The organism is Planococcus notacanthi (assembly GCF_030407825.1).
Lineage (GTDB): Bacteria > Bacillota > Bacilli > Bacillales_A > Planococcaceae > Planococcus > Planococcus notacanthi.
Genome location: NZ_JASDCQ010000003.1, coordinates 56716 through 111313 on the forward strand (window position 1 = coordinate 56716; position 54598 = coordinate 111313).

Genomic DNA, 54598 nt, shown 5'->3' on the forward strand with positions numbered 1-54598 from the left:
CTTGTTCTTTTTTTGATTACTGTAAATGTCTGTAGTTCGTCTGAGCTTAGAAGGACTTTCTAGAGGGAAAAGAGAAGTAATAGCCATACGAAAAAAGAGAAGGTGGAAAAAATGGAAGCACCAGCAGAAATTCTTTCCGTTTGGCGGCAATTCGATGATTTTCCAATGGAGACCTTGACCAAAGCTTGGTATTCTCAGCGTTCAGGCGAACAGAAACAGCGCAGCGTAGAGTTGATGAAGGAACAGCGGGAGCAGTATGGAATCACCGGCAATTGTTTTGATTTGGCCATTTGGCTGCTTGCAGCTTTTGATGAAGCGGGTGTGAAAGCTTATCCGGTAGGCAGTGAGCTTGGAACGGAACAGGCACATGGCGCTATTATGGCCGAAGACCGGGATGGGCGCAGATTCCTGTGTGATTTAGGGGATCAATGGATACAGCCAATCTTGATGGATGTCGATAGACCGGAGTTTACAGGTGAAAGGCTGGCAGGATTCTTTCCGGGAGCGGAAGTACAAGTACAGAAAACCGAAGAAGGAATAAAAGTCATTTATTATCGGCCGAACGGCAAACAGTCTCAGCAGATCTATACGATAGAGCCGGTGGATCGCGCAGACTTTATGGAAGCGGCTGAGTATTCCCAGCGCCATATCCATCCAGAGCCGCTCGTTGAAGTCCGGTTGCCGGGAGAAGGCGAAACCGTTCATTGGGAGTTCGACAACTGGACAAGCTTTTTAAGCACCAGTACGGGTCTTTATCCGGACGAACCGATTGAAAGGCTGGAAGATTGGGTAGAAAGAATACATGACAAAACGCATTACGATAAAGAGTTTCTGGCAGAAGCCTTAGGATTTTACCGCCGGCTGAATTTGGGTGGGCATGAATAGATAGAGTGTATGGGGAGAAAAGGGCAGGTGATGAATGGCATGGAACTTAAAACACAATTACAATTTGAACTTACCGAATTCATAGACGGTGATGGAGTCGAAAGAATACCTGCTATCGGAAATTATGATTATTGGCTTTTGCTGATGGAATATTTTCTGGCTAAATCCGATACATTTGAAATTCATTGCTTTAATGAAGAAGCAGGAGTGATTGAAGAGCTTACAACCAGTTTGCCTGGATTGTTCGATATTGATGACAAGCAGGGTATGACCATTTTCTCGGGGTTGTTGACATTGGAAATTGCTGAATACCTGATGAGCTGCCATGTCAGTGAAAAGAAAAAGCTCAAGTGGTTCTCCATTTTCTTGAGCAGAGGAGAACAGCATATTTTCTCTTCCGAACATTGGGGCACTGAATTTTTCGTTCCGGATATCACCGAAAAAGACCTGCTGTTCATCAAGCATGTAGCGCCGGATGATACACATTTTAATGAATACTCATGAATGCATTTGAAGAGCTTAAGACCAGAGAAGAATTTTATGATCGGAAGAAGGACCGGCCAGGTATACGGCCGGTTTTTTTGCTATGCTAAAAAGAAAAAAGGGGCAGGGCGATGGAAACGGAGAAATTGCGTGTGTACGATGAACATGGAAATCCGCAAGGGATAGAAACTCGGCAAGCTGTCCATGAACAAGGGCTTTGGCATGAAACGTTTCATTGTTGGATGGTGGGGCGTAGGAACAACAGAGATACGGTTTATCTCCAGTTGCGCAGTGAAGCCAAGAAAGATTTCCCCGGTTTGTTCGACATCACTGCGGCCGGCCATTTGCTGGCGGATGAAACTGTAGAAGACGGCGTGCGGGAAGTTAAAGAGGAACTTGGCTTGGAAGTGGATTTTGATAAGCTCATTCTTCTCGGTATGGTCAAAGATCAAATGGAGATTCCGGGTTTTATTGACAACGAACGCTGCCATTGCTTCTTATCTCCTATGCCGAATAACAATGACCTTAGGTTTGAGTTGCAGCTGGAGGAAGTGTCCGGCATGGGGGAAGTTGATTTTGAGGCATTGGCGGATTTGTTTGCGGGTAAGGAAGAAGAAGTGGAGATTGATGGGTTTATCGCAACGCTTGATGGCCATAGTCCTTTCAAAAAAAGGATTGGCCTGAAGGAGATAGTGCCGCATAGCTCCTCTTACTTGGAAAAAATCATCTATCTTATCAGACAGGAGTTGAACAAATGAAATCATCCATTCAAGCCTTGATATTCGATGTTTATGGCACATTGTTCGATGTCTACTCGGTCAAAGAGAAGTGCAGGGATCTATACGGTGACAAAGGAGAGGAAATCAGCATCGTCTGGCGCCAGAAGCAGCTCCAGTACTCATTCTTGCGGCAATTGATGGGGCAATATGAACCCTTTTCCAAAATCACGAGAGATGCCCTGGATTATACGTTGACGAAATTGGAACTTCCATATGATGAGGAAAAAGTGGAGACCTTGCTTGAGGCTTACAGAAATCTCGAAGCACATCCCGAATCCGCAGAAATTTTAGAGCAGATGCGCGACAAGAAAATTGCCGTTTTTTCAAATGGCTCACGGGATATGCTGGAGCCGCTTATCAAAAACTCGGTTCTTTCTGAACTGATCGATGAGATCATCAGCGTCGACGACATCAAGCAATATAAACCGACGCCGGCGTCGTACAGCTATGCCTTGAAGGTCCTTGGAGTGGAACGCCACGAAGTCCTGTTCATGTCTTCGAACGAATGGGATATTGCAGGAGCAAAGAGCTTTGGCTTTCAGACCGCCTGGATCAACCGGGACGGGATGCCGTTGGATAAACTGGGTATGGAGCCCGACAGCATCTATCGGGACCTTACCGGTATTTTGGAATGGCAATGAACAGCATTTTCATCAAACAAAACGGCAGTGCCTTTTACAGGCCTGCCGTTTTTTTATTGGTTAATCCAAATAATACAAAGCAACAGAAATCACCAGGCTGCTGATGGAAAAAAGAAGGCCGATCTGAAGAAACGAATTTCGGTTTGGGAATTCTTTGCGGTAATCCACTCGATCAACCGAACGTTTTTCGCTTTCCCGAATGAGCTGATCCTTTTTATTTACTTTTGCAAAAAAGTTTCGGGTGCTTTTTAAAAATGCCGTAAAAAATTGGCCTTCGATCAATACCATGATGAAATAGACCATCAGCAGCAAGAGGCCCACTAAAAACAAAGCATCAAACCATCTAGCGATTGACCATTCCGTATATAGGAAGAAAGGCAACGTTAACGAACTGCCCAGTGAAATCAGAAACAAAACTCTTTTAAAATTCATACAAGTCGACCCTTTCCTTACATAAATAGAGATTACCATGTAATTTATAAATTTGAAAATTAAAACATCTTGTTGCCTATTTCCGCAATAACAATTATGATTATAAAGAATTACCAAAATAAAGAATTATCAAAAAATGGGGGTAGGGAAAATGGAGAGAAAGAGAAAAACGCAGATTTTCATGATTTTGATCGCATTCGTTTTAATCTTATCGGGGTGTAATTTCAATTCTTCGGAGAGTTCAAACGAAGAAAGCGCAGCGGAAGGGGAAGCTGGACAAGTATTGAACATTTCGACCACAGCAGATATCCCTACTTTGGATTCTACCAAAGCACATGACGGCATCGCGTTCACTGTGTTGAATAACGTCAATGAAGGGCTTTACCGCCAGGATGAAAACCATGAACCGATTGAAGCTTTAGTAACGGACCATACAGAAAATGAAGACAAGAGCGTTCACACGTTCACATTGCGCGACTCGAACTGGAGCAATGGGGAACCGGTTACTGCGCAGGATTTCGAATATGCTTGGAAACGTGTTATGAAAGACGCAAGCCCTTATAACTTCATGTTCGTAACAGCAGGGATCAAAAACGCTGAAGCGATCATGAACGAAGAAATGGACGCAGAAGAATTGGGCGTTAAAGCAATCGACGAGAAAACACTGGAAGTTACGTTGGAAGCAGCGAACCCATTGTTCCAGTCATTGATGACGTTCCCGACTTTCTTGCCACAGAACCAGAAATTTGTAGAAGAGCAGGGTGACCAATACGCACTGGAAGCGGAAAATATCCTGTTCAACGGACCATTCACATTGGTGGATTGGACACATGAGCAAGGATGGAAATACGAAAAGAACGAAGATTACTGGGATGCAGACACAGTTAAACTTGATGCTGTGAATGCTTACGTTGTGAAAGATCCGGCAGCAGGCGTCAATTTATACGAAACAAATAAAGTGGACCGCATCGTATTGAGCTCAGAAGCTGTCGACCAGAACAAGGACGACGAAAACTTCGATACGATTTTAGAGCCGGAAGTCATCTTCCTTCGTTTCAACCATAACCATCCGGTACTGGGCAATAAAAACATTCGCCAAGCAGTTAATATGGCAATCGACAAAGCAAGCTTAACGGATGTTATTTTGAAAAATGGATCGACTGCCTTGAACGGCATCGTGCCGAAAGGATTCTTCAAATCGCCAACAGGTGAAGATTTCCGTGACTTGAACGGAGACTTCAATACAGGCACGGTTGAAGAAGCCCAGAAGCTTTGGGAAACAGGGCTGAAAGAGACAGGGGCAACAGATGTAACAGTCTCCATCAACATTGCCGATTCTGAAGACCATAAAAAAGTAGCTGAGTACATTCAAGCACAATTGGAAGACAATCTTCCAGGATTCAAATTGGACATCAAAGCGGTTCCTTTCGCACAACGTCTGGAAATCGAAAAAGCGGTCGAGTATGATTTGTCTCTATCTTCATGGGGACCGGATTACAGCGACCCGATGACTTACTTGGATATGTGGTTGGAAGGCGGATCAGCTAACCGCATGGATTACAAAAATGCCGAATTGGAAGAATTGGTGGCTTCAGCAAGAACGGAAACGGATCTAGAAAAACGTTACCAGATGCTGTTGGATATCGAGAAAATCCTATTGGAAGAAGATGCAGCAATCGTGCCGCTTTACCAGGAAGGTGCTGCTGTCTTAATGAGAAGCAAAATCAAAAATCTTTTGGTGCATCCGACAGGGGCTTCATTCTCCTACAAATGGGTGACGATCGAAGAATAAAACAGGTTTACAGCTTATAGATACGAGGGTGTAGCCGATTTATGGGCGCCCTCGTATTTTTTCATCACTGAACCATCACATGGGCGCTTCCACTTTTCGTCTTGGCCAGACTCCAGCACCCAGCTCTTCGGGTCATAAGCCAACCCGGCTGTGCGGCTGAAAATACGCCGCTTTGCCGGTCTGTCTTATGTCCGTCAGAGCTACCCGGGTGCTTCCGCTTTTCGCATCAAGAAGTTAAATTCACCCTATAGAACTGAGGTGTTCGCATGAAACGTTATTTACTGCAGCGGATCGGCTTTATGCTCATTACGCTTTTCATTATTGTGACAGCTACCTTTTTCCTGATGCAGCTGTTGCCGGGTACACCGTTCACCAACCCGGAGAAATTGACCGATAGCCAATTGGCGATATTGAATGCTAAATATGGACTGGATCAGCCAGTCGCTATCCAATACATTCAGTATATCGGCAACCTGGTACAGGGCGATCTAGGTTATTCATTCCAACATGAAGGCCGGACCGTCACCAGCATGATCAGTGACCGCATCGGGCCATCAGCTTTTATCGGCTTGCAGGCATTGGTGATTGGCGCCATTATCGGACTTGTTCTAGGCATTGTTTCGGCTTTGAAGCACAACTCCCTTTTGGATTACGGGTCGGTGACATTAGCCGTTTTGGGAATGTCGATTCCATCTTTCGTTTTTGCGGCGTTGCTGCAGTATTACGTAGGCGTTAAATTGGAATGGCTGCCCGTCGCGTTATGGGAAGGGTATTCCAGTACGCTGCTGCCGTCCATCGCTTTGTCGGTGACGGTGACGGCCACGGTCGCGCGGTTTATCCGCAGTGAAATGCTCGAAGTGATCGGCCAGGATTACATCATTACGGCCAGAGCCAAGGGCTTAAAAGAAAACCAGGTCATCGTCAAGCACGTCATCCGCAATGCGCTGATTCCGGTTGTCACCATGCTTGGGCCGCTTGCTGTCTCGATCATGACGGGAACCTTGGTCATCGAAAAGATTTTCGCAGTGCCGGGGCTTGGCGAGCAGTTCACTTTATCGATCCTGGTATTGGATTACAGCGTCATCATGGGCATTACCATTTTCTACAGCGCTTTGTTCATTTTCGTTGTCTTTGTCGTGGATATCATTTACAGCTTCCTGGATCCACGCATCAACTATAAGGGGGAATCAGCATGACGAAAAACATACCACACCTTCCCCCGCATCAAGATTTGCAGGCGCAAAACCAATATGCTTACGACGAAATCCCATCGGATCTGTTTGTAAAAGCGCCGCTGGACCAACGGAAAAGCGAGGAAATTGGTACGCCGTCCGTGTCTTTCTGGAAAGAAGCATTTCAGCGTCTCATCAAAAACAAAGGCGCCATGATTTCACTCGTCATGCTCGTCTTGTTGATTGCTTTGGCGTTGATCGGTCCGAGCCTGAATGAATTCTCTTACCGGGAACAAAATTTGGCGCATTCCAATATGCCGCCGAAAGTCGAAGGGTTGGAGTGGCTCGGATTCAACGGACAGAACTCGGCAGGCGTGGATCAATATGCGGAACGGGACGTTCAGATCAATTACTGGTTCGGTACCGATGAATTCGGCCGCGATCTGTGGACCCGTGTTTGGAAAGGGACGCAGATTTCCTTGTTCATCGCTTTAGTGGCGGCTTTCCTCGATTTGGTGATCGGCGTCATTTACGGTGGCATCTCCTCATTTTATGGAGGGCGCATCGACAACGTCATGCAGCGGATCATCGAGATCCTTATGGGGATTCCGAACTTGATTGTCATCATTTTGTTTATCCTTGTGCTGGAGCCGGGCATCACATCGATTATTCTGGCGATGGTCATCACCGGCTGGGTTGGCATGGCGCGTGTGGTACGCGGCCAAGTGCTGCAGCTGAAGGGCCAGGAATTTGTTTTGGCTTCCCGTACCCTTGGCGCATCAAATCCACGGCTGATTTCGAAGCATCTTTTGCCGAATGTCATGGGACCGATCATCGTCACAGTCATGTTTACGATTCCGACCGCTATTTTCTTCGAAGCGTTCCTGAGCTTTATCGGCCTTGGATTGCAGGCGCCTCTTGCGTCGCTTGGTGTTTTGATTGAAGACGGCTATAAATCAATGCGGTATTTCCCGTATAAATTGATTTTTCCGGCCTTGGTTATCAGTATCATCATGATCTCATTCAATTTGCTTGGCGATGGTTTACGTGATGCATTAGATCCGAAAATGAGAAAATAGGGGAGGGTTCAACATGAGCGAGACCATTTTGACAGTCGACAACCTGCATGTAGCGTTTAAAACCCAAACCGGCAAATTGACGGCGGTGCGGGGTGTAAGTTTTGATTTGAAAAAAGGGGAGACGTTGGCGATTGTCGGCGAATCCGGTTCGGGCAAGTCAGTCACCGCCAAATCCATCATGCAATTGCTGCCGGCAGCCACCACAGAAGTGACTAAAGGCGATATTGTCTATAACGGCAAAAGTTTATTGAAGATGTCCAAGCGGCAAGTTACGGATTTGCGCGGATCGGAAATCTCGATGGTGTTCCAGGATCCGATGACTTCACTGAATCCGACGATGAAAGTCGGCAAACAGATCATGGAAGGCGTCCAGCGGCATGAGCAGCTGACAAAAGCGCAGGCGCGCAGCCGGGCGCTGGAAATGCTCAAGCTGGTCGGGATTCCGCAAGCGGAAAAACGGCTGGATAATTATCCTCATCAATTTTCAGGCGGCATGAGGCAGCGTGTGGTCATCGCGCTGGCGCTTGCCTGCAACCCGAAAGTGCTGATTGCGGATGAACCGACCACGGCACTCGATGTTACCATCCAGGCGCAAATTCTGGATTTGATGAAGGACCTGCAAAAGAAGACCGAGACAGCCATTATTTTGATCACGCACGATTTGGGCGTGGTCGCCAATATGGCTGACCGTGTCGCTGTCATGTATGGCGGCAAAATTGTGGAACAGGGCACACTGGATGAAATCTTCTACAATCCGCAGCATCCGTATACATTGGGCCTGCTTCAATCGATGCCCAAACTGAATGAAGACCGCTCGCAACCGCTCTTGCCGATTGCGGGTTCACCGCCTAACTTGGCGACGCTTGGAGAAGGCTGCGCATTTGCGGCCAGGTGCCCGCATACGATGGCGGTATGCCATACGTATACACCGCGTGATACAGTGACGGAAACAGGGCATTCTGTGGCTTGCTGGCTGCAGGACGATCGGGTAGCGGCATCACGTGATCTTGTGGAGACCGGAAGCCCATCATAAAAACACATTAAAAAACCAGTAAGGCCCAAATCGGCTTACTGGTTTTTAGTGTTTATATGACACTGATTTCTTCAGTTTTCAAATCGGTAATGAACATATGTCCGGGGGCATGGGTGATCATGATTTCGGGTTTGACGTGCATGGCAATCGCCTGTGGCGTCACACCGCAAGCCCAAAATACAGGAACTTCACCTTCTTTGACAGTCACGCGGTCCCCAAAATCAGGCTGGCTTAAATCACGGATGCCGATGCCTTCAGGATTGCCGATATGCACGGGAGCTCCGTGGACGCTCGGAAAACGGCTCGTCACCTGGACGGCCCGGATAACGTCTTTTTCCGGCATGGGGCGCATGCTGACTACCGTCGGCCCTTCAAAGCGTCCCGCTTTCACTGCGGGAATGGAGGTCCTGTACATCGGTACATTGCAGTTTTCTTCGTTATGGCGAATCGGAATGCCATTGTTGATCAGGGCTTCTTCAAAAGTGAAACTGCAGCCGATTAAAAACCCAACCATGTCATCTGTCCACAAGTCGGTGATCTGGTCTGTTTCTTCCGTCAGTATGCCGTCTCTGTAAATCCGGTATTTCGGAAGATCTGTCCGCAAATCAGCGGTTGGCGCTGACAACTCCGGAATAAATGAACCCGGTTCTGTTACATCGATTAACGGACAGGATTTCGGATTGCGCTGACAGAAAAGCAGGAACTCAAAAGCCATTTCTTTTGGCAGCACCGCCAGGTTGGCCTGGATAAAGCCATTAGCCAAACTGGATGTGGGCTTTTGCCATTCACCATTGCGGATCAGCTGCCGAATTTCACGAGGGGACTGTTGATTGATGATGTTCATCTCATTCCACTCCTTTATTCAAATAATGCCGGAATTCCGTTCATCAAGGTATAGATTCCCATCCACGCCATAGCGACCACGATGACGACACCGAAAACAGTCATCCATAGAGGATGCTTGTAGTCGCCGACAATCTTCGCTTTATGCGCGGCAATCAGCATAACACCAAGGGCAATCGGTAAAATCAAACCATTCAAGGATCCCACAAGCACCAATACCAGAACGGGCTGGCCGATGATGACAAAAACAGAGGTGGAGATGACAATGAAACTGATGATCAATAGACGATTGTACTTTTCCAGCACCGGACTGAATGACCGGATAAAGGATACAGATGTGTAGGCAGCTCCAACAACTGATGTGACTGCAGCCGCCCACATGACGACGCCGAAAATTTTATAGCCAACGTTGCCGGCGGCCAATTGGAAGACGGAAGCAGGCGGATTGGCAGGATCCAACGAAAGGCCTTGTGACACAACGCCGAGCACCGCCAGAAACAAAATAATGCGCATGAATGAAGCGATACCAATCGCATAAATGGAGCTTCTGGTCACTTCGGGCAAGGCTGCTCTGCCGGTCAGGCCTGCATCAATCAGCCGGTGTCCGCCTGCAAAAGTAATGTAGCCGCCGACGGTTCCGCCGACGAGCGTGACAATGGCAAAGATGTCGATGGTATCGGGCACGAAAGTTTTTGCGATCGCTTCGCCGACAGGCGGCTGTGCAGTGATCATAACGTAAACGGTCAATGCGATCATGACAAATCCAAGAATTTGAGCAAAACGGTCCATCGCCCGCCCAGCTTCTTTTACAACAAAAATGCCGATAGCGAGCAAGCCGCTTAAAACAGCCCCGACTTTCGGATCGATTCCGAACAGCACATTTGTGCCAAGCCCAGCGCCGCCGATGTTGCCGATATTAAAAGCAAGCCCGCCCATGACGACCAATAAAGCCAGGAAATAACCCAGGCCAGGCAAAACGTCGTTGGCGATATCCTGCGCCCGTTTGCCGGAGACGGCGATGATGCGCCATATATTCGTTTGGGCACCGATATCAATGATGACAGAAATTAAAATAACAAATCCGAAAGAAGCCAATAAAGTTTCCGTAAAAACTGTCGTTTGTGTCAGAAATCCAGGTCCGATGGCGGAAGTCGCCATCAGGAAAGCGGCACCCAGCAAGACGCTGGCATTGGTATTTTTCATCTTCTTCGCATTCTTCATTGAAATCCTCCTCGGCTTGTATTAAACGAATTCACTCACTTTAACAATATCAATATCGGCTCCTTTCAAAGATTTTGAAATCTGTCTGGCGAACTCGAGTGCGTTAACGCCGTCTCCGTGAATGCAGATGGTTTCTGCCTGCAGCTCGGCATCGCTGTTTTCAACCGTCGCCACTTTATTTTCCTTGACCATGCGAATGACCTGGTCGATGGCAATCTGTGGATCGGTGATCAAGGCGTTGCTCTGGGTCCGAGGCGTCAGCGAGCCGTCCGGTTGATAGGTGCGGTCTGAAAAGACTTCATTGGCTGTACGAAGTCCGATTTTCTCGCCAGCTTTAATGATTTCACTGCCGGACAGCCCGAACAGCACCAGTTCCGGATCGATTTTATAGACAGCTTCTGCAATGGCTTCTGACAAAGCCGCATCTTTTACCGCCATATTGTATAAGGCACCATGTGCTTTGACATGCTGCAACTGTCCGCCTTCGGCTTTGATAAAGCCTGATAAAGCGCCGATTTGATAAACGGTTAAGTCGTAGGCTTCCTGAGGAGACAGGGCGATATTGCGGCGGCCGAAGCCGACCAGGTCCTGCAAGCCAGGGTGGGCGCCAATACCAACATTTTTTTCGAGGGCCAATTGAACGGTTTTACGCATTGTCGAAGGGTCACCGGCGTGGAAGCCGCAAGCGATGTTCGCAGAGGTAACGTAATCAAGGATTTCCTCATCATTGCCCATCCGGTAAGCGCCAAAGCTTTCGCCCATATCACAGTTCAAATCCACTTTATAAATCATGTCCATTCCTCCCGTTTCAACTTAATCGCGGCTTTTATTTGCCGAATCGATTGTTCTTGTTCAATCCAACGCTGTTGTGCATCTGCCAGGGAAATTTCTTTGAAGCGCAATTGCTGTCCCGGCTTCAGCTGGCTGATGAGCGGCAAGTCAACAGACGCAACCTGTCCGATCTTCGGATAGCCGCCAGTCGTTTGGCGGTCTGCCAGCAGGACAATCGGATTGCCATCCACCGGTACTTGAACAGAACCGAAAGCCACCGCTTCTGAAATCAATTCCGCCGGATTTTCAAGAGCCAGATGAGGACCTTCCAACCGATAGCCCATGCGGTCAGAATTGGATGAGACGGCAAAGGCTTCTTGAAAGATCCGTTTTTTGCTGGCGCCATCGAATAAATCAAATTGCCGCCCGGCCATCATCCGGATGACGGGTTCTTCAAAATACCGGACAGGCGGCAGCAGCCAATCTGAGTCATTGTCAGCTTCCTGCAATAGTGAAGAAAGCCGTTGCCTGCTGATCTGGCCAACCGGCACTTCGTCGCCTTTTTCCAGAGAGCGCCCTTGAAACCCTCCAATCCCGGCCCGCATGTACGTAGAGCGGCTGCCCATGACTTCAGGAACATCGATGCCGCCGGCAATTGCCAAATAACAGCGGGCGCCTACGCGAGGCTCACCAAAAGTCAGGGTATTGCCTTTTTTAACGGACAGCATCCTCCACATTGGAGCAGCTTGGCCATCCAGTTTCGGGCTCAAATCGCCGCCGCATAGCGCGATGACCGTGTCTTCGATGAATTCAATTGCAGGTCCGACGAGTGTGATTTCAAGTGTGGCGGCCTGTTCTTTATTGCCGACCAGTAGATTGGCCAGGCGATGAGCATAAGGGTCCATCGCGCCGCTGGCGATGACGCCATATTTCTGAAAACCGCTCCGGCCGAGGTCTTGTACAGTGGTCTGCAAGCTGTTTTTAAGGATTTTCAGCATTCGGATCCTCCTTCCATGCGTGGTAGTCTGTTTCAGAGATTTCCCTGAAGACCACTTTGTCTCCTGCCTGCAGCAGGCTCGGAATGTCATTTTCCGGCCGGAATAACCGAAGCGGCGTTCTGCCGATCAGCCGCCAGCCGCCCGGTGTTTCAATCGGATAGACACCAGTCTGCATGCCGGCGATGCCGACTGTCCGTTCCGGGATGCGGAGTCGTGGGGAATCGCGCCTTGGGGCCGCAATTTTTTCAGACATGCCTCCGATAAAAGGAAAGCCGGGCGCAAAGCCGATCATGTGGACCGAATAACTGCCGGAAGTATGGATGTCAATGACCTCGCGCGCAGTCAAGCCATTGTGTTGTGCCACGAATTCCAGGTCGGGTCCGAATTCACCGCCATAACAGACAGGAATTTCAACGGTTCTGGATTCGACAGCCAACTCTTCCCCCAGGTGCGCCAGAAGTTCCGCCAGCTCTTCTTGTACCTTGCTGTATGTTGCTGCGCAAGGATCGTAGAAGACAGCTACCGTTATAAATGCAGGGATAAATTCAATCATCCAATTGGGTGGCCGGCTTTCCAGCAAAGTGGACAGTCTTCGTATTTTTTTTTCTGTTTCTTCATTGATTTCAGTGCCCAGTTCAATGACAATCGCCTGATCACCCAGCGGCGAAAACGAAGTATTCATCTGCTCGCCTCCTTAGACTGACTATTCTTACTTTTAGTTTAGTATAAGGCTTTTGGAAGTCGCTGGAAAGGAGAGATATGGGTTCTCTAAATAACGTATTAACTGTATCGGAAAGTATTTTAAGTGAAGTGGAAAGTATTCAGGCGGAATCAGAAAGTATTTGAAGTGAAATGGAAAGTATTTGGACTAAATCAGAAAGTATATCCACTTAACTGGAAAAATCACAGCCATCCCGCAATAAAAAAAGTTCCAAAAAAAGAAGCCGCTCAATCAAGAGGGGCTCCTTCAACAATTATTCTTCAATTTCCACTTTCTCAGTCACATCGGCACCATTAAAGAATTCTGCTGAGATTTCGGCGATTGTGCCGTCCTCCAGCATTTCTTCGATGACGCGATCCACATTCTCGGCAAGTTCGGTATTGTCTTCGTTCATCACAACACCCACTTCAGAAGGGCTGTACTTGAGGTTCGGATGGATGGTGATGTCCAGTTCCGGAAAGGCTGCAATCGCCAATGTCTGCAAATAATAATCGTTCAGAATGACATCTGTCCGTCCAATGGCGACGTCGCGGAGATAGGTTTCATTTGTCGCATTGTCATAGACAACTTCCTCAGCGCCATACTCGCGTGCGGTCTCCATGTAAACGGAAGTCGAAGCACCAGCGGCTTTTTTGCCTTCCAGGTCTTCTAAGGTTTCGATGCCGGACAAATCGTCTGAACGGACGATTGCAGTGCCATAAGAATACTTAAACGGTGTGGAGAAAAGAAAATTGTCCTTGCGGTCTTCCGTGATTTCAATGTCATTGGCTGCGATGTCGACTTGTCCGGTTTGGACAGACGTCAGCATTTCATCAAATCCTAGCTCCGTAAATTCAACTTCCAATTCAAGGCGTTCACCGATTTCTCGTGCCACTTCCACTTCGAAGCCGGTCAATTCATCCGATCCTTCTTCCCGATAGGAAGTAGGAAACAAGGTGCCTGATGTGGCAACGATCAGGCTGCCTTTTTCCTGGATTTCATCCCAAGCGGTCGTTGTTTCTTCAGGAGCTGTATCTTTGTTATTTCCACAGGCACCTAAGAACGACAAAGTCACTAGGCCGGCTATGATTGACGCATTTTTTCGGGAAAAGAATATTTTCACGGGGTCTTCCTCCTCTATTATGATTGCACCTAAAAGATAGCATTCTAAGAGGGCAGGGGCAACGGTTTAATTCACCAAATAAAAAATCAGATAATTTAGACTAATAAATTGACCAGTGTGGTCGAATGTTGTATTCTGTAGTCGACCAGAGTGGTCCAAAGAAATGAAAGAGGGCATGAACATGGAGAAATTTGAGAACCTCGACCCCAAAAAGCAACAGAAAATCCTTGATTCAGCATTGATGGAATTTGCCGAAAATGGATTTGGGCAAGCTTCAACCAACCGCATCGTCAAAAATGCCGGTATCGGAAAAGGGATGTTGTTCTACTATTTTAAAAACAAAAAGGACCTTTACGAGTACTTGGTCGACTACAGCATGAATTTCATCATCAATGAATATTTAAGCTTAGTGGATATCAATGAAAGTGATTTTATTAAACGAATGAGGGATGCGGCGCAAATAAAAATGAAAGCACAGCTGGAAAACGAGCATATCTTCAACTTTATGGGAACGTTTATGTTAACGAAAGATCTGGATCTTCCTCCACATCTTCAGAAGCGTTATGAGCATTTGCAGCAGCAGGGTTATGCATTGCTGTATGAAGGAATCGACAAAACGCTTTTCAGAAAAGATGTCGACGTTGACAAGGCATTCAATTTAATCCGTTGGGGAGTAGATGGCTACCAGCAAAATCTCCTGCAAAAGCTGCAGGGGAAAAAAATGACCGAACTGGATTTGAAGCCTTACTGGGATGAATTTTACGAATATCTCGATATTCTGAAGAAAAGCTTCTATACGAATTAGGAGGGAAACTCATGGCAGTCTTGAGAACGGTTGATCTGACGAAAAAATTCGGAGATTTTGCAGCACTGGACGGCGTGAACATTGAAGTGGGCGAAGGGGAAGTTTATGGTTTTATCGGTCCGAATGGAGCTGGGAAGTCCACCACTCTGCGTGTATTGCTCGGCATTTTAAAAGCGACTGACGGGCGTGCAGAAATTTTTGGAAAGGATTCCTGGAAAGATGCCGTGGAAATCCATAAACGCGTAGCTTATGTTCCCGGAGATATCAACTTATGGCCGAACTTGACCGGAGGCGAAGTCATCGATCTGTTCGTCAAATTGCGCGGTGGCAATAATCTGGACCGGCGAGAGGAACTGATCCGGAAATTCGACCTGGACCCGACGAAAAAATGCCGGACCTACTCAAAAGGGAACCGGCAAAAAGTGGCATTGATTGCGGCATTCTCGTCGGATGTGGATTTGTATGTTTTAGACGAACCGACTTCGGGCCTTGATCCGCTCATGGAGCGCGTGTTTCAGGAGTATGTAGTGGAAGCAAAAAAACAGGGCAAGAGCATCCTGCTGTCGAGCCACATCCTGTCGGAAGTCGAAAAACTCTGTGACAAAGTGGCGATTATCCGCGAAGGAAAAATCATCGAAACCGGAACGCTCAAAGAATTACGGCATTTGACTGGGACGATTTTGCTGGTTGAGACCAAAGAGCCGATTGTGGGGTTGGGAGAGCTTAAAGGAGTCAGTGGCATCCAGCAGAAAGATGGTGCCTTGTCTTTCCAGGTCGACACAGCAGAAGTGGATCATGTCATCCGTTACATCAGCCGTTTTGGCGTGAGCCGCATTGAAAGTTCACCGCCGACGCTGGAAGAGTTGTTTATGCGCCATTACGAGGGAACCGCTGGAGCGGTGGAATCAGGAGCAGGAGGCGAAAGGTAATGACCAGACATCTTTTTGACGGAACCGGAACCTTGATCCGTTTTGTTTTGCGGCGCGACCGTTTGCGTCTGCCCATCTGGCTGGTATCCTTTGCAGCCATTTCGGCAATTGTCGCCCTGGCTTTCGTTGGTTTGTATCAAAATGCAGAGGAAAGGCAGGCAATGGCTGAAACGATGCGCAATCCCGCTATGACTGCGATGGTCGGACCGGGATACGGATTGGACAATTATACAGTCGGAGCGATGACTGCGCATGAAATGCTGCTGATGACAGCGGTTGTTGTCGGCTTGATGAATATTTTGCTGGTCATCCGCCATACACGTACAGATGAAGAGGATGGCCGCATCGAATTGGTCCGTTCCTTGCCGGTGGGCCGATTGTCGAATCTGTCATCGACGTTGCTCGTAATGGCCGGTGCCAACATCGTGCTGGCGTTGCTGACCGCTTTTTCACTGGTTGCTTTAGGGATTGAGAGTGTCGATCTGCAAGGGTCGCTTGTCTATGGGTTTGCATTAGGTGCTGCCGGACTGGTTTTTGCCGGAGTTGCGGCTGTCTGTGCACAGTTGTCGCCGAATGCCAGAAACGCACTTGGGTTATCGATTGCCATATTGTTGCTGGCTTATATGGTCCGAGCGATTGGGGACGTCACAAACGAAACCTTGTCCTGGCTGTCGCCGCTTGGCTGGATTTTGCGGTCTGAAGCCTATGTGAATAATTATTGGTGGCCAATTTTGCTGACGTTCGCAGGAGCCTTGCTGTTGATGGCTTTGGCTCTATACTTGAACTCGATTCGTGACCTCGGTTCTGGCTTTCTGCCTTCACGGGCGGGAAAAGCCAAAGCTGCCCGATCCTTATTGAGTCCATTTGGGCTGGTATTTCGGCTTCAGCGGACTGGATTCATTGCCTGGTCAGCAGGGTTGCTATTAATCGGGGCGTCTTATGGTTCGGTTTTGGGCGATTTGGAGTCGTTTTTTGAAGACATTGACCTGATGCAGCAAATGATTGTTCAGTCGGAAGGCTTTTCACTGACAGAACAATTCATTCCGGTGCTGATGGCCGTCATGGCGATTCTCGGAACCATTCCTGTATTGATGGCGGTATTGAAACTGAAAACAGAAGAAAAAAATGACCGGCTTGAGCATATTTTAAGCCGGTCCGTTTCCAGAAATCACGTGCTGGGCAGTTACTTGACGATGGCTGTTTTGACAGGTTTTGTCATGCTTTCTTTAGCAGCACTGGGTCTTGGATTGGTCGGCAATGCCATGATGGAGGAGCAGCTTCCATTGGGGATGTTTTATGGCTCGGCGCTGGCCTATTTGCCGGCGATGTTTGCCATGGTCGGTGTGGCGGTGCTGTTGCTCGGATGGGCTCCAAATTTAACCGGTGCCGTTTGGCTGTATTTAGCTTTTTCGTTTTTTGTCATTTATCTGGGCGGCTTGTTCCAATTTCCCGAATGGGTAGGGAAGTTGACGCCGTTCGGCTATGTGTCTGAGATACCGATTGAAGAGATGAATTACCTGAACGCGGCGATGCTGACAGTTGTGGCGATTATTTTGACGGCAGTCGGCATCACCGGATTTAATCGCCGGGATATTGGAAGGTAGCCGCCAATTGAACAGCAATAAAAAGACCTCCTTTCCGATTGTGGAAAAGGGGGTCTTTACGTTTTACAAAAGCAAAAGCCAGGCAGCGACCGGTCCCAATAAAGCGCCAAATACTGCGCTTAATGTCATCGCAACAGAACTCATCGATGCTTCCTGCTGGCCGTATTCAAAGGCTTTGGCGGTCCCCATGCCATGGGCGGAAGTGCCGAGGCCGATGCCGCGGCCGATCGGCGAATCGATATGCAGCCACTTCAAGAGAGCAGGGCCGAAGATATAGCCGGTGAATCCAGCTACCATAACAAAAACTGCGGCGAGCGAAGGGATTCCGCCGAGGTTGCTGGCAACTTGCATGGCAACCGGCGTGGTCAGTGACTTCGGCAGGACGGTCAAAATCAGCTCTTCTGAAAAGCGAAAAAGCTGAGTAAACAAAATGCCGCTTGCCATGCCGACAACAACACCCGCAGCAATACCTGAAAGAATCGGCAGCATATTGTTGAAAAGCAGATCCCGTTGTTTATATAGTGGAATCGCGAGTGCGACTACTGCCGGCCCCAGCAATGTGCCGATCCAGTTGCCGCCCATCATATATGTATCGTATGGGATATTGCCCAACACTAAAATAAGGACGAGGATGGCTGTAGATGCAAGCACTGGATTCAGCAAAGTCTTTCTGTACTTTAAATATAAAATATTGGTCAGCAAATAAATACTGACCGTCAAAACCGCAAAAAAAGCAGCAGTCAGATTGAATTCCATGGTCAAGACCTCTCCTTTCGGTCAGTGCTTGCCTTGGCGGCATACTGGCTGACCCTGCCCGCAACCGCCATTGTCAGAAACGTGCTGGCAATGACGATTGGAATCAACAGCATGCCTTTGCCGGAAAACAATTCCCCGTATTCAACAACCCCGACGGTAGCCGGGATAAAGTAAAGAGATAAAAAAGCCAATAGGAAATGAGCGCCTGACTCAATCCATTCAAGCGGATAGATTTTCAGCATAAGTGCAATAAACAGCAGAAGAAAACCGATGATGCTGCCCGGCAATGGAATATTGAAAACACCTTGCAACGCTTCGCCTAATAAATAAAAACCCGTAATAACGACAAGCTGAAGAATGATTGAGATTATTTTCAAAGAGAACACCGCCCTCCAAATAGATGCAAAAAGTAAATTCGGCTCTTTCCATATTAAGTTATTTTACAGGATTCCAGTCTAAAAGCGAGAGCGGATTCGGATATCTCTTGCATTTTCAGAAAATAACAGAAAATTTTCCGTACAGTCTTTTTAACTTTGGGCAGTGGGGTATAAGAAGGGAAAAGCAGCAGTCTGTGGCAATGATGCATAAGCAGGACCTCTTGCTGGTTCTGTTATTGAAGAGAGGTGAAGTTATATGGACAGCGAAAAGAACTTGGCTGAACAGCTGGAGCAACAGGCTTTAAAAGGTCTCAACAAACAAATAAAAAGAATCCAGCAAGCTGGCCAAAGTTTATACCATTACACGAGCTTGACCAGTTTAATGGGTATGATGGAAACCAACCGTTTATGGATGAGCAAAGGGACTTTTCTGAACGACTCCAGCGAACTGGTCTATTTTTCTGGCATTTTAAAAACTGTACTGGACAAAATGGAAGTTTCGGACAAAGGGAATCTATGGGCTATGTTTATTGAACAGCTGCAGCAGGCTTTGGATCATTTTATGAAAGAAATTGAAGAAAGCGGTTTTGAAGTCTATGTTTTTTCAATGTCGCAAACAGAAGATTCATTGGCTCTTTGGTATAACTACGCAAAAGGTGATGGCTATAATATCGGCTTTTCTGCAGAGGAGCTTCTTGGGAAAATCAATCATTATTTAGTGGATGCCGGCTTATTGCATGGTCTTGTGGTCTACAGCAGGCGGGAGCAGGAAACCATCTTGGAGGATTTGCTCGTGGAAAGTTTTGAACTTATCAGCGAATATGAAGAGGAACAGATGAACTCGGTATTAGCCGATCATTTCTTTTCGGTGATGGCATCATGTGCAATCTTTTTTAAAGATGCCGCTTTCAAGAGTTAAGAGGAATACCGAATTGCAATCATCAGCCGAGGAGAACTGGACGGGAAAGTGAAATTCCGGGCACGGAATGGGGTGATTATTCCTTATATTGAGGTATCGTTTGAAGAGAAATTACCCATCAGCCATATAACGATTGGCCCTAAGAACAATATCGATATTGCCAAAAGCGGCATTGAACATTACGTAAGGAGCAAGGGTTATAACTTGGAAACCATTTCTGTCAGTAAATCTGTCGCGGCTCTCCGGTATTGAAAAGAAAACAGACTGGCGGCATGTCTCCGGAAATAGCGGAAGAGACGGTGCGAGACAATAAAAAAGAAGGGTGGAAAAACGGATATGGGACCAGAAATAAGCATTAAAAAATGAATTCAAACCGTACTTGACCTTAAAATTCCGTTTGGATCAACTAACAATTAGGGGGGGATCCCTGATTGAAATTTATCTTTCTTGCCGGCAGAGAAGCACTGGCTTGAATGAAGGCTAATAAAGTCAAAGGCAGCATCATTATTTTTTCTCATATTTATTCATTAATTACCAAAGTAGGGAACATTCACCATAGTAGCCCGAAAGGCGGCCCGAAAATGCTAACAGAAACACTGGCGTTGGAATATGCAAAGCACAGCATAAAGATTAAAAGCATCGCGTCTAGAACCATCACGATATCGGGAAAACGCACACAAGAACAGAGTGTGGATGAAAAAAGAAAAGGCGCTCCAGAAAATCACGATTAAAAAAACAGAAAACCGGAAAGTATCGCTGCAGCCGCTGCTTGGCTTGTTTCTGATAAAACTGCTTATATCACTGGAACTGCTTTATTCGTAGATGGCGACATGACATTATGCCTTTCTCAATTATTCTAACAATAATTGTACACCGCACAGGAGCATTTCAATCTGTGCGGTTTTTTATGCACGCTTAAGTATATATACTATATTGAAAAAATAACCATTTAACTCCGGATTTCGAAATAGACAGAATTTAAAAAAATCTTTGATTATAATGCTTGCATTTTAAGCTAATTGTTGTATTATTACTTTATGCAATATATCGCATACATTTTTTTAAAAGAGAATGTATTATACTAAAATTATAGATACAAGTACACGAGCCAACGGATTTAGAATTTAGGAGGAAATAGGAATGGATAGTAAATTGTCGTTTAAATCATATGCAGTTGTAGGGATGATGTTGTTTGCGCTGTTTTTTGGAGCAGGAAACTTAATCTTTCCCGCGCAGCTTGGACAATACGCAGGAACAAACGTCTGGATAGCGATATTCGGATTTCTGATTACAGGTGTCGGTCTGCCATTGCTGGGTATATTAGCGATCGGTTACTCGAAAAGTAATGACTTACAAGATCTTTCAAGCCGTGTTCACCCTGTCTATGGGTTGGTCTTTACGGCAATGCTTTACTTAACGATCGGACCCTTCTTCGCTTTGCCAAGAACAGGCGCTGTTTCATATGAAGTTGGAATTGCACCGTTTGTTGGAGAAGGAAATGCCACAATTGCTTTATTGGTCTTCTCTTTAGTCTTCTTTGCAATATCATTGCTCGTATCATTGAATCCGTCAAAAATGGTCGACAGCATCGGCAAGATCCTTTCGCCTGCGATTCTTGTGACCTTGGGTGTTTTATTGGTTACATCGTTCGTTAATCCGATGGGAGCTAAAGAAGCGCCACAGCCGGCTTATGCAAACGATGCCTTCTTTACAGGCTTCACTGAAGGCTATAACACCATGGACGCACTCGCTTCCTTGGTTTTCGGGATCATTGTCATTTCTGCAGTCCGTAAATTGGGTGTGAATTCGCCTAAAGGCGTCTTAACCGCGACTTTAAAAAGTGGGGTTGTAGCTGCTGCTCTTTTGGCCATCGTCTACACAGGAATTGCTCTGCTCGGTTCAACAAGTACGGCAACTTTAGGGCTGATGGAAACAGGGGGACCTGTTTTAAGCGGCGCTTCGGGCCATTATTTCGGTAATTTCGGTTCCAGTTTATTGGCCGTCATTATCATTCTGGCGTGTTTGACAACTGCTATCGGCTTAACTGTTGCTAACTCGGAGTTTTTCCATAAGTTGACGCCTTCCATCAGCTATAAAACGTATGTTGTGATTTTCTCTGTCTTTTCGTTAGTTGTCACTAATGCTGGGCTTTCGAATATCATCACTTATTCAATCCCGGTATTGATGTTCCTTTATCCACTGGCAATTGTCTTGATCATCCTGGCTTTCTTGTCGCCATTATTCAGACATGCTCAGTTGGTGTACGTATCGACAATCGTTGTCACATTCTTTATCAGCATTGTTGATGGATTCAAAACCCTAACTTCTTCGTTGGGAGTCGATAATCCCGCTTTGCTTCAATCAGTAATTGACTTCTATGCCGCAGTCCTGCCTCTTTACGACAAAGGGCTTGGCTGGTTCTTGCCAGCGTTGATCGTCATTGCCGTCACCACGGTAATCGCACGCAGCAAAAAAGAAGTGAAAGTTCAAGTTGCTCAAAACAACGCCTAATATCAATAACTATAGGCCGTTCCAAAAATCGGATCGGCTTCCATATAAAAAGCTGTTACAAAAGCGAAGAGGCTTTTGTAACAGCTTTTTTCAATTAATTTAAAAGCTTTTTTCGGTAGTCAATTCTTCGATGGTCCGGATCCAATTGGATTTCATCAGCTGAGTCACTTTTTCCGGATCTTTCTCTTTTAATGTCTGGATAATCTGGACATGCTCGTCATATGAGCTTTTCGTCAGCATCAGCGAGTGATGAAAAAACTGTCTTCTGACATGTGATTGGAGGCTGCCGAGCATGGTATGGATATATGGATTTTGAGCGGTGTCAACGATGATCTGGTGAAACTCCTGATCAATTTTCAAAGCTGAAAATCCATCCTGGCTGTCGATGGCTTTAATGAATCGCTCATTGGTTTCTTCCAATAAGTTGAAAATGTCTTCATCAAGATTTGGAATGGCCAATTCTGCTGCAAGTGCCTGCAGAACAGCGAGGGGAGGCAATAAGTTTTTGAGATCGTCTTTTTTCACATTCGTGACGCGTGTCGCTTTTCCGGGAAACATCTCGACAAATCCTTGAACTTCCAATAATTGAAGTGCTTCGCGGATAGGGGTACGGCTTAAACTCAATGCCTGGGCCAAGTCTGTATCAACCAACTTTTCTTCGGGCTGTAAGGTGCCATCGATGATCCACTGCTGCAATTGAAGATAAGCGCTTTCCTTCGCTGAGACGCGGACAGGCTTCGTATAATTTACGGGAATAGGCATTGCAAGCTCTCCTTTTTTACTGCAAAATTTATGACACGGAAACACGCAATGGGATTGGGAACCTCCCAATGAATGAATATCTCTTAATACCATTATACACCAATTCAGACTATCTATGAAATATTTTATGCAATATATCGGTAAATGACATCGAAATACCTCTATCCCTTCGTTTGTCAGATTTCAAATAGGGAATAAGGAGTGCAATAGCAGATATACCAATGGAAGAGGAGGAATTAGGATGCTGACGTTCATTCCGAGTCAGGATTCACAGACTATTGCTTTCAAAATTGAGGGAACAATAACCAAGGAAAATCTGCAAGAGCTGGAGCGGGAGATCAGTGAACGGTTTTCTAAAGACCAGCCCTTCAATGCTTATGCCGTGATTGGGCAAGTGAAGGTGCCGACGATCAACGCATTGATGGAAGAAGTGAAAATCGATATGAAGCGCTGGAGCCAGTACAATAAGTTGGCTGTTGTCAGCGAAAAAAATTGGCTTGTCACCATCACCGATCTTGGTGATTTGTTGCCGGGCATCGAAGCAAAGCATTTTAAAGCGAGGGAAGCCGAGCAGGCTTGGAACTGGATCAGAGCCTGATCAGCTCCACCACTAATTAGAGGAGGGGAACTATGTTATCATTTGTGCCAAGTAAAGACATAGAAACCATTGCGATTGAATTTGAAGGGGCGGCTACAAAGGAAGATGCATTGAAGATCAATAAAATCATTCAGGAAAAGTTTGCCGATAAGGGAAAGTTCAATATTTATGCCATTATAAACGAAACGGACGGCATTCCTTTCACAGGGCTTGAGCAAAGTATGCAAGTGAATATGGATGCCTGGAATCAATTCCATAAATTCGCTGTCATCAGTTCTGCGCATATGCCGGGCCATGTAGCGGAAATGGAAAACCTGCTTCCGAAACTTGAAATCAAACATTTTCAACTGGATGAAATGAACGAAGCCTGGAATTGGATTCAGGAATAGGAAAAAAGCGTTTTGCAGATTTTGTGCAAAACGCTTTTTTAGGAGGAGAAACATGACGTTATTCCTCTACATGAATCAAATCTGCTTTGACGATATGAAAAATGCTCAAAACGATTGTTTTTCCATCCATATCTTCTACAGGAAAAAGGCTCACAGCAACACCGGAAAAATGGTCTTCAAGAGGCCCTTCAATGCGGATGTTCTCCAAGTATTCCCCTGTTGTCAACAAAATATTGTAGACATGGGACTTCTGCTTCATGGCAATCCCTCCTATGCGCAGTTTTGGAAAAATCACATGGCCAGGGTGGGAATCAGGACAGCTATCGTATACACTAATTATAAAGCAAAACGGTGTTTTACAGATAGGATGAGAGACGATGAAATCGGAAATTTCAATTAAAGTAACGGATAAATACAAGGCGGAATATGCCAAAGGCTACCCCTTGATCACTAAAGAGGCCCTGGAGAATCCGGAAGCCTTGCAGAACGAGGGAAGCATTTTAAAGCTGACCGATAAGCAAGGGCGCTTTTTGGCGAAAGGCTATTACGGCCTGCAAAACAAAGGTTTTGGCTGGATTTTGACGCATGATGAAAGTGAAACCATCGATCAGGATTTCATGGAACGCAAGCTGGCGACGGCTATCGGCCGCAGGCAAGCATTCTACAGCAATCTGGAAACGACGGCTTTCCGGGTGTTCAACGGTGAAGGCGATGGGTTTGGTGGACTGATCATTGATTATTACGCCGGCTTTTATTTGCTCAGCTGGTACAGCGAAGGGGTATATACCTTCAAAGACGAGATCATTGCAGCGCTGCAGAATGTCACGGAATGCAAAGGCATTTACCAGAAAAAACGATTTGATACAAAAGGCCAGTACATCGAAGAAGACGATTTCGTGACAGGCGAGCGCGGGGAGTTCCCGATGATCGTCAAAGAAAACGGTGTGAATTTTGCTGTTTACTTGAACGATGGGGCGATGACCGGCATATTCCTGGACCAGCGGGATGTCAGAAATACCATCAGGCAGAAATATGCCAAAGGCAAGACCGTGCTTAATACGTTTTCGTATACCGGTGCTTTTTCGGTAGCGGCGTCACTTGGCGGTGCTGCTAAAACGACGAGTGTCGATTTGGCGAAAAGAAGTTCGAGCAAGACAATCGAGCAATTCAGTGTCAATGGCATTGATTTTGAGACACAGGACATCCTGGTCATGGACGTGTTCAATTATTTTAAATACGCCAAACGAAAAGAATTGAAGTTCGACGTGGTCATTTTGGATCCGCCAAGCTTTGCACGTTCAAAAAAATACACGTTCAGCACTTCCAAGGACTATACGAATTTAATGAAAGAAGCGATTGCCATTACTGAAAGAAATGGCGTCATCGTCGCTTCGACCAACAGTGCCTCTTTTGGAATGAAAAAATTCAAAGGCTTTATCGATAAAGCCTTTAAAGACCTTGGAAAGAAATACAGCATCGTTGAGGAATTCACTTTGCCAAGTGATTTCCGTGTGCAAAAGGAATTCAAAGAAGGCGATTACCTGAAAGTGCTTTTTGTGAAGTTGGGCTAAGAAGGCCAGGATGGAATTTGTGTTTGTGACGAAAATTTGCGGGTAATGCAAAACGCTTCTCCATTTCTTCCCTTAATCCCTGTACAGTCATCTGCTGCAATTCTATAATAAAAGCAGATTGTGAGGGATAGTGAATGTTTAAGAATGCGTTAGGGACATTTCGTTTCATGGGCGTGCTGGAAGGCAGCTCTTTGTTGATTCTGCTTTTCATTGCCATGCCGTTAAAATACTTTTTTGAGTTTCCGGAAGCCGTCAGTGTCATCGGACCGATCCATGGAGCTTTGTTCAGCATCTACATCTTGATGACTGTCTATATGACCTTCATCTACAGATGGCCTTTCCGTTTCTCGGTTGGTGCCGTCGCTTCAGCGTTTTTGCCGTTCGGCAATTTCATTTTAGACAAAAGGCTTGAAAATTGGCAGCAGTTGAAAATAGCGACTGTGTAATTGCTGATGTAACTCGGGCACCAAACACCTGCAGGTTTTTCCTGCAGGTGTTTTTATTTGGGGTTATCGAAAGGCGTTCAACTCCTCTATAATGAAACTATTGAAATTTACAGATTTGCATTGGAGGTCACATCATGGCGAAAGCGATAAGTTCTTCTTCTTTAGCCGGAAATCCTGTTTATCCGGTGATGTTTGCGATTGGCGGCTGCCATTTGCTGAATGATTCTTTACAGGCCGTGATTCCTGCCATGTTCCCAATACTGGAAGCGGATCTTGGTTTGACGTTTACGCAACTGGGTTTGATTGCGTTTGTGCTCAATATGGTTGCCTCTGTCCTCCAGCCGGTTGTAGGATTCATCAGTGACAAGAAACCAATGCCCTACGCGCTGCCGCTCGGCATGACGAGTTCATTTTTCGGAATTGCGGGTTTGGCGTTTGCGCCGGAATATTGGATGATTCTTGTTTCGGTCATTTTCCTGGGGTTGGGTTCGGCTGTTTTCCATCCGGAAGGTTCACGTGTTTCCTATATGGCAGCTGGCTCCAAACGCGGCTTGTCACAATCGATTTATCAGGTGGGAGGAAACTCCGGCCAGGCACTGGCCCCATTGATCAGCGCATTCATCCTGGTTCCACTCGGCCAGATAGGAGCGGCTTTGTTCCTCTTTGTTGCAGCGATCGGCATTTTTATCCTATCGAAAATCTCCATTTGGTATAAGCAGCAACTGGAGAAGGAAAAGCTGCAGAAAGTGAAGAAAGTATTATTGTCTTCATTGCCTGAGATGACCAAAAAACAAGTGGGCGTGGCGTTGGCGCTTTTGATGATCATTATTTTCGCCCGTTCATTCTACGTCACCAATATGACGAGCTTTTACATATTCCATTTGATCGAGTCTTACGGGCTGACAATCCAGCAGGGACAGCTGTATGTCTTCCTATTCCTTGGCGTCGGGGCAGCAGGCACGTTTTTCGGAGGGCCTATGGCAGACAAAATTGGACGGAAGAACGTCATTCTTCTTTCCATTTTGGTGCCGATCCCGCTGGCCGCTTTCCTGCCGTATATTCCGCTTTACGCTGTACTGATTTTCCTGGCATTGATCGGTTTTTTCATTATGTTGAGTTTTTCCGTTACGGTTGTCTACGCGCAAGAGCTTGTGCCGAGCAAAATTGGCACGATGGCTGGTTTAACGGTTGGTTTGGCCTTCGGGATGGGCGCAATCGGCGCAGTAGTCATTGGGATTTTAATGGATGCCATCGGTGTCTACGAAACAATGGTCGTCGTTTCATTCCTGCCAATCATTGGAATAGTTGGCCTATGGCTGCCGCGTGACCGGAAAATAGTCTCGGCTTCATAAAAGAGAAATTTAAATAAGGGGGATACTGTATGACGATGAAATTGCCGGAAGTGCCGACAGCAATAAGAACGGAGCGTTTGCTTTTGCGGATGCCGATGCCTGGAGATGGAAAAATTGTGAATGCAGCAATTCAGGCCTCACTTGATGACTTAAAGCCATGGCTTGGGTTTGCGCAGGCGGAACCTTCTCCGCAGGACACGGAAATCAATCAGCTGGAGGCGCACTTGAACTTTATAAAAAAGGAAGTTTTGCGTTACCTGGTTTTTGATAAAGAAACAGGGAGCTTTATCGGCTCCACTGGCTTCCATGCTATTGAATGGGATGTGCCGAAAATGGAGATCGGCTATTGGCTGGATTCGAGAGCTACTGGAAAAGGCTATATGGCAGAAGCGGTTTCTGCATTGACTGAATTGGCTTTCTCAACTTTTAAATGCAAGCGCCTTGAAATTCAATGTGACACAGAAAATCGGAAAAGCCGAGCGATTCCAGAAAAACTGGGCTTTGTACTGGAAGGTGTTTTGCACAACGATGAACGATCAGTAGACGGCAAAAGGTTAACGGATACATGCATTTACGCTAAATTCACTTAACCCAAAACGAATAGGGGCTTTAAAGATGAAGAAGAAAGACAAAAATCAAGACGCCGGTCTGAAACCATTCATTTCATTGCTGTTGTCACTGAAGATTCCAAAGCTTGCCCTGACAATTGGGTTGCTGACAAGTTTAATCACCACACTCGTGGGCCTTGTAGTACCGCTGTTGACGAAAAACCTGGTTGATGGCTTTTCCTTTGATTCGTTGAGTGTGCCGCTGATTTTCGGAATCGCTGCGGCATTTATTGTTCAAGCCGTCATCAACGGGGTTTCGATTTACTTGCTGAGTATGGTCGGACAACGTGTGGTAGCGGGCTTGAGGGAACGGATGTGGGCACAATTGATCCGTTTGCGTGTCAGCTATTTCGATCAGCACTCGAGCGGCGAAACGGTAAGCCGTGTGGTGAATGATACAGGAATCGTCCGAAATTTAATCACAGACCACTTCCCGTCCTTCATCACAGGAATTATTTCAATTATCGGGGCAGTGATTATTTTAATCATTCTGGATTGGAAAATGACCTTGGTCATGATGCTGTCGGTACCGCTGACGATTGCTGTGATGATCCCCCTAGGCCGCCAAATGGCCAAGATTTCACGGAACCTGCAGGATGAAACCGCTCAGTTTACAGGTCATGTCCAGCAGACTTTGGGAGAAATCCGTTTAATGAAATCTTCGACAGCTGAAGAAATTGAAGAAAACAAAGGGGTACAAGGCATTCAAAAGTTATTTGCTCTTGGTATGAAAGAAGCGAAAATCTATGCGTTGATAGCACCTTTGATGTACCTGGTGGTTATGGTAGTCATTGTATCGATTATCGGCTATGGCGGGATCCGTGTGGCCAATGGCGAAATGTCGACGGGATCGTTGGTGGCGTTTCTATTGTATCTCTTTCAGATTATTGTTCCGATGGCAACCTTTGCCCGGTTTTTTACAGAGCTTCAAAAAGCCAAAGGCGCTACTGAACGAATCATTGGAATTTTAGAGTTGCCTTTGGAAGAACAGCAACAGAAGCCCGCGCTGGATATTGCCGGGAAAGCGCTGCAGGTGGAAGGAATAAGTTTTGCCTATGAAAACGGGGAACAGGTTCTAGAAGATGTATCGTTTGAAGCGCAGCCAGGGGAAATGATTGCCTTTGCGGGGCCAAGCGGCGGCGGAAAAACCACTGTGTTTGGTTTGGTCGAGCGATTTTACGAACCTTCATCCGGACGCATTTCTATTGGGAATATCCCCATCAATGAAATATCAATCGCTTCCTGGCGAGATCAGATCGGCTATGTATCTCAGGAAAGTGCCATGATGGGCGGCACAATCCGGGAAAATCTCACCTATGGCCTGCCGGATTCAGAAACGATTCCAGCCGAAGAACTTTGGCGGGTGGCTCGCATGGCTTATGCGGAAGATTTTATTCGCAGCTTCGCCGACGGATTGGATACGGAAGTCGGAGAACGCGGCGTCAAGCTATCCGGCGGACAGCGCCAACGGATTGCCATCGCACGAGCGTTTCTGCGTGATCCGAAAATCCTCATGATGGATGAAGCAACGGCCAGCCTGGACAGCCAATCAGAAGGGATTGTGCAGCAGGCATTAAGCCGATTGATGGAAGGGCGAACGACCCTGGTCATCGCTCACCGGCTGTCGACGATTGTCGATGCCGACAAAATTGTGTTTATTGAAAAAGGGCGTGTGACGGGAATTGGCACTCACCGGGAACTGACCGCTTCGCACTCACTTTACCGCGAATTTGCTGAACAGCAATTAACTTGATTGAACCGCTTGACCTTGACGCAACGTCAAGGTGTATGGTGAGTTTATCAGGAGGTGGAGAAATGGAATATACCGTGCAAAAACTGGGGAACCTGGCCGGCATCAGCACAAGAACCTTACGTTATTACGATGAAATAGGGCTCTTGAAGCCGGCAAGAAAAAGCTCGTCGGGATACCGGATCTATGGGCAGCCGGAAGTGGATAAGCTGCAGCAAATCCTTTTCTACCGCGAACTTGGTCTGGAGCTGGAACAGATAAAGAACATTGTCAATAATCCGGGTTTCAACGGTTCCCGAGCTTTGGAAGAGCACCGTGAAAAACTTCTCGCCAAACGCATGCAATTGGACCTCTTGATCATCAATGTGGAAAAAACCATTTCCGCAAAAGGAGGAGAAAGCATCATGGCTGATAATGAGAAATTTGAAGGGTTTAAACAAAAGCTGGTGGATGACAACGAACAGCAATACGGCCGCGAAATACGCGATAAATACGGCGACGATGTAGTCGATCAATCCAATGCCAAAATGCTGAACATGAGTGAAGAGAAATACCAGGCGTTTACACTTCTGGAACAGCAGGTGTTGGACCGTTTAGCAGATGCAATCAAAACAGGTGACCCATCGAGTGAGCTGGCGCAGCAAACAGCTGAATTGCATCGCCAATGGCTTGAGTTTACATGGCCATCCTACAGCAAAGAAGCGCATATGGGGCTGGCGGAGATGTATGTGGCAGACGAACGGTTTGCAGCATACTATGACAAAGTGCAGCAGGGAGCCGCACAGTTCCTTAGGGATGCCATTGCTGCCTACACGGCTCAGAATCAGTGAACATCAAAACACAGCCAATCCGACGAAATCGGGTTGGCTGTGTTTTTTCGTCTAGATTTAATGAACGTGCGTAAATGTTGCCGAGTGTGCACAAAGTTGCTTTAGCGTGCACAAGTTCTATCGAGCGTGCATTAATCCAATGAAGCGTGCGCATATTTTCTCAACCGTGCATAAACCTGTAATAAGCTAGACGGGCGACTCCGCTTTTCTTGATGTCCAGCTCCAGCGCTACATGGGCGCTTCCGCTTTTCTGGTTTACAAACTATTAACAAACCTTTACACCCCTGTTATAGCTAATCCTTCTCAGCTTGGTATACTGAAACCAATTAAAGCTGCTACCGACGATTCGGTTTAAACGAAAAGGAGAGGTTTGCATGCAAGGGTCGAAAAAGAAAGCGCCGATTGTGAAAGTCATGTCATTTAACATTGCTCATGGATTAGGGATGGATGGAATAGTAGATCTGGAGAAGACCGCTGAAGTCATTGAGGATTCCTGTGCTACAATCATCGCTTTACAGGAGGTTGACCGTTATTTTTCCGACCGCAGTTCGTTTGTGGACCAAGTAGATTGGTTGAGCCAGAGATTGAATATGCATGCAGCCTATGGCGCCAACATGAATTTTGCTGCTGAAGATTCAGAGCGCCCGAATCGCCAGTACGGCAATGTGATTTTAAGTAAGTATCCGATCAAGTACGTCGAGAACCATCTGCTGACACAGGTCTATTGTCCGTTCGGCAATAACGAACAGCGGGGAATTTTAGAGACCGTCATTGAAGTAGATGGCATTTATTTAAGTGTCTTCAATACGCATTTGGCATTGAAAGACGATGAATTGGCTGTCAGTATCGATGAAATTCTGGCGATTACCGGGAAAAGCCGTTTCCCGCGCGTACTCGCTGGAGATTTCAACGCACCATCTTCAAATGTTCACATGCAAAAGCTGAACAAACAGTTTAGAGATGCTTTTCTGAAAATGAAGAGAGGGGATGCTTATACATATCCTGCTCCTTACGTGGACAAAGAGACAACAGAAGTTTTTTGGCCAGCAACGCGAATCGATTATATTTTTTCGGACAATGATGTAGAAGTCGTCCAAGTAGCGGCTATTGAAACAGCGGTTTCTGATCATTTGCCGATTGTCGCAGATATGGTTCTGGCAGATGTGAAAGTGGGCGTCAAAGGACGTAGCCAGAAAGAACGTGCCAAAGTCTAAGCGATCGCCATTGTAAATATAGACATGTAAAAAACGGAAGCCTTAGTGGAGGGCTTCCGTTTTTTGGTGGTTATAAATTTGTTTGCCGGACTGAAGTTCACGTCTGCATAATTTGACCAATAAATAAACCAGCGGCGTATCGGCAGCAGCGACTAGCCATTTAAACAGGTATTGCGTAGCAATCATCCCGAGCAATGCGCTGGTCGGCATGGTTCCGTAAAATGCAATGGTGATGAAAATAGTGGTATCCACCAATTGGCTGGTCATCGTTGAGGCGTTATTGCGTACCCATAGTTTAGACTCGCCATGACGCTGTTTCAATTTATGGAAAATGGTGACGTCTAGGTTCTGGCTGATGAAATAAGACACAAGACTGGCCAAGGTGACGCGGAAACCTGCAGAAAAAATGGTTTCAAAAGAAGCCTGGTCTGCAAAAAATGGAGCAGAAGGCAAATGGATGGCAAAGAAAATAAATGCCAATGCGCAAAGCTGCGTGACGAAACCGGCGGTGACTGTCTGCCGTGCTGCTTCTTTGCCATATACTTCTGCAATAGTATCAGTGATTGGAAACGTGAAGACATAGACGATGACGGCGGCCGGCAATACAGCCCATTCACCGATGCTGAACAATTTGACTGCTAAAATATTCGACAAGATCAATAAGCCGACAAAGGCGCCGTTCAAATAAAGCAACATGTTCGGTGCCTCCTACCGGTTGGTGATCGTTTCAGGATTCATGTCATGATTCATCATCCGGTACGATGCCATTTCTTCGTATTTTGTTCCTGGCTTTCCGTAGTTGGTGTAGGGATCGATGGATAATCCGCCACGCGGCGTGAATTTTCCCCATACTTCGATATAGCGGGGGGCCATCAATTTGATCAAATCATTCATGATGATGTTGACGACATCCTCGTGGAAATCCCCATGATTCCGGAAGCTGAATAAGTAAAGTTTCAATGATTTGCTTTCCACCAATGTTTTATCAGGGATGAAGCTCAAGTAAATGGTGGCGAAATCAGGCTGTCCCGTTTGGGGGCAAAGCGACGTGAATTCGGGACAATTAAACTTCACAAAATAATCGCGGGTATGCAGATTATCGATCGGTTCGAGAATATCCGGATCGTACTCAAATTTGTACTTGGTTTGTTGATTGCCGAGCAATGATAGATGCTCAAGTGTGTCTTCGTTTCTTCCTGCCATGAAAACGGCCTCCTTTTAGATGGCCGGCTTGAAAGAGGGCTATAAAAAACGGACAAAAGAAAAAGCCAAATCGCATGTGGATTTGGCTGAGTTTCGACAATCCATAGTTTTTTATAGAGGGTGAAATGCTATGAACCTCTCCCGTCGCCGGGTTATTTACTTTTACTAACCTATCGTATAAGACTTGCTATTCGTTGTCAAACGGCTGTTTTTGGTAAAATAGCAGCAAGACGACGGAGGCGAATGTAAGATGGGACACGATCATAGCCATAACCATTTTGAAACAGCCAGGAGCGGCAACAAAAAAGCATTGATTCTGGCGCTCGGCATCACAGCCGGCATCATGCTGCTGGAATTTTTCGGTGGCCTTTTGACCAATAGCCTGGCGTTGATTGCCGACAGTGGACATATGCTTTCGGACACTGTTTCGCTGGCGCTCAGCTTGTCCGCTATCTGGTTTTCCGGAAAAGCGGCTTCTGCTAAAAAAACCTATGGGTATTACCGCTTTGAAATCATTACCGCCTTTATCAATGGCGCAACTCTATTTATCATCGCCGGATTGATCATCTATGAAGCCATTGGACGTTTTGTTGAGCCACCTGAAGTAGAGGGCGGCTGGATGCTGATCATTGCTGCCATCGGCCTTCTGGCAAATCTATTGAGTGCGTGGGTGCTGAACCGCAACGCAGATGTCCATGGCAACTTGAACATGAAAAGTGCTTATATGCACGTTATTGGAGACGCATTGGGCTCAATCGGTGCGATAGTGGCTGGAATATTGATTCTTCTGTTTGACTGGACGGTGGCGGATCCCATCATTTCGGTAGTTGTTGCTTTACTGATTTTGCGGAGTGCTTGGGGCATTATCCGGAACAGCCTCCATATTTTGATGGAAGGAACGCCCCACACCATCGATGCCCAAGAAGTGAAGGCATTGCTTATTGAAATTGAAGGGGTTTTGGATGTCCATGATCTTCACGTTTGGACGATTACGTCGGGCATGGATTTATTTACTTGCCATATCGATGTAGCGAAAGATACTGATGAGCAGCAGGTCCTTCAGAAGGCATTGAAGCTGGTCCATGATCATTGTGGAATCGAACATGCAACTATTCAAATTGAAAAGGCGGAGTCAATGCATCATTCATTGAAAGTTTGAATCTTGTCGGCTGGCTGGTCTGAATAGCGGGTATTTGTAGTGATAGAAAACATGATTTTCTCAGCAATTTGCCTCATCTCACAGTGAGGCTCTTAGATGTTCATGGTACACTAGAGCTAAAATAGTAGGCAGAAAGGAGCGGTAAGGATGGCAGCAGGTTATGGCAATGAATTGCAGACGCAAGCTTTGCAATGGATACAAACACAGCTTGGAAACACTGCAGAAATTACGGGCGTCAAGCCGCTGACAGGCGGAACTTCTTCCATGTTGTTTGAACTGGCTGTCGAAGAAAACGGCGTTTCGCTTTCGTATGTATTGCGGCTTTTCCATAAAATAGATTGGTTGGAGAAAGAACCGGATTTAGCAAAACACGAAGCGGAAAGCCTTCAGTTTGCTGAACAAGCTGGCCATCCGGTCCCTCATTTACTTGCTTACGATGAAACGGGCGAAAAAAGCGGATTGCCGGCAGTCTTGATGACAAAAGTGCCTGGTTCTGTCATATTGCAGCCGTCTAACGATGAAAAATGGCTGGATGGCCTGGCAGCTGCTTTAGCTGAAATCCATCAAACCAAGGCAGAGGGCTTTCCTTATGAATATTTTTCCTACAATAATGCATTTTTGCTGGAAAAACCGACCTGGTCCAAGATCCAGAACGATTGGATGCGTGCTTTTTATATTGTGGCAGAAAGCCGCCCTGAAGCTCAGGAATGTTTTATTCACCGGGATTTTCATCCCGCTAATGTACTGTGGGAAAACAAAGAAATCAGCGCTATCGTAGACTGGGTAAATGCTTGCCGGGGGCCGGCGGGAATCGATGTAGGCCATTGCCGTGTCAACTTGGCGCAGCTTTACGGAATTTCAGTCGCCAATGATTTTTTGGCGGCTTACCAGAGACATGCCGGGAATTCATTTACTTATGATCCGTATTGGGACCTTTTATCGCTGATTGATACATTGGATGGATCACCAGTTGTGTATCCCGGCTGGAAAGCCTTTGGCATGAAGGGCTTGTCCGATGAATTAGTCCGCCACCGTCTGGATGATTATTTAATGAGTCTTCTCGACCGTTTCGACGATTATTGAGCTGCAGAGCGGCAGCGACCAGTTTACTTCCAGGTTTGATTTCTCCGATAAAGGCAATATATAGGATAAGTGAGTTTTTTGAGGAGGAAATCGGATGAAGGATGAACAGCTGAAGCAATTAAAAAAACAATTGGAAGAACAAGTGGCATCGCTGGAAGAGCGCGTTGAACAAGATGAAGAGTTTGAGACAACGGAACTTTCGAATTATGACAATCATCCTGCAGATAACGCCACCGACCTGTATGACCAGGAACGTGGAATGGCGTTGACGCAGTTTAAAGAGGAAGAGCTGGAAGAAGCGAAAACGGCTTTGGCAGCAATTGAAGACGGCACGTATGGCAAGTGTTCGGTATGCGGCAAAGAAATACCGTTCGAGCGGCTGGAAGCATTGCCGACCGCATTGACCTGCATCGATCATGCAGATCAGGAGGTCGATTTGGAAAGCCGTCCGCCGGAAGAAGATGTGCTGCAAGCTTCTACAGGACAGCCAGTCAAGAAAGAAGACGATGGCATCCGTGATTACCAGGACAGCTTTGAAGATGTAGAGGACTTTGGCTCCTCTGATACTCCGCAGGATCAGCCCGATGAAGATCCGCAGGATTTCTTTAAAGACGATAAATAAAATAGCGTGAATAAACCCCCTGACTTCGCGCCAGGGGGTTTATTTCCCGGGAAATAAGGGGTGATGAGGATGGCTATGGACAAATTAACCGAAGAGTTCTATGAATTGGAATGCAGCCACTTGAAGCCGGAAGTAAGAGTTTCGACAGACAAGCTCGGCGAAATACTGGACGACGAATTTTATGAATTTGGCAGTTCAGGCGGATTAATCAAACGGTCGCATTACAACGAAGACCATCCATTAAATCCGGATCCGATGGAAATAAAATCTTTTACCGTACATGAGCTGGGTCCGGCTGCTGTTTTGACTACGTATCAAATCCATAATCAAAAGACGGGAAAGTTGACCAATCGCAGTTCGGTTTGGAAAAAAAGAGAAAGTGGCTGGAAATTATTTTTCCATCAAGGAACAGTTTCAACAAACGAAGTGTTTCAATAAAGGGAAAAGAGGATATTTAGGTAACAGAACTATTTTTGGTGGAGGAGGAAACAGATATGGAACATGCCATTGTGTTATTTGATGGAGATTGCAACTTTTGTGATTCAAGCGTTCAGTTTATTATAAATCATGACCCGGCCGGTTATTATCAATTTGCTTCATTGCAAAGTGAAATTGGCCAGGAACTTTCCAAGAAGTACAAAGTGCCAGATGATGTGGATAGCGTAGTCTTGATAAAAGATGGACAGGCTTACGTGAAATCCGAAGGTGCTTTAATGATTTCCAATCATTTGACCGGCCTTTGGAAATTGGCCTATTACCTGAAACCATTCCCGCGCGCAATCCGTGATGGGGCTTATGATATCGTAGCCAAAAACCGTTACAAGGTATTCGGCAAGTTGGACAGCTGCATGTTGCCGCCGCCTCATATCCGCAAGCGATTTTTAGATAAATAAGAAAAGCGGAAGCGCCCGTGTAGCTCTGCCGGGCATAAGACAGACCAGTAAAGTGGCGTGTTTTCAGCCGCACAGCACGAAAAGTGGAAGTGCCTATCCAGCTCTGACAGGTGTAAGACGCTCTGGCGAAGCAGCATGTTTTCAGCTGCATAGCCAGAGTGGTTTACATCCCGAAGAGCTAGGCACTGCAACTGGACACGGGTTGGCTTATGACCCAAAGAGCTGGGCGCTGGAGTCTGGACAATAAGAAAAGCGCAAGCGCCCGTGTAGCTCTGCCGGGCATAAGACAGACCAGCAGAGTGGCGTGTTTTCAGCCGCACAGCTGGGTTGGCTTATGACCCAAAGAGCTGGGCGCTGAAGTCTGGACAATAAGAAAAGCGCAAGCGCCCGTGAAGCTTTAAAGAGCATAATTAAAGATACCCCGAAGCGGAGGTACTGCGCTTCGGGGTATCTTTGGGTATACGGGAATAATGGGAACAATATTAATGGAAGTTGGATATCCGCCAATATTGGCTGGCAATCGGTCCGGCCATATAGGCAAGACCTTCACTTTCAGTTAAGTGAATTCCGATCCATTCGCCATCGTCGCCGTCCTTCAAATACACTTCGTGGTTTGGTGATTGGTCGTGGATTCCAATGATGTCATATGTGCCATCCCGGTAAAAGGCAGCGGATACTTCGTAATCGATATTGGGTGACGTTGTAATGGGATTGCCGACGCTGTGTTTTAAGGTGATGGACACTTTATGGCCCGTTTCCTCTATCTTTTCCAACTCGATGCCTTCAGCAGACGCGACATCCGCTTTGCTGAACTTTTTCCGCCAATTGTATCCGATAGTCGGGCCCACATCTTTGTCGTAGGCCAATGATGACTCTTCTTCTTTCAAGTCCACGGTGAAGTTGACCTGCGTCCGGTAATGAAGGGAGTCAGGATCAAAGTCTCGCCCATCTCCTTGGAAATACGGGAAAGGAGACAATAGGTTCGGATTTTTCAATATTAGATCCGGCAGGAATGTATGATAGCGGAAATGCCAAACCGGATAAGCTTTTGGTTTTTCTTTATCAGAAAGCAAATTATCCAATGGGGCGATTATTTTGGTCAGCCAGAAATCTTCCATCGCTGCTTTATCCCGTGAGGAATTCCAGTTTAATGCACCAAAGACTTTTGCCACTGTAAACTTTTCTTTCCTAAAACTTTCTTCTGACTTGGCTACTGGACGTTTGCCGCGGATCCAGTAAGTGAACTCCTGGTCCATCGGGACTTGCCGGTCCGTGTATTGGTTTTTTTCCACCGTTTCTAAAAATATGCCATTCTGATAGATGTCGAATTCAGTAATGCCTTCAATTTCTCCCCATGCTAAAGAAATCCGGTTTTCAGAAACAATCGCCGTCAAGACAATTTCTTCAAGACGGTTGATGCTGTCTTGTTTTCGGTTTTCCGTTCCGGTATGCAACTTGATTTTATCGGTCCATTTTCCTGAAGAATCCAGTCGTTCAATGGTGTAGGTGTACAATTCGCCTTTCTTTAATCCTTCGTCCTTGAACAAATTTTGAGTGCCGGTATAAACGACTTGATCTTCTTTCTTAACGCGGCAGACGTCCTCTGTTGCTGTCCATCTGAAATAAATCATGGTATCGGATTGTTCCAACACCAGAATATCCAATTCATTTGCCATATTCCCACCTCCACATGCTATTGTTATGCATATACCCGTTTTGAAACAAAGATGAACCCATGAGAAAGCGGCCAAGATATTTGTTACACAAATTAAATATATACAAATGGGGTTTAACTGTATAATTAAGGTAGGTATTCATACATATTTGAGATAAACTGGTTTTTGTTGGATAACTTCTGAAATCCTAATCGATATAAAAAATAAATAAAAGCATTCGTTTTCCTATAGTAATAGCTTTAGAATTTAGCTCACTGCACTAGATAGATTGAATAAAACGGATGGGGGAATGAAGGTGGAAAACACTCAAAAAGAGCGTAATTTTAGTAACTTCGATGAAGCGGCGGCATACATACTTCAGTTGTTAAGCAAGCAGATCGGAATTAATTCCTTATTTATCGCGAAGAATGACGGAATCACCAATCACATCATTAAAGCACTCAACAGCGATAAGGCCTTAATTGAAGAAGGCAGTTCCATGCCGCTCCCTCATTCCTTCTGCAGTTTGAGCATCAATCACGGCCCGAAGGCTTTAGTGATTGAGGATGTTTCTGAAAATGAGCTGACACGTTCTATGGGCATTGCGGCGAATTACGGACAAGGAACGTTTGTCGGTGTTCCGGTGTATTACAACGATGGCACTGTCTACGGAACAATATGTGGACTGGACGATCAGTATTACAAGCTCTCTGAAGAGCAGCTCTATACGTTTGAAATGATGTCGACATTATTGACCTATGTACTGGAACTGGAAAAAGCGAACCACCAAATTCAGACATTAACAGCTCCGATCGTCCCAGTAACAAAAGGAGTGGCGATTGTACCGGTAATCGGCGAAATTACAGCTCCGCGTGCGCAAGTCATCATCGAGCATGTACTTGAAAAATGCAGCCACGAACCGATGGACTATTTGATCATTGATGTGTCAGGGGTTCTGCAAATCAACACTGTCGTAGGGGAATACTTGCTGAAGCTCGTGAATATTCTTAAAATAATTGGCGTGACGCCAGTTATTACAGGCATTCAGCCGTTCATGGCAATAAAAGTTCCGCATTTTGCGGCGGCGCTGAAAGGCGTTTTGATCGAAGCTAATCTTGAATCGGCCTTAAAGCAGTTAGGATTTGTTTTGATAAAAGAATGTAAAGAAAAATCAGACCTTCGTTGAGGAGGTCTGATTTTTTGGAGATAAGTTGCGCAAGTTAACTTTCTTTGTCAAAAAATACATGTTTCAATTCCCAGGAATCGCCGATTTCGAGCAAGCCAAAGGAATATTGTTCTTGTCTGCGCTTATCGGTTGGAGAACCTGGGTTGAACAAAGTAATGCCTTCAACTTCACGCATGATCGGTGTATGCGAATGCCCGAAAACGATGATATCGACGTCATCATTAGCGAAGGTATCGAATGCCTGCTTCTCTGTAGGTTTGCGGTCACTGTCGCCATGAACGACGCCGATTTTTAAATCGCCGAAAGTGAAAATCTTTTTGCGGCCGAACTTGTCGAGAATATCCCATGGATCGACATTGCCGGTGACGCCATCGATGTCTGCATAGGCTGCCAGCTCGTGATAAACATCCATCGTTTGCCAATCGCCTGCATGGATAATAAAGTCAGCTTCCTGACAAGCATCCACCAGTTTTTGCGGCAACTTCTTGGCGCGGAATGGAACATGTGTATCTGACACAATAACGATTTTCTTCATCTGAACGCCTCCAGTCTATTTCTTTCTTTCACTTTACCAAATAAACTCTCCCGCGTCGAAACCCAACCGATAGCCAGCCAGGGTTAAAATTTCAGTAAATAGGGAAGTGAATACAATAAGCCGAATTCGAAATGCTGAAGACAAACGGAGGGATAACCATGAAAAAAAGTACGACAAAAAAGTTTTTTTATACTGGAGCAGCTATGGCCAGTAGTTTTCTTTTAATGACTGTCTACAAAAAGAACAAATCTAAAAAGATCTGGGTTTACGAAGATAACGATATGAGAAACAGTGCAACGGTAGACACTGAAGAAAGCGTCAATGCCGACACGGATGATGCAGAAATCGGATTGACCCAATTGGATTCTGCCTTTCGCTCTGAATGGCAGGCGAATGGATTTCCTCAAACGCATAAAGAGCTGGCAGAATTGGAAAGTAAATAACCGTGTGGCCCCAATGCAAGTGCTGGGGCCATTTTTTGATAGAGCTTTATAAAATCTAAAACTTAAGGAGGAAGAGGGGTATGGAGAACAAAAGGAAAGTCGTTTGTTACATCGCTGAAAGCCTTGATGGCTATATCGCGACAGAAGATGATTCTCTCGAGTGGCTGTTTAAATCGGAAGTGGAGGGTGGCGGAGATGCTGGATACGCTGAGTTCATGGAAAACATCGATACGGTCATTATGGGGCGCCGAACTTATGATTGGGTAATGGAAGCTGAAAACGGCAACTATCCTTATCAGGAATTAACCAGCTATGTCTTTACTTCTTCAACTCCTCAAGAAAATTCAAACGTGATATTTACAAACCAAGAGATCCCAAGCTTTTTGGAGGACCTTAGAAAAAAACCTGGAAAAGATATATGGGTAATTGGAGGCAGCAAGCTGCTCCATGAATTCATAAAAGAGGATTTGATTGACGAATGGATTATTTCAATTGCTCCTGTATTGATTGGAAAAGGCATTCCTTTGTTTCAAACATTCGATTTTGAACTCCGTTTACTATTAAAAGAAGTAAAAATGTATGGCCAGTTTGCCCAATTGCATTATGAAAGAGCATGAGCATGGTTGAAAGGGCTGCAGCGAGCAGCCTTTTTTAGTTTCATTTTTTATGTGTAAATACCTAATATTTAGAAAAGATAATGCCTCTTTTTTTATCAAACAACAATAAACTACTACTTTTGGCTATTCTTTCACTAAATAACAAGTAGTTACGAGGGATTGAATTCTTACTATTCCAATTATATACTATTAAAAGGAATCATTTGTTGATTCCTGGAATAGAAGGGAGAGAAAGCATGAAGAAGTTAAAAGTAGCAATATTCGCCTTATTCACGATTTTATTCTTAGGTTTTTCTCAAACCTCGGCAGAAGCACATTCTCCAGACCTGCATGAAGGAGTTTCCGGACAGGACGTAACAGAACTCCAGTCCACCTTGAAAAAGTTAGGCTACTTCCAGACAACTCCAACAGGTTATTATGGATCGATAACTAAAAATGCAGTTATTCAGTTTCAGCGTGATTTCAATGTTCCGGCTACAGGATTTACTGGATCATTAACACGGGCGAAACTTTCAGATGTTGATATGATGGCGCGTGTTGTACACGGAGAAGCGCGCGGTGAAAATTACACAGGACAAGTTGCGGTAGCGGCTGTTATATTGAACCGCATCGATTCTTCGTTATTTCCCAACAGTACATACAATGTGATTTTTCAGCGTAATGCATTCACTGCCGTAAACGACGGACAGTATGGATTAAAACCGAACTCGACAGCTTACCAGGCAGTAAAAGCGGCTGTTAAGGGCTGGGATCCTTCACTTGGAGCCACTTATTATTACAATCCGAGCGGTGTTACGGACACGTGGATTTTCTCGCGTACAACCATCACCAAAATCGGAAAACATGTTTTTGCAAAATAATTTCCAGCATCGCCCTGAAAAAACAGGGCGATCTTTTTATGGTGTAAGTATAAAAGAAAAAAAGCGTTATACTTAGAAAAGGAACATTGAGAGGTGGAAGAAGAATGACAAAAGAAAATGCACAGCAATTGCCGCCAAAAACCTGCACGATCGAAAAGCTGGTAACGAACAAACGGGATGTAGAAAAAGTCTTGTCAGGTACGAAGTCTGCTACTCGCCGAAATGGCCGTTATGCCGATATCGGTGAGACTACGGTATTGAATGATAAAAAGATTATGGTGGATGACGTATATCAGCAAACGCTTGGCGAATTGACAGATGAAATGATCATCCGGGAAGGCTATGCGACGGTCGAAGAATACAAGCAATCCATCTTGTCTTTCCATCCCGGAATGCCCTGGCTTCCGGAGATGACAGTTTGGGTTCATGAGTTCCATTTGGTAGAAGAGTAAGTATCCCATGTACACATTCGTTCTCTATGCCCATATTTTAAGTGCCGTTTTGTCGATCGGCCCATTTTTTGTTTTGCTTCCTTTAGTGAAACGAATGGAGGCGGCAAGCGGCAACGTATTAGACGCGCATATCATTACGTTTAAGTCAGCTACACGGCTTGTAAAACATGCCGGACACGTGCTCGTTGCTACAGGCATCCTGCTGATTTGGCAAGGGCCGTGGCAGTGGTCGACTTCATGGATTGTGTGCACGCTGGCGGTTATGGTCGCATCGATCTTTTTCCTAGCCCGTGCCTTTACACCGATTCTTCGCCAATTCGGCGGAGGTGCAGATCACACGTTGCTGGTTAAAAAATTAAACCGCTCGTTGTGGATTTATATTTTATTGTTATTATTAATGCTCTGGTTCATGGTCGGCAAGCCGATGTTTTGGTAACGAAAAGGACGACCCCGCTCATTTAAGAGCAGTGTCGTCCTTTTTGTCAGCCTTTGACAGCGCCTGCCGTCATACCGGCAACGAAATAACGCTGCAAGAAGACATAAGCGATGACCATCGGTGCTGAAGCGATAATGACGCCTGTAAAGAGCATCGGGTAGTTGGTTGAGTATTCGCCCTGGAACTCCAGCAAAGCAAGCGGCAGGGTCTTGTAGGCGTTATCGGTGATGAACAGCAACGGATAGAGCAAGTCGTTCCAGTGCATCACAAACAGGAAAATGGCTGTAGCTGATAAGGAAGGCAGCGACAACGGAATCGCCACTTTGGTGTAGATTTTCCAGTTGCCGGCACCGTCTATGGTAGAAGCTTCAAATAATTCCCTTGGCAAGGTCTTCATGAATCCAGTCAGAATAAAGACTGCAATCGGCAACGTGGTAGCGATATTGACGAGAATGAGCCCCAGCAAACTATTGGTCAGGCTGAGATCAAGCATCAGCGAATAGAGCGGAATCATACTCACTTGTGCCGGTACCATCATGCCGAGTGTGAACAAGATGAACAAAAAATTGCCGAGCCAATTATTGAGGCGGGTGATGCCATAGGCAATCATCGAAGCAAAGAACAGCGTCAAAGACACCGAAAACAAGGTGACGATTGTGCTGTTCATAAAATAGCCGGCCATCGTCTGTTCCTGGAAAATCGCTGCATAATTCTCAAACTGAAGGCCGGACTCGGGCAACCCAAGTGGATTTCTAAAAGTTTCCTGAATCGTCTTCAAAGAAGTCAAAACGACGATCAGCAAAGGAACCAGAATCAGCAGCGCATAGATGAGTAAAGAAAATCTACGGAAGAACAAGCTGTTGTCCTCCTTTCTTAAAGCTTAGAAGATAAAACATTTACGCAGAATTTAGAAAAAGTTTCTCGGGCCATAAGCCACTCTGTTTGTGCGGCTGAAAACATGCCATTTCGCTGGTCTGTCTTATGTCCGTCAGAGCTACACGGGCGCTTCCGCTTTTCTATGTCCAGACTCCGGCAGCCAGCCCCTCGAGTCGCTTCAGTCTTACCAGCAATGGCAAAGAACGCCATTACCGGTAAGACTTCCAGCGCTTGTCGGAGGCCCCCAGGATGCGGGTCAGCTAACCGTTGCGACAGGAAGTCGCGTTCTTAGGTTAGCTTCTACTGACGGCTGCCTTCGCTTTTCTAGTAAGAAATCCTATCAGAACGCAATGCTTTAAATTGCAGGAACGTAATGATGGCGATGATGATCATGAAGATGACCGAGATCGCACTAGCGTAGCCGAATTGGTAACTTCTGAAGGCGATATCGAAAATGTAAGTAGCCACAATTTCAGTTGAATTATTAGGGCCGCCTCCGGTCATCGCAAAAACCAGGTCGAATGCTTTGAACGATTGGATGGTGGTGTAGGCCACAACAATCGTTGCAGAAGGAGCCAGCAACGGCCAAGTGACTTTGCGGAAAGTCTGCCATTTGGTGGCGCCTTCGATTTTTGCCACTTCGTAAAGTTCGTCCGGAATCGCCTGCAATCCTGCCACGAAAATGATGAGCATTTGCCCGGCGTGGAACCAAATTTGCGTAACTGCCAAGGAATAGATGGCGATATTTGAGTTGCCGAGCCAGTTTTGTGCTAGGAAATCAAGGCCGACGAGCTCCAGCGTCTGATTCAGGATGCCAAGGGAGGGGTCGTAGATGAACGACCAGATAAAGGCTACTGAAACGGACGACAGGATGGTCGGAAAGAAATACAGGGCACGCAAGAAAACCGTAGTCTTGTTATTTTTTAGGACAATCAAGGCGAATGCCAGTGCAACGAGCGTCTGGAAGACAACAACCACGAGCATGAATTTCAGGTTGTTTCCGATGGTTTTCCGGAAAATGGTATCTCCTGTAAAGGCGCGCTCGTAATTGTCGATTCCGACAAATTGGAAGCTCGAGCTTAGGCCATCCCAATCCGTAAACGAATAGAACAAGGCGCTGACTGTCGGATAAACAAAGAAAACTGCATATAGGAAAAGCCCGGGCAGAAAGAATAAGTAGATGGATTTAGAAATTTTCATCCCGTTATTCCCTGTTTTCGTCTACGAGCTGTTGTGCTTCTTCAGCAGCCGTCATCGGGTCTGCTCCACCCAGAACATTTTCGATCGAGCTGAGGACAGCCGCTTCGATTTGGGCATTGGTGATCAAGAAGCGCGGCTGGAATCGGGTTTTTCGTTCATCAATCCAATATGCAGTGTTTTTCAATACTTCAGATTCGTATTCAACATCGTTGACTGTCAGATGCTGGCCGGTTTCATTGGCATATTGGGAAGCAATTTCAGGCTGGCTTAAAAAATTGATAAACTCTTTTGCCTGTTCTTTTTTCTCCGATTTGCTGTTGACTGCCAACATGAAAGTTGCTGTATTGATGCCTTCATACACGGCTTCGCTTTCTTCCACAGTGATTGGCGCCATCAAGTCGAGCTGAAGGTCCGGGTTCAACCCAAGCAAGGCCGACATGTGATAAGAACCTGTAGCGAGCATAGCGGCTTCTTCATTGGCGACCATGGCCATCGCCGAATCCTGGCTGGTACCAAGTGCGTCCGCTTGAATATAGCCTTTTTGCTCAAGCAGCTGGAAATCTTCTAAAGTCTTGACCCACCATTCGTTGGTCAGGGATTCTTCACCGTTTTGAAGCTTTTCAAAAATATCTTCATCCGGTGCATTATTCATCATCATGCTGTTCATAAATTGGTTGGGGCCAATATCTGCTCCGGGAAACGCGATAGGTGTGATGTCGTTTTCCAAAAGAGTGTCGGCCATTTCCTGGAATTCAGTCCAGCTTTTCGGCACTTCCAAGCCAAGCTCTTCAAACATGCCTTTATTGTAAACCGGCATATTGAAAACCAGCTGATAAGGAAGGGCGAATTGGGTGCCGTCTTTTTGTCCAACGCTGATCAGTTCTTCATCGAAATTGGAGACGAACTCCTCATCGCTTAAATCTTCGAATAACCCTGCACTGGCAATAGCTTCAAATTGAGCGCCAGGGAAAGAGGTGAAGACGTCACCTGTTGAGCCGTCCTGTAATAGGCGCTGTCCCGTAGCCTGATATTGCTCGGATGGATAAATCGTCATCTCTACAGTAATATTAGGGTTTTCGTCTTCGAACTGGGCAATGATATCATCCAATACTGCTTTATCTTCGCCTCTCCAATGGATAAAGCTGATCTGGGTGCTGTCTTCGCCACTTTCATTGCTGGTATCGCTGGTGCTTTCACCTGCACATCCTGCAAGCAACAAACTTAAAGATAAAACTCCTGATGACAACAATGCATACTTTTTCATCGTCCGTTCTCCTCCCTCTATTGTGAAAGTTAAAATGCTTACTTCATTTATACCCCAATCTATCCTGTAAATACAGAATTATCTAATTAAGGGCTGTTTTTAGTTGACAAAACCGGCTGGATTGCATAAGATAGGCACAACCTTTTTTGTACGGATTGCGGTTGAAGGCGTCGGGAGCGACTCCGCCGAATTCCAGTTGAGCAGAGTATAGCAGAGCTAAATCGATGAATAAGAAAAGTAGCGCAGATCAACCTCTCAAAGAGAGCCAGTGGCAGGTGGAAACTGGCGGGGTATCTGAGTGAATGGGCTTATGAGTGATTCTTTGAACAAGCAGTAGAAGAATCCGTCTTCCCCACGTTATCGGGGTTCAAGTGAAAGCTGTGTCAGCTTTAACATGAGGTGGTACCGCGGTCAATCCGTCCTCTGCAAGGAACAATCCTGTTCCTGCAGAGGGCTTTTTTGTTTTCAATTAAGGTAAACGCATTAAAAGTGGAAGCAGGGCAATCTCGCAGTCCATAAGATTGCCTGCGCTTTTCAGAAAAGGAGACGAGCCGAGATGAGTAAAAAGATGAAGAAGAGAAAGATCAATGGAGATTCTTTGACGCCGATTGCGGTGTTTAACCGATTGGCAGGAGAACGCAAATGCCTGCTGGAAAGTTCATTGAAGACCAGTGTTACAGGACGTTATTCCTTTATTGGAGCAGATCCTTCAACCGGCTATATCGGGCAAGGCCAAATTTTGCGGGAAATCGATTTTCACACAGGTGCCGAAACCATGCACCAAGGAAAGCCACTTGAGCTGATCAAAGGACTCATGCCCCGCTATGAAGCGGAAGTGGAGGGGCTGCCATTTACCGGTGGTGCTCTCGGCTATATTGGCTATGATGCCATTCAGGTATACGAACCGATCCAGGCGCCGAAAGAAGACAGCCTGCAAATGCCGGATATCCACTTGCAGGTCTATGAAACCATTGTGGTATTCGATCATGTAAAAAACGATGTGACCATTTTATCGTTTGAAGACAAGCTGGATGAAATTGAACAGCAATTGTCGGTGCCGGAACAATCGGCATCAACCGACCAGCAATCCCTCCAATTCAATTCCGGAACCACAGACGCCCAGTTCCGAGAACAAGTGGAACGGGCAAAAGACCATATCCGCAAAGGCGATGTTTTTCAGCTGGTCTTGTCACAGCGATTGTCAGCGAGCTATAAAGGAGATGCCTTTACGCTGTACCGTACATTGCGTAAGCAAAATCCATCTCCCTATCAATTCTTCATTGAGTTTGACGGTTACGCGGTCGTCGGCGCTTCGCCTGAGAGCCTATTGACGATCCGTGGCAGCCATATGGTGACCAACCCGATTGCCGGCACCCGCAAGCGCGGAAAAACGGCAGTTGAAGATGACCGCTTGGCTGAGGAATTGGCTGGTGATGAGAAAGAACAGGCCGAACATAAAATGCTGGTGGACCTCAGCCGCAACGATGTGGGCCGGGTCGCGCAAATTGGATCTGTGGAAGTGCCGAAGTACATGGTCATCGAGAAATACCAGCATGTTATGCACCTGGTTTCAGAAGTGACAGGGGAACTTGACAGAAAAATGCATCCACTCGATGCCTTGGTATCCTGTTTGCCAGCTGGGACGGTCTCAGGAGCTCCCAAAGTCCGGGCAATGCAGTTGATCCAGGAATTCGAGGAAGAGCGCAGAGGGGTCTATGGAGGAGCAATCGGCTACTTTGGCTTTAACGGAAATTTAGATGTCGCATTGGCGATCCGCACGTTCGTGGTCAAGGATGACATGGTCCATGTCCAAGCAGGAGCGGGCATCGTCTTTGACTCGGATCCTCAGGCTGAATACGAGGAAACGCTTCATAAAGCACGTTCACTCACGGAGGTGTTCGGATGATTCTCCTCATCGATCACTACGATTCATTTACTTATAATATTTATCAAGCTGTGGCTGCCATGGGCATAGAAGTCGAAGTGGTGCGCTATGGTGTTTTGACACTTGATGAAATCAAAGCGAAAAATCCGGAAGCCATCATCTTGTCGCCGGGGCCGGGCCATCCGCTGGAATTGCCGAAATCAATCGAATTGATTCAGCAGTTGCATCGGTCACTTCCAATTTTGGGTATCTGTTTGGGCCAGCAGCTGATTGGAGCGGCGTTTGGCGGAAAGGTTGTTCAGGCGCCTTTTATCCGCCATGGCAAAGTCTCACAAGTTTCACACAACCAGCAGGGATTGTTCAGATCCATGCCGTTGCCCTTGCCGGTCATGCGCTATCATTCGCTTGTATTGGAAAAGGAAAGTTTGGCAGGTTGCCTGGAGGTCCAATCACGCGCACTTGATGACGACACAATCATGGCCGTCAAGCATCGGGATTACCCGGTATTTGGGATCCAATTCCATCCCGAGTCCATCGGCACCCCGGATGGTGTGGAATTGATGAAGGAATTTGTTGCGCAGGTACGCCAAAAAGCAACCAGTAACCGATAGCATACAAAAACCCCCAAGCGCTGCAGCTTGGGGGTTCTGTTATGTCTTCATGAGCCACATTTATAAGCGGATCAATGGCATTGTGCAGCAGCGGAACGCACCGCCTGATTTGATGATTTCAGAAAAATCAACTTCAATCACATGAAATCCGCGTGCCGTCAATTGTTTGTTGACCTGGTGGTTCTGTGGTTGGCTGAAGACTTTGCGGTCACCGATGGACAATACATTGGTGCCAAGCGCAAATTGCTCTTGTTCGTTGACCCGAATCAACGTATAACGTTCAGCGAGCATCTGGACCGTAGCCATATCGAGTGCCTCCGGGAAAATTAGAGCTTCTGTCGGCGACAAAACATTGAATACGCAATCAAGGTGCAGGTACTTCTCGTTGAAAGAAATAGGAATGACTTCGAAGTCCGGCAACTCTAGCTGCAGGTCGCGGATGGCTTTTTTGGAAGTCCGGCTGCTGACGCCCACAAACACAGTATCCCGGTCGATGATGACATCGCCGCCTTCAATGCGGTGGCCCGCCAATTGCTTGAAGCTGATTTCATGTGCTTCCATCCATTTCTGGAGTTCCTGTTCTTCTCCTTGGCGGATTTCAGAAGCCATTTCACTGATAAAGACGGCAGAGCCCAAAGTGAATCCGATATCCCGTGTAAATACCTGTTCAGGATACTTTTCGGAAGGCTCGATCAAATCCGTGTGAATGCCTTGATCCTTTAATGCCTGAATAAATGCATTATGCTGATGGAGTGCTTTATCCACGTTGATGTTTTCGTCCTTGTAACGTTTTTGGACATCATTGATGACATCTTTTATTTCCATATAGCGCGGCGGACAAAGCAGGACGTGCCGGAGCGGATCGTATTCACTTTGGCATTGTGCAGATGAATTTTCGATTATAGATGATGACATATTGGCTCCTCCAAAAAACATAGTTGTTAATCTGTATTCCTGTTTACTGGAAAATCAAAACATTTTTGCTTTAGCGTTAGGCAAAATCGTGAGAAAATAAAAGTGGTGAGGAGAGGAAGGGGATCAAGTGATGAAAATCATTCAACAAGAAGTGGCCGAAGATCGTGACTTTATCCGAAAAAAAGTCATTGAACACAATAATGCAAGTCTGCCAAAGGAAAAAACTTCTCCATTCGAACAAATAAGCTTTATCGTTCGCGATGAGTCAGAAGAAATCATTGGTGGATTGACGGCTACCGGCTTTTGGCGCCATCTGCATATCGATTTCCTTTGGGTGGACCCGGAAGTAAGAGGGCAGCGAATCGCCGCACAGCTGATGGCTAAAGCGGAGGATTATGCGCGAAGCAAAGGGCATCGCTTGATGATTGTTGATACATTGAGCTTTCAAGCTCCGGAGTTTTATAGAAAACAGGGCTTCACGGAATTTGGGGCAGTCAACGATTTCCCCGAAGGCCATAGCCACTATTTTTTCGAAAAATGGCTGGTGGAACCAACTGCCTAACAGTATGCAAAGAAAAAAACGGAAGCCCAAGGGCCTCCGTTTTCCTTATTGTTCTTGATAAAATACTTTGTCTACATTGTATTTGGCTTTTTCAGTGTTGATCAAATACGTTTCGTAGATATCGCGTTCCATTGGATCTTCAACGATCGAAATGGTGATGCGGTATACTTCTTCACGGTGATTTTTCAATGGTGATACCGAATCTTCAAAATGTTTTTTCACGCGTTGGCGAAGTTTGCGGGCTTTTCCGACAAACAACAATTCTCCGCTATGATTGAAAAATTGGATGATGCCGCCTTTATCACGTGGAATCTCGTGCAGATCGATAAAGCCGTATAGCGGTTTGATGACGGCTTCGTCTCCTGTAATTTCCTGTTTGCGCTGTGTAATCGTCACATCAGCTTTTGGTGGTTGGATATTAATCATGCTTATCACGTCCTCTATTATCGTATTGCCTATTTTAACACAAAAAAGAGCGGAAATCCATCCGCTCTTTTTTATCTGCCATTCGGGTCTTTCTTTAAATAGTGTTTAATTGGTCGCTTGCAGACTGATCGCCTTGCAGCACTTCAAATACTTTGTTGTAGGTGTTGCGGCGATCTAGGACATCGACCAATACATGGGCGACATCTGCTCGTGGAATCGATCTTCCTTCCATAGAAGAAAAGCCTTCAAGAGACACTTCGATCTTCTCGGACTTTTCTTCATCTGACAGCGCTCCGGGACGGACGATCGTATAATCCAAGTTGGTTGTCTGCAGAAGCTCATCCGCTGTGCGTTTTGCGACAAGATATGGTTTCATCGATTCACCGCCGGCGTCAGGATCGTTCGAACCCATGGACCCCAACTGGACAAAACGTTTGACGCCTTTGTCCTGTGCATATTGAGCTGCTTTGACGGAACCCCATAAATCGATGGTCAAGGTTTTGTCAGCTCCTGTTGATGGGCCGGATCCTGCCGCGAAAATGACAGCATCCACGCCTTCGAAGGCATCGCTGAAGTCTTTTTCCAAATCTCCCAGCACTACCTTGGACGCACCAAGTTCCTTCAATTTATCTATTTGTTCTTCTTTACGGACCATAGCAGTCGCTTCGTGGTTTGACTCGGCTAATTCTTTGACAATGTTGCGGCCGACTTGACCGTTTGCTCCGATTACTAGTACGTTCATTCGATATCCACTCCTTTAATTGTCTCGACTCTTTTAAAGTTCCCTTATTGGAGTACATTAAACGTTTTTTCGTCATTGAACTGTCCAAAAGGGACCAGACAAGCTAGAATAGAAGAACGGAGGTGTTACAATGCAAATTACAGATTACGTATTTCACAAAATTAATGATCCTACAGGAATTATGGTGGGTGACCGCTACGAATTTTCGTTGAATGTTGAAGTGGATGAAGATGATGAACTATATACGGAAGGCGGTTTGGAACTGCGCGTCATTATTGCTGCAGAAGAAACCGGAGCCCGCATAGCACATTATAATTTTATCGATAAACAGACAAGAAGTGCATTGGAGTTCGGACTTGAAGACGAGGAAGAGGAAGAAATCCTCGCTTATTGTTCAGAAAAACTGGCATGACGAAAAAACATCCCACTCAATTTTGAGTGGGATGTTTTTGATTAGATTTTAACTTCAACTTCAGCAGTTTCTTTCAATTCTTCAATGCGGCTGAATACCGCTTCCTGAGTTTTTTGCTCTTTCAGGGACTGGCGGATTGTCGCTTCCATTTCTTTAAAAGCAGGAGCTTCTTGTTCAGAGGTCTCGACAAAGCCGTCATAAGCTTCTCTTACCTCCTCGTCAGTAACTTCAGCTGCTTCTACTTCTTTTGCAATATATTGTTCATACAGTAATTGTTCGCGAAGCTGGCCTTCCATATCGTCCAATGTGAATCCTGTTTGCTTCAAAGCATCACCCATCGCTTCTTCCGATTCAAACTGGCCTTTAAGGTCTTCCAAGCGTTCTTCAACTGCTTTTTCATCAGCTTTATACCCTTTTTCTGCAGCATCCTGCAAGATCACTTTATTGCCCACCAATACAGCCAGTGCCTGCTCTTTTACAAGCTCGGCTGTTTCGCCCGATGTCCCGTGCCCTTGGGTTGCCAATGAAGTTTCCAGCTGGCGCGCCACACTGTTATAGACTTTTCCCAGGATTTCTTCTCCGTCGACAACAACCACAACTTCTTCTTTAGCTGGATATTCTATGGGAGATTCTCCTGGAGCCTCATCAGCCGTTTCCGGATTTTTGTTTTCTTCCGGTGCAGTTTCTTCTTTATCAGAACAGGCGCCCAATATCAGTAATAAAAGAACGGGAGCGAATGCGAATTTCATTTTCTTGAGCATGTTAAGTCTCCTTTTTCAACGTATTCTGTGTATCAGTAAACCATATTTCATTATATGGCACAAATAGTTAGTTAGCGGTGTTTAAATAATTCCGCAATTCTGTATAATGGAGAAGAGCAGCTGCCATCCCAGCGATGCGTTATAATAGCTGCAATGAAAAATCATGTACTTAAAACCCGCTAGCTACTTTAAAGTGAACCGAAAAGTGGCCAGATTTGGACATCTGGATAGTTTGTTCGGTTGATATGAAAGTGGATGGTGGTATAATTATGGGAATATATAAATAATGATGCATAACTTACATCTTTTGGAGGAATCCCCGATGACCAAATCAACTACTATTAAAGCACGTAAAACTTTAGACAAAATCCAGCCGTACTCGCCTGGAAAGCCTATTTGGGAAGTACAGAAAGAATTAGGATTGGATCGTGTCATTAAATTGGCTTCCAATGAAAATCCGCTCGGCCCTTCTCCAAAAGCAGTAGCTGCCATCCAACAGGGATTGGCGGAATTGAATCGCTATCCTGATGCGGATGCCAGCGATTTGAAAAAGGCTATTGCCAAGGAGTTCCAAGTAAATCCTCAGCAAGTCATCCCGACAAATGGAGCAGACGAATTGATCACCTTGATTTCGGAAGCATTTCTTGAAGCAGGCGATGAAGTGATCGTTCCTTCGCCATCTTTCAGCGAATACGATTTTGGGGCACACATTATGGGTGCAACCGTGATGCCGGTGGAATTTTCGAAAGGCTTCGAGTTCGATGTGGATGCAATGATTGCAGCTGTGACGGATAAGACCAAAATCATCTATGTTTGCACACCGAATAACCCGACAGGCACGTATATGTCCAAAGCAGATCTGGATAAATTGGTGGAAGCGATTGATGATGTATTAGTGGTCATTGATGCGGCTTACAGCCATTTTGCAGATGCTGTAGATTACACGAACGGCATCGAATACATAAATGCGGGCTACCCGGTGCTGACCCTGCAAACTTTCTCGAAAATTTATGGCATTGCCGGAGTGCGTGTCGGATTCGGGATTGCTTCCGAATCCATCATCCAGTCGATTTTAAAAGTGAAAGAGCCGTTTAACGTCAACACATTGGCTCAAATTGCAGCAACTGCTGCCATTGAAGACACGGAACATGTAACGACTTCACAGAATGCCAATAAAGCTGGCCGTGAACAATTGTACAAAGCCTTCAATGAATTAGGATTGCCGTATATCGAAAGCATGGCCAACTTTGTATTGGTGCAAATCGGTGAAAACGGTGAAAAACTCTACAAAGAGCTGATGGCGAAAGGTGTTATTGTCCGCCACGGAAAAATTTGGGGACTGCCTGATTACGTAAGGGTTTCTGTTGGAACGCAGGAAGAAAACCAATTCTTTATCGATACCTTAACAAGCTTAGTCGCTAAACAAGCTTAAAAAGGGGCTGTCCCATAAGTCTCTAAAATAAAACAGCCGGAGAGAAAGGCTTTCTCTCCGGCTGTTTTTTTGATGGGGGAATACGTTTTCTCAGAGCAGTTGGCTGATGAGAATGGAGGCGGCGACTCCAGCGGCAGAAGCCGTGCCCGCGGAACGCGTCCGCCGCAATGGACATCAGCCGGGTCTTTTGGGACAGCCCCTGTTTGTGGACAAACTCTAAATGATGGAAACGCGTGTTTAAGGAAGAGGATAAACGGGAATTTTTGGAGAAAATGACAGTAAGGGATGGATGCTATGCTTTATGATTGCGCAATAATAGGAGGGGGTCCTGCGGGGCTGAATGCAGCATTGGTACTAGGGAGATCCAGAAGAAAGACTTTGCTTTTTGATGATGACAACGGACGCAATCTGGTGACTCGGGAGTCGCACGGCTTTATTACACGGGATGGAATTGAGCCGGAAGAATTCAAGCGCCTTGGCCGAAAAGACATTGCCAAATACGATTGCGTTGAAATCAAAGAGCAGCGCATAGTGAGCGTTAACCGAATAACCGAAACCCATTATGAATTGGTTACAGAGAATGGAGATATATTTCACAGCATCAAGATCATCATTGCAGCCGGTTTGAAAGAAGAGCAGCCGAATATACCGGATATAGAGAAATTTTATGGCACCAGTTTATTCAGCTGCCCGTACTGCGATGGATGGGATCTGCGCGATCAGCCGCTTGCCGTGATTGCGGATAAGCAAGTATTCGAATTGGCTAAAAAAATTTATACCTGGAGCCGGGACCTGATCGTCTTTACAAATGGAGAAGGGCGATTGGAAGAAGAAGACAAGCAAAAATTGCTTCGGAAAGGAATAAAAGTAGTGGAAGACATCATTGATGGACTGGAAGGCGATAATGGACAGTTACGCAGCGTCAGGCTTGAAGACGGTACATTGATTGATCGAGTGGGGGGATTTGTCACACCTTTATGGAGCCATGCTACTCC

Annotated in this window: 62 protein-coding genes, 1 pseudogene, 1 riboswitch and 1 other annotated feature (1 of these 65 cut by a window edge); of the genes and pseudogenes, 41 read left to right on the plus strand and 22 right to left on the minus strand. The window is 46.0% G+C overall.

What is annotated here, in order from left to right; genetic code table 11:
• The first annotated feature begins 111 nt into the window (after window positions 1–111).
• From QMA01_RS11490 to QMA01_RS11505, 4 genes are all read left to right on the plus strand, one after another.
• The gene (locus tag QMA01_RS11490; protein WP_191715161.1) at window positions 112–885 is read left to right on the plus strand and encodes a hypothetical protein; all 774 of its coding nucleotides are present in this window, start codon (window positions 112–114) and stop codon (window positions 883–885) included.
• A 39-nt stretch (window positions 886–924) separates the two neighbouring features.
• Window positions 925–1389, plus strand: a complete 465-nt coding sequence (locus QMA01_RS11495) for a hypothetical protein (RefSeq protein ID WP_191715162.1) — start codon at window positions 925–927, stop codon at window positions 1387–1389.
• A 110-nt stretch (window positions 1390–1499) separates the two neighbouring features.
• Window positions 1500–2126, plus strand: a complete 627-nt coding sequence (locus QMA01_RS11500; RefSeq protein ID WP_290215040.1) for an NUDIX hydrolase — start codon at window positions 1500–1502, stop codon at window positions 2124–2126.
• Window positions 2123–2788, plus strand: a complete 666-nt coding sequence (locus tag QMA01_RS11505; protein WP_191715164.1) for a haloacid dehalogenase type II — start codon at window positions 2123–2125, stop codon at window positions 2786–2788. The genes QMA01_RS11500 and QMA01_RS11505 overlap by 4 nt, the downstream gene beginning before the upstream one ends.
• A gap of 60 nt (window positions 2789–2848) precedes the next feature.
• Here the strand turns inward: QMA01_RS11505 and QMA01_RS11510 are convergent, their stop codons facing one another.
• Window positions 2849–3220: a DUF3899 domain-containing protein gene (locus QMA01_RS11510; protein ID WP_191715165.1), complete on the minus strand. Its 372-nt coding sequence runs from the start codon at window positions 3218–3220 to the stop codon at window positions 2849–2851.
• A gap of 151 nt (window positions 3221–3371) precedes the next feature.
• Here QMA01_RS11510 and QMA01_RS11515 point away from each other — a divergent pair, with 151 nt between their 5' ends.
• From QMA01_RS11515 to QMA01_RS11530, 4 genes are all read left to right on the plus strand, one after another.
• On the plus strand, window positions 3372–5012 hold the full coding sequence (locus QMA01_RS11515; protein ID WP_191715166.1) for a peptide ABC transporter substrate-binding protein: 1641 nt from the start codon (window positions 3372–3374) through the stop codon (window positions 5010–5012).
• Window positions 5013–5278: 266 nt separating this feature from the next.
• On the plus strand, window positions 5279–6208 hold the full coding sequence (locus tag QMA01_RS11520; protein ID WP_191715167.1) for an ABC transporter permease: 930 nt from the start codon (window positions 5279–5281) through the stop codon (window positions 6206–6208).
• Entirely contained in the window at window positions 6205–7263 is a 1059-nt protein-coding gene (gene opp3C / locus QMA01_RS11525) for an oligopeptide ABC transporter permease (protein ID WP_238943203.1), read from the plus strand. The genes QMA01_RS11520 and opp3C overlap by 4 nt, the downstream gene beginning before the upstream one ends.
• Before the next feature lie 13 nt (window positions 7264–7276).
• Window positions 7277–8296 carry an ABC transporter ATP-binding protein gene (locus QMA01_RS11530; protein ID WP_290186380.1) on the plus strand — a complete coding sequence of 340 codons (1020 nt, stop codon included), beginning with the start codon at window positions 7277–7279 and terminating at the stop codon, window positions 8294–8296.
• A gap of 52 nt (window positions 8297–8348) precedes the next feature.
• Here QMA01_RS11530 and QMA01_RS11535 read toward each other — a convergent pair whose 3' ends face one another.
• The 6 genes from QMA01_RS11535 to QMA01_RS11560 all read right to left on the minus strand — a co-directional run bounded on the left by QMA01_RS11535 (window position 8349) and on the right by QMA01_RS11560 (window position 13904).
• Window positions 8349–9140 carry a putative hydro-lyase gene (locus QMA01_RS11535; protein WP_290186378.1) on the minus strand — a complete coding sequence of 264 codons (792 nt, stop codon included), beginning with the start codon at window positions 9138–9140 and terminating at the stop codon, window positions 8349–8351.
• A gap of 14 nt (window positions 9141–9154) precedes the next feature.
• Window positions 9155–10360: an NRAMP family divalent metal transporter gene (locus QMA01_RS11540; protein WP_191715170.1), complete on the minus strand. Its 1206-nt coding sequence runs from the start codon at window positions 10358–10360 to the stop codon at window positions 9155–9157.
• 21 nt (window positions 10361–10381) lie between these two features.
• Window positions 10382–11152: a LamB/YcsF family protein gene (locus QMA01_RS11545; RefSeq protein ID WP_290215041.1), complete on the minus strand. Its 771-nt coding sequence runs from the start codon at window positions 11150–11152 to the stop codon at window positions 10382–10384.
• The gene (locus QMA01_RS11550) at window positions 11149–12129 is read right to left on the minus strand and encodes a 5-oxoprolinase subunit C family protein (protein ID WP_290215042.1); all 981 of its coding nucleotides are present in this window, start codon (window positions 12127–12129) and stop codon (window positions 11149–11151) included. The genes QMA01_RS11545 and QMA01_RS11550 overlap by 4 nt, the downstream gene beginning before the upstream one ends.
• Window positions 12113–12811 (minus strand): 5-oxoprolinase subunit PxpB, encoded by a 699-nt coding sequence (gene pxpB / locus QMA01_RS11555; RefSeq protein WP_290215043.1) that lies wholly within the window; start codon window positions 12809–12811, stop codon window positions 12113–12115. Before pxpB ends, QMA01_RS11550 begins: the two co-directional genes overlap by 17 nt.
• Before the next feature lie 292 nt (window positions 12812–13103).
• Complete coding sequence (locus QMA01_RS11560) at window positions 13104–13904, minus strand: transporter substrate-binding domain-containing protein (RefSeq protein ID WP_290215188.1); 801 nt, start codon at window positions 13902–13904, stop codon at window positions 13104–13106.
• A 229-nt stretch (window positions 13905–14133) separates the two neighbouring features.
• Between QMA01_RS11560 and QMA01_RS11565 the strand changes: the two genes are divergently transcribed.
• From QMA01_RS11565 to QMA01_RS11575, 3 genes are read left to right on the plus strand one after another with little or no spacing between them, the layout of a single operon-like run.
• Complete coding sequence (locus QMA01_RS11565; protein ID WP_290215044.1) at window positions 14134–14757, plus strand: TetR/AcrR family transcriptional regulator; 624 nt, start codon at window positions 14134–14136, stop codon at window positions 14755–14757.
• A gap of 11 nt (window positions 14758–14768) precedes the next feature.
• Window positions 14769–15686: an ABC transporter ATP-binding protein gene (locus tag QMA01_RS11570; RefSeq protein ID WP_191715176.1), complete on the plus strand. Its 918-nt coding sequence runs from the start codon at window positions 14769–14771 to the stop codon at window positions 15684–15686.
• Window positions 15686–17290 (plus strand): ABC transporter permease, encoded by a 1605-nt coding sequence (locus QMA01_RS11575; protein WP_290215045.1) that lies wholly within the window; start codon window positions 15686–15688, stop codon window positions 17288–17290. Before QMA01_RS11570 ends, QMA01_RS11575 begins: the two co-directional genes overlap by 1 nt.
• 63 nt (window positions 17291–17353) lie before the next feature.
• On the opposite strand, the gene QMA01_RS11580 is transcribed toward QMA01_RS11575, so the two are convergent.
• Window positions 17354–18046, minus strand: coding sequence for an LrgB family protein (locus QMA01_RS11580; RefSeq protein ID WP_290186367.1), 693 nt, complete (start codon window positions 18044–18046; stop codon window positions 17354–17356).
• A 2-nt stretch (window positions 18047–18048) separates the two neighbouring features.
• The gene (locus QMA01_RS11585; protein ID WP_290215046.1) at window positions 18049–18423 is read right to left on the minus strand and encodes a CidA/LrgA family protein; all 375 of its coding nucleotides are present in this window, start codon (window positions 18421–18423) and stop codon (window positions 18049–18051) included.
• A 256-nt stretch (window positions 18424–18679) separates the two neighbouring features.
• Between QMA01_RS11585 and QMA01_RS11590 the strand changes: the two genes are divergently transcribed.
• The 4 genes and pseudogenes from QMA01_RS11590 to brnQ all read left to right on the plus strand — a co-directional run bounded on the left by QMA01_RS11590 (window position 18680) and on the right by brnQ (window position 21853).
• Window positions 18680–19342 carry a DUF2971 domain-containing protein gene (locus tag QMA01_RS11590; protein ID WP_290215047.1) on the plus strand — a complete coding sequence of 221 codons (663 nt, stop codon included), beginning with the start codon at window positions 18680–18682 and terminating at the stop codon, window positions 19340–19342.
• A 473-nt stretch (window positions 19343–19815) separates the two neighbouring features.
• Complete coding sequence (locus QMA01_RS11595) at window positions 19816–20073, plus strand: Rossmann-fold NAD(P)-binding domain-containing protein (protein ID WP_290215048.1); 258 nt, start codon at window positions 19816–19818, stop codon at window positions 20071–20073.
• An 18-nt stretch (window positions 20074–20091) separates the two neighbouring features.
• A pseudogene (locus QMA01_RS18215) lies at window positions 20092–20202 on the plus strand (glucose-1-dehydrogenase); the annotation flags it as partial.
• A gap of 280 nt (window positions 20203–20482) precedes the next feature.
• The gene (brnQ, locus tag QMA01_RS11600) at window positions 20483–21853 is read left to right on the plus strand and encodes a branched-chain amino acid transport system II carrier protein (protein WP_191715182.1); all 1371 of its coding nucleotides are present in this window, start codon (window positions 20483–20485) and stop codon (window positions 21851–21853) included.
• 99 nt (window positions 21854–21952) lie between these two features.
• Here the strand turns inward: brnQ and QMA01_RS11605 are convergent, their stop codons facing one another.
• A complete protein-coding gene (locus tag QMA01_RS11605; protein ID WP_290186363.1) occupies window positions 21953–22615 on the minus strand; it encodes a GntR family transcriptional regulator in 663 nt (220 codons plus the stop codon).
• 241 nt (window positions 22616–22856) lie between these two features.
• Here QMA01_RS11605 and QMA01_RS11610 point away from each other — a divergent pair, with 241 nt between their 5' ends.
• Both QMA01_RS11610 and QMA01_RS11615 read left to right on the plus strand, forming a co-directional pair.
• A complete protein-coding gene (locus tag QMA01_RS11610) occupies window positions 22857–23213 on the plus strand; it encodes a SpoIIAA family protein (RefSeq protein WP_290215049.1) in 357 nt (118 codons plus the stop codon).
• A 32-nt stretch (window positions 23214–23245) separates the two neighbouring features.
• Window positions 23246–23602, plus strand: a complete 357-nt coding sequence (locus QMA01_RS11615) for a SpoIIAA family protein (RefSeq protein ID WP_290215050.1) — start codon at window positions 23246–23248, stop codon at window positions 23600–23602.
• Between the two features lie 58 nt (window positions 23603–23660).
• On the opposite strand, the gene QMA01_RS11620 is transcribed toward QMA01_RS11615, so the two are convergent.
• On the minus strand, window positions 23661–23861 hold the full coding sequence (locus tag QMA01_RS11620) for a hypothetical protein (RefSeq protein WP_290215051.1): 201 nt from the start codon (window positions 23859–23861) through the stop codon (window positions 23661–23663).
• Window positions 23862–23979: 118 nt separating this feature from the next.
• Here QMA01_RS11620 and QMA01_RS11625 point away from each other — a divergent pair, with 118 nt between their 5' ends.
• The 7 genes from QMA01_RS11625 to QMA01_RS11655 all read left to right on the plus strand — a co-directional run bounded on the left by QMA01_RS11625 (window position 23980) and on the right by QMA01_RS11655 (window position 31373).
• A complete protein-coding gene (locus QMA01_RS11625; RefSeq protein ID WP_290186359.1) occupies window positions 23980–25173 on the plus strand; it encodes a class I SAM-dependent rRNA methyltransferase in 1194 nt (397 codons plus the stop codon).
• A gap of 134 nt (window positions 25174–25307) precedes the next feature.
• Window positions 25308–25619, plus strand: a complete 312-nt coding sequence (locus QMA01_RS11630; RefSeq protein WP_191715188.1) for a DUF3817 domain-containing protein — start codon at window positions 25308–25310, stop codon at window positions 25617–25619.
• Between the two features lie 134 nt (window positions 25620–25753).
• On the plus strand, window positions 25754–26971 hold the full coding sequence (locus tag QMA01_RS11635; RefSeq protein WP_290215052.1) for an MFS transporter: 1218 nt from the start codon (window positions 25754–25756) through the stop codon (window positions 26969–26971).
• Window positions 26972–27000: 29 nt separating this feature from the next.
• Window positions 27001–27561: a GNAT family N-acetyltransferase gene (locus QMA01_RS11640; RefSeq protein WP_290186357.1), complete on the plus strand. Its 561-nt coding sequence runs from the start codon at window positions 27001–27003 to the stop codon at window positions 27559–27561.
• 25 nt (window positions 27562–27586) lie between these two features.
• Window positions 27587–29332, plus strand: coding sequence for an ABC transporter ATP-binding protein (locus tag QMA01_RS11645; protein WP_290215053.1), 1746 nt, complete (start codon window positions 27587–27589; stop codon window positions 29330–29332).
• A gap of 62 nt (window positions 29333–29394) precedes the next feature.
• Complete coding sequence (locus tag QMA01_RS11650) at window positions 29395–30159, plus strand: MerR family transcriptional regulator (RefSeq protein WP_290215054.1); 765 nt, start codon at window positions 29395–29397, stop codon at window positions 30157–30159.
• 374 nt (window positions 30160–30533) lie between these two features.
• Window positions 30534–31373, plus strand: coding sequence for an endonuclease/exonuclease/phosphatase family protein (locus tag QMA01_RS11655; protein WP_191715193.1), 840 nt, complete (start codon window positions 30534–30536; stop codon window positions 31371–31373).
• Between the two features lie 42 nt (window positions 31374–31415).
• On the opposite strand, the gene QMA01_RS11660 is transcribed toward QMA01_RS11655, so the two are convergent.
• Both QMA01_RS11660 and queF read right to left on the minus strand, forming a co-directional pair.
• Window positions 31416–32069, minus strand: a complete 654-nt coding sequence (locus tag QMA01_RS11660) for a queuosine precursor transporter (RefSeq protein ID WP_290215055.1) — start codon at window positions 32067–32069, stop codon at window positions 31416–31418.
• 12 nt (window positions 32070–32081) lie between these two features.
• On the minus strand, window positions 32082–32576 hold the full coding sequence (gene queF, locus QMA01_RS11665) for a preQ(1) synthase (protein ID WP_191715195.1): 495 nt from the start codon (window positions 32574–32576) through the stop codon (window positions 32082–32084).
• Between the two features lie 97 nt (window positions 32577–32673).
• Window positions 32674–32721: riboswitch (PreQ1 riboswitch) on the minus strand.
• 105 nt (window positions 32722–32826) lie between these two features.
• Here queF and QMA01_RS11670 point away from each other — a divergent pair.
• The 5 genes from QMA01_RS11670 to QMA01_RS11690 all read left to right on the plus strand — a co-directional run bounded on the left by QMA01_RS11670 (window position 32827) and on the right by QMA01_RS11690 (window position 36333).
• Complete coding sequence (locus tag QMA01_RS11670; RefSeq protein ID WP_191715196.1) at window positions 32827–33735, plus strand: cation diffusion facilitator family transporter; 909 nt, start codon at window positions 32827–32829, stop codon at window positions 33733–33735.
• Window positions 33736–33882: 147 nt separating this feature from the next.
• Complete coding sequence (locus tag QMA01_RS11675; RefSeq protein ID WP_191715197.1) at window positions 33883–34818, plus strand: phosphotransferase family protein; 936 nt, start codon at window positions 33883–33885, stop codon at window positions 34816–34818.
• Window positions 34819–34912: 94 nt separating this feature from the next.
• On the plus strand, window positions 34913–35440 hold the full coding sequence (locus QMA01_RS11680) for a TraR/DksA C4-type zinc finger protein (RefSeq protein ID WP_191715198.1): 528 nt from the start codon (window positions 34913–34915) through the stop codon (window positions 35438–35440).
• Window positions 35441–35509: 69 nt separating this feature from the next.
• The gene (locus QMA01_RS11685; RefSeq protein ID WP_290215056.1) at window positions 35510–35878 is read left to right on the plus strand and encodes a nuclear transport factor 2 family protein; all 369 of its coding nucleotides are present in this window, start codon (window positions 35510–35512) and stop codon (window positions 35876–35878) included.
• 56 nt (window positions 35879–35934) lie between these two features.
• A complete protein-coding gene (locus QMA01_RS11690; RefSeq protein ID WP_191715200.1) occupies window positions 35935–36333 on the plus strand; it encodes a thiol-disulfide oxidoreductase DCC family protein in 399 nt (132 codons plus the stop codon).
• A gap of 482 nt (window positions 36334–36815) precedes the next feature.
• Here QMA01_RS11690 and QMA01_RS11695 read toward each other — a convergent pair whose 3' ends face one another.
• Window positions 36816–38009, minus strand: coding sequence for a DUF3238 domain-containing protein (locus QMA01_RS11695; protein WP_290215057.1), 1194 nt, complete (start codon window positions 38007–38009; stop codon window positions 36816–36818).
• A gap of 289 nt (window positions 38010–38298) precedes the next feature.
• Here QMA01_RS11695 and QMA01_RS11700 point away from each other — a divergent pair, with 289 nt between their 5' ends.
• Window positions 38299–39174 carry an STAS domain-containing protein gene (locus tag QMA01_RS11700; protein ID WP_203340651.1) on the plus strand — a complete coding sequence of 292 codons (876 nt, stop codon included), beginning with the start codon at window positions 38299–38301 and terminating at the stop codon, window positions 39172–39174.
• 34 nt (window positions 39175–39208) lie between these two features.
• On the opposite strand, the gene QMA01_RS11705 is transcribed toward QMA01_RS11700, so the two are convergent.
• Entirely contained in the window at window positions 39209–39709 is a 501-nt protein-coding gene (locus QMA01_RS11705) for a metallophosphoesterase family protein (protein WP_191715203.1), read from the minus strand.
• A 158-nt stretch (window positions 39710–39867) separates the two neighbouring features.
• Here QMA01_RS11705 and QMA01_RS11710 point away from each other — a divergent pair, with 158 nt between their 5' ends.
• From QMA01_RS11710 to QMA01_RS11730, 5 genes are all read left to right on the plus strand, one after another.
• Window positions 39868–40152 carry a hypothetical protein gene (locus QMA01_RS11710; RefSeq protein ID WP_191715204.1) on the plus strand — a complete coding sequence of 95 codons (285 nt, stop codon included), beginning with the start codon at window positions 39868–39870 and terminating at the stop codon, window positions 40150–40152.
• An 80-nt stretch (window positions 40153–40232) separates the two neighbouring features.
• Complete coding sequence (locus QMA01_RS11715) at window positions 40233–40769, plus strand: dihydrofolate reductase family protein (protein WP_191715205.1); 537 nt, start codon at window positions 40233–40235, stop codon at window positions 40767–40769.
• A 236-nt stretch (window positions 40770–41005) separates the two neighbouring features.
• Window positions 41006–41629, plus strand: coding sequence for a cell wall hydrolase (locus tag QMA01_RS11720; RefSeq protein ID WP_191715206.1), 624 nt, complete (start codon window positions 41006–41008; stop codon window positions 41627–41629).
• A 104-nt stretch (window positions 41630–41733) separates the two neighbouring features.
• On the plus strand, window positions 41734–42081 hold the full coding sequence (locus QMA01_RS11725; RefSeq protein ID WP_191715207.1) for an ASCH domain-containing protein: 348 nt from the start codon (window positions 41734–41736) through the stop codon (window positions 42079–42081).
• A 7-nt stretch (window positions 42082–42088) separates the two neighbouring features.
• Entirely contained in the window at window positions 42089–42517 is a 429-nt protein-coding gene (locus tag QMA01_RS11730) for a hypothetical protein (RefSeq protein ID WP_191715208.1), read from the plus strand.
• Window positions 42518–42563: 46 nt separating this feature from the next.
• Here the strand turns inward: QMA01_RS11730 and QMA01_RS11735 are convergent, their stop codons facing one another.
• The 3 genes from QMA01_RS11735 to QMA01_RS11745 all read right to left on the minus strand — a co-directional run bounded on the left by QMA01_RS11735 (window position 42564) and on the right by QMA01_RS11745 (window position 45857).
• Window positions 42564–43373, minus strand: a complete 810-nt coding sequence (locus QMA01_RS11735; RefSeq protein WP_191715209.1) for a carbohydrate ABC transporter permease — start codon at window positions 43371–43373, stop codon at window positions 42564–42566.
• Between the two features lie 344 nt (window positions 43374–43717).
• Entirely contained in the window at window positions 43718–44593 is an 876-nt protein-coding gene (locus QMA01_RS11740; RefSeq protein WP_191715210.1) for a carbohydrate ABC transporter permease, read from the minus strand.
• Window positions 44594–44597: 4 nt separating this feature from the next.
• Window positions 44598–45857, minus strand: coding sequence for an ABC transporter substrate-binding protein (locus tag QMA01_RS11745; protein ID WP_191715211.1), 1260 nt, complete (start codon window positions 45855–45857; stop codon window positions 44598–44600).
• A gap of 215 nt (window positions 45858–46072) precedes the next feature.
• Window positions 46073–46284, plus strand: a binding site (T-box leader).
• A gap of 129 nt (window positions 46285–46413) precedes the next feature.
• Here QMA01_RS11745 and trpE point away from each other — a divergent pair.
• Both trpE and QMA01_RS11755 read left to right on the plus strand, forming a co-directional pair.
• Entirely contained in the window at window positions 46414–47763 is a 1350-nt protein-coding gene (gene trpE / locus QMA01_RS11750; RefSeq protein WP_290215058.1) for an anthranilate synthase component I, read from the plus strand.
• Complete coding sequence (locus tag QMA01_RS11755) at window positions 47760–48353, plus strand: anthranilate synthase component II (RefSeq protein ID WP_290215059.1); 594 nt, start codon at window positions 47760–47762, stop codon at window positions 48351–48353. The genes trpE and QMA01_RS11755 overlap by 4 nt, the downstream gene beginning before the upstream one ends.
• Window positions 48354–48413: 60 nt before the next feature.
• Here the strand turns inward: QMA01_RS11755 and QMA01_RS11760 are convergent, their stop codons facing one another.
• Window positions 48414–49268, minus strand: a complete 855-nt coding sequence (locus QMA01_RS11760; protein ID WP_191715214.1) for a dimethylarginine dimethylaminohydrolase family protein — start codon at window positions 49266–49268, stop codon at window positions 48414–48416.
• Between the two features lie 130 nt (window positions 49269–49398).
• On the opposite strand from QMA01_RS11760, the gene QMA01_RS11765 reads away from it, so the two are divergent.
• The gene (locus QMA01_RS11765) at window positions 49399–49830 is read left to right on the plus strand and encodes a GNAT family N-acetyltransferase (protein WP_191715215.1); all 432 of its coding nucleotides are present in this window, start codon (window positions 49399–49401) and stop codon (window positions 49828–49830) included.
• Window positions 49831–49875: 45 nt separating this feature from the next.
• On the opposite strand, the gene QMA01_RS11770 is transcribed toward QMA01_RS11765, so the two are convergent.
• Both QMA01_RS11770 and QMA01_RS11775 read right to left on the minus strand, forming a co-directional pair.
• Complete coding sequence (locus tag QMA01_RS11770; RefSeq protein WP_191715216.1) at window positions 49876–50256, minus strand: nucleotide excision repair endonuclease; 381 nt, start codon at window positions 50254–50256, stop codon at window positions 49876–49878.
• A 94-nt stretch (window positions 50257–50350) separates the two neighbouring features.
• The gene (locus QMA01_RS11775) at window positions 50351–50998 is read right to left on the minus strand and encodes an SDR family oxidoreductase (protein WP_290186336.1); all 648 of its coding nucleotides are present in this window, start codon (window positions 50996–50998) and stop codon (window positions 50351–50353) included.
• Between the two features lie 130 nt (window positions 50999–51128).
• Here QMA01_RS11775 and QMA01_RS11780 point away from each other — a divergent pair, with 130 nt between their 5' ends.
• A complete protein-coding gene (locus QMA01_RS11780; protein WP_191715218.1) occupies window positions 51129–51410 on the plus strand; it encodes a DUF6509 family protein in 282 nt (93 codons plus the stop codon).
• A 41-nt stretch (window positions 51411–51451) separates the two neighbouring features.
• Here QMA01_RS11780 and QMA01_RS11785 read toward each other — a convergent pair whose 3' ends face one another.
• A complete protein-coding gene (locus QMA01_RS11785; protein WP_290215060.1) occupies window positions 51452–52171 on the minus strand; it encodes a SurA N-terminal domain-containing protein in 720 nt (239 codons plus the stop codon).
• 322 nt (window positions 52172–52493) lie between these two features.
• Here QMA01_RS11785 and hisC point away from each other — a divergent pair, with 322 nt between their 5' ends.
• Window positions 52494–53603, plus strand: a complete 1110-nt coding sequence (hisC, locus tag QMA01_RS11790) for a histidinol-phosphate transaminase (RefSeq protein WP_290186335.1) — start codon at window positions 52494–52496, stop codon at window positions 53601–53603.
• Between the two features lie 294 nt (window positions 53604–53897).
• Window positions 53898–54598: the 5' portion of an NAD(P)/FAD-dependent oxidoreductase gene (locus QMA01_RS11795; protein WP_290215061.1), read on the plus strand. It continues 211 nt past the right edge of the window; only the first 701 of its 912 coding nucleotides appear in the window; it begins with the start codon at window positions 53898–53900; its stop codon lies beyond the right edge, outside the window.

Bases quoted from the DNA above. Each gene is read 5' to 3' on its own strand.
- QMA01_RS11490 (WP_191715161.1), top strand. From the start codon at position 112: ATGGAAGCACCAGCAGAAATTCTTTCCGTTTGGCGGCAATTCGATGAT.
- QMA01_RS11495 (WP_191715162.1), top strand. From the start codon at position 925: ATGGAACTTAAAACACAATTACAATTTGAACTTACCGAATTCATAGAC.
- QMA01_RS11500 (WP_290215040.1), top strand. From the start codon at position 1,500: ATGGAAACGGAGAAATTGCGTGTGTACGATGAACATGGAAATCCGCAA.
- QMA01_RS11505 (WP_191715164.1), top strand. From the start codon at position 2,123: ATGAAATCATCCATTCAAGCCTTGATATTCGATGTTTATGGCACATTG.
- QMA01_RS11510 (WP_191715165.1), bottom strand. From the start codon at position 3,220: ATGAATTTTAAAAGAGTTTTGTTTCTGATTTCACTGGGCAGTTCGTTA.
- QMA01_RS11515 (WP_191715166.1), top strand. From the start codon at position 3,372: ATGGAGAGAAAGAGAAAAACGCAGATTTTCATGATTTTGATCGCATTC.
- QMA01_RS11520 (WP_191715167.1), top strand. From the start codon at position 5,279: ATGAAACGTTATTTACTGCAGCGGATCGGCTTTATGCTCATTACGCTT.
- opp3C (WP_238943203.1), top strand. From the start codon at position 6,205: ATGACGAAAAACATACCACACCTTCCCCCGCATCAAGATTTGCAGGCG.
- QMA01_RS11530 (WP_290186380.1), top strand. From the start codon at position 7,277: ATGAGCGAGACCATTTTGACAGTCGACAACCTGCATGTAGCGTTTAAA.
- QMA01_RS11535 (WP_290186378.1), bottom strand. From the start codon at position 9,140: ATGAACATCATCAATCAACAGTCCCCTCGTGAAATTCGGCAGCTGATC.
- QMA01_RS11540 (WP_191715170.1), bottom strand. From the start codon at position 10,360: ATGAAGAATGCGAAGAAGATGAAAAATACCAATGCCAGCGTCTTGCTG.
- QMA01_RS11545 (WP_290215041.1), bottom strand. From the start codon at position 11,152: ATGATTTATAAAGTGGATTTGAACTGTGATATGGGCGAAAGCTTTGGC.
- QMA01_RS11550 (WP_290215042.1), bottom strand. From the start codon at position 12,129: ATGCTGAAAATCCTTAAAAACAGCTTGCAGACCACTGTACAAGACCTC.
- pxpB (WP_290215043.1), bottom strand. From the start codon at position 12,811: ATGAATACTTCGTTTTCGCCGCTGGGTGATCAGGCGATTGTCATTGAA.
- QMA01_RS11565 (WP_290215044.1), top strand. From the start codon at position 14,134: ATGGAGAAATTTGAGAACCTCGACCCCAAAAAGCAACAGAAAATCCTT.
- QMA01_RS11570 (WP_191715176.1), top strand. From the start codon at position 14,769: ATGGCAGTCTTGAGAACGGTTGATCTGACGAAAAAATTCGGAGATTTT.
- QMA01_RS11575 (WP_290215045.1), top strand. From the start codon at position 15,686: ATGACCAGACATCTTTTTGACGGAACCGGAACCTTGATCCGTTTTGTT.
- QMA01_RS11580 (WP_290186367.1), bottom strand. From the start codon at position 18,046: ATGGAATTCAATCTGACTGCTGCTTTTTTTGCGGTTTTGACGGTCAGT.
- QMA01_RS11590 (WP_290215047.1), top strand. From the start codon at position 18,680: ATGGACAGCGAAAAGAACTTGGCTGAACAGCTGGAGCAACAGGCTTTA.
- QMA01_RS11595 (WP_290215048.1), top strand. From the start codon at position 19,816: ATGAAGGCTAATAAAGTCAAAGGCAGCATCATTATTTTTTCTCATATT.
- brnQ (WP_191715182.1), top strand. From the start codon at position 20,483: ATGGATAGTAAATTGTCGTTTAAATCATATGCAGTTGTAGGGATGATG.
- QMA01_RS11605 (WP_290186363.1), bottom strand. From the start codon at position 22,615: ATGCCTATTCCCGTAAATTATACGAAGCCTGTCCGCGTCTCAGCGAAG.
- QMA01_RS11610 (WP_290215049.1), top strand. From the start codon at position 22,857: ATGCTGACGTTCATTCCGAGTCAGGATTCACAGACTATTGCTTTCAAA.
- QMA01_RS11615 (WP_290215050.1), top strand. From the start codon at position 23,246: ATGTTATCATTTGTGCCAAGTAAAGACATAGAAACCATTGCGATTGAA.
- QMA01_RS11620 (WP_290215051.1), bottom strand. From the start codon at position 23,861: ATGAAGCAGAAGTCCCATGTCTACAATATTTTGTTGACAACAGGGGAA.
- QMA01_RS11625 (WP_290186359.1), top strand. From the start codon at position 23,980: ATGAAATCGGAAATTTCAATTAAAGTAACGGATAAATACAAGGCGGAA.
- QMA01_RS11630 (WP_191715188.1), top strand. From the start codon at position 25,308: ATGTTTAAGAATGCGTTAGGGACATTTCGTTTCATGGGCGTGCTGGAA.
- QMA01_RS11635 (WP_290215052.1), top strand. From the start codon at position 25,754: ATGGCGAAAGCGATAAGTTCTTCTTCTTTAGCCGGAAATCCTGTTTAT.
- QMA01_RS11640 (WP_290186357.1), top strand. From the start codon at position 27,001: ATGACGATGAAATTGCCGGAAGTGCCGACAGCAATAAGAACGGAGCGT.
- QMA01_RS11645 (WP_290215053.1), top strand. From the start codon at position 27,587: ATGAAGAAGAAAGACAAAAATCAAGACGCCGGTCTGAAACCATTCATT.
- QMA01_RS11650 (WP_290215054.1), top strand. From the start codon at position 29,395: ATGGAATATACCGTGCAAAAACTGGGGAACCTGGCCGGCATCAGCACA.
- QMA01_RS11655 (WP_191715193.1), top strand. From the start codon at position 30,534: ATGCAAGGGTCGAAAAAGAAAGCGCCGATTGTGAAAGTCATGTCATTT.
- QMA01_RS11660 (WP_290215055.1), bottom strand. From the start codon at position 32,069: ATGTTGCTTTATTTGAACGGCGCCTTTGTCGGCTTATTGATCTTGTCG.
- queF (WP_191715195.1), bottom strand. From the start codon at position 32,576: ATGGCAGGAAGAAACGAAGACACACTTGAGCATCTATCATTGCTCGGC.
- QMA01_RS11670 (WP_191715196.1), top strand. From the start codon at position 32,827: ATGGGACACGATCATAGCCATAACCATTTTGAAACAGCCAGGAGCGGC.
- QMA01_RS11675 (WP_191715197.1), top strand. From the start codon at position 33,883: ATGGCAGCAGGTTATGGCAATGAATTGCAGACGCAAGCTTTGCAATGG.
- QMA01_RS11680 (WP_191715198.1), top strand. From the start codon at position 34,913: ATGAAGGATGAACAGCTGAAGCAATTAAAAAAACAATTGGAAGAACAA.
- QMA01_RS11685 (WP_290215056.1), top strand. From the start codon at position 35,510: ATGGCTATGGACAAATTAACCGAAGAGTTCTATGAATTGGAATGCAGC.
- QMA01_RS11690 (WP_191715200.1), top strand. From the start codon at position 35,935: ATGGAACATGCCATTGTGTTATTTGATGGAGATTGCAACTTTTGTGAT.
- QMA01_RS11695 (WP_290215057.1), bottom strand. From the start codon at position 38,009: ATGGCAAATGAATTGGATATTCTGGTGTTGGAACAATCCGATACCATG.
- QMA01_RS11700 (WP_203340651.1), top strand. From the start codon at position 38,299: ATGAAGGTGGAAAACACTCAAAAAGAGCGTAATTTTAGTAACTTCGAT.
- QMA01_RS11705 (WP_191715203.1), bottom strand. From the start codon at position 39,709: ATGAAGAAAATCGTTATTGTGTCAGATACACATGTTCCATTCCGCGCC.
- QMA01_RS11710 (WP_191715204.1), top strand. From the start codon at position 39,868: ATGAAAAAAAGTACGACAAAAAAGTTTTTTTATACTGGAGCAGCTATG.
- QMA01_RS11715 (WP_191715205.1), top strand. From the start codon at position 40,233: ATGGAGAACAAAAGGAAAGTCGTTTGTTACATCGCTGAAAGCCTTGAT.
- QMA01_RS11720 (WP_191715206.1), top strand. From the start codon at position 41,006: ATGAAGAAGTTAAAAGTAGCAATATTCGCCTTATTCACGATTTTATTC.
- QMA01_RS11725 (WP_191715207.1), top strand. From the start codon at position 41,734: ATGACAAAAGAAAATGCACAGCAATTGCCGCCAAAAACCTGCACGATC.
- QMA01_RS11730 (WP_191715208.1), top strand. From the start codon at position 42,089: ATGTACACATTCGTTCTCTATGCCCATATTTTAAGTGCCGTTTTGTCG.
- QMA01_RS11740 (WP_191715210.1), bottom strand. From the start codon at position 44,593: ATGAAAATTTCTAAATCCATCTACTTATTCTTTCTGCCCGGGCTTTTC.
- QMA01_RS11745 (WP_191715211.1), bottom strand. From the start codon at position 45,857: ATGAAAAAGTATGCATTGTTGTCATCAGGAGTTTTATCTTTAAGTTTG.
- trpE (WP_290215058.1), top strand. From the start codon at position 46,414: ATGAGTAAAAAGATGAAGAAGAGAAAGATCAATGGAGATTCTTTGACG.
- QMA01_RS11755 (WP_290215059.1), top strand. From the start codon at position 47,760: ATGATTCTCCTCATCGATCACTACGATTCATTTACTTATAATATTTAT.
- QMA01_RS11760 (WP_191715214.1), bottom strand. From the start codon at position 49,268: ATGTCATCATCTATAATCGAAAATTCATCTGCACAATGCCAAAGTGAA.
- QMA01_RS11765 (WP_191715215.1), top strand. From the start codon at position 49,399: ATGAAAATCATTCAACAAGAAGTGGCCGAAGATCGTGACTTTATCCGA.
- QMA01_RS11770 (WP_191715216.1), bottom strand. From the start codon at position 50,256: ATGATTAATATCCAACCACCAAAAGCTGATGTGACGATTACACAGCGC.
- QMA01_RS11775 (WP_290186336.1), bottom strand. From the start codon at position 50,998: ATGAACGTACTAGTAATCGGAGCAAACGGTCAAGTCGGCCGCAACATT.
- QMA01_RS11780 (WP_191715218.1), top strand. From the start codon at position 51,129: ATGCAAATTACAGATTACGTATTTCACAAAATTAATGATCCTACAGGA.
- QMA01_RS11785 (WP_290215060.1), bottom strand. From the start codon at position 52,171: ATGCTCAAGAAAATGAAATTCGCATTCGCTCCCGTTCTTTTATTACTG.
- hisC (WP_290186335.1), top strand. From the start codon at position 52,494: ATGACCAAATCAACTACTATTAAAGCACGTAAAACTTTAGACAAAATC.